General features: G+C 58.1%; 56 protein-coding genes and 1 tRNA gene (2 of these 57 cut by a window edge). 36 read left to right on the forward strand and 21 right to left on the reverse strand.

Annotated elements, in window-relative coordinates; genetic code table 11:
* From AC4IHP_RS18580 to AC4IHP_RS18605, 6 genes are all read left to right on the forward strand, one after another.
* Nucleotides 1-1542, forward strand: the 3' portion of a protein-coding gene (locus AC4IHP_RS18580; protein ID WP_490832411.1) for a branched-chain amino acid ABC transporter ATP-binding protein/permease. The gene continues 240 nt to the left of window position 1, outside the view; 1542 of the gene's 1782 nt are visible here — the last part of the coding sequence; the start codon falls outside the window, past its left edge; it ends in the stop codon at nt 1540-1542.
* Nucleotides 1535-2239: an ABC transporter ATP-binding protein gene (locus AC4IHP_RS18585; protein ID WP_490832412.1), complete on the forward strand. Its 705-nt coding sequence runs from the start codon at nt 1535-1537 to the stop codon at nt 2237-2239. Before AC4IHP_RS18580 ends, AC4IHP_RS18585 begins: the two co-directional genes overlap by 8 nt.
* 33 nt (nt 2240-2272) lie before the next feature.
* Entirely contained in the window at nt 2273-3043 is a 771-nt protein-coding gene (locus AC4IHP_RS18590; RefSeq protein WP_490832413.1) for an SDR family oxidoreductase, read from the forward strand.
* A 24-nt stretch (nt 3044-3067) separates the two neighbouring features.
* Nucleotides 3068-4192: a glycerol dehydrogenase gene (locus AC4IHP_RS18595; protein ID WP_490832414.1), complete on the forward strand. Its 1125-nt coding sequence runs from the start codon at nt 3068-3070 to the stop codon at nt 4190-4192.
* 130 nt (nt 4193-4322) lie between these two features.
* Nucleotides 4323-4859, forward strand: coding sequence for a 2,4'-dihydroxyacetophenone dioxygenase family protein (locus tag AC4IHP_RS18600; protein WP_024012829.1), 537 nt, complete (start codon nt 4323-4325; stop codon nt 4857-4859).
* Between the two features lie 87 nt (nt 4860-4946).
* Complete coding sequence (locus tag AC4IHP_RS18605; RefSeq protein WP_016774575.1) at nt 4947-5852, forward strand: LysR family transcriptional regulator; 906 nt, start codon at nt 4947-4949, stop codon at nt 5850-5852.
* Between the two features lie 121 nt (nt 5853-5973).
* On the opposite strand, the gene AC4IHP_RS18610 is transcribed toward AC4IHP_RS18605, so the two are convergent.
* From AC4IHP_RS18610 to AC4IHP_RS18620, 3 genes are all read right to left on the reverse strand, one after another.
* Nucleotides 5974-8433 (reverse strand): fimbria/pilus outer membrane usher protein, encoded by a 2460-nt coding sequence (locus AC4IHP_RS18610; RefSeq protein ID WP_490832442.1) that lies wholly within the window; start codon nt 8431-8433, stop codon nt 5974-5976.
* A 197-nt stretch (nt 8434-8630) separates the two neighbouring features.
* Nucleotides 8631-9380 carry a fimbrial biogenesis chaperone gene (locus AC4IHP_RS18615; RefSeq protein WP_460125346.1) on the reverse strand — a complete coding sequence of 250 codons (750 nt, stop codon included), beginning with the start codon at nt 9378-9380 and terminating at the stop codon, nt 8631-8633.
* Between the two features lie 68 nt (nt 9381-9448).
* The gene (locus AC4IHP_RS18620; RefSeq protein ID WP_056785673.1) at nt 9449-10054 is read right to left on the reverse strand and encodes a fimbrial protein; all 606 of its coding nucleotides are present in this window, start codon (nt 10052-10054) and stop codon (nt 9449-9451) included.
* Nucleotides 10055-10379: 325 nt separating this feature from the next.
* On the opposite strand from AC4IHP_RS18620, the gene AC4IHP_RS18625 reads away from it, so the two are divergent.
* The 6 genes from AC4IHP_RS18625 to AC4IHP_RS18650 all read left to right on the forward strand — a co-directional run bounded on the left by AC4IHP_RS18625 (nt 10380) and on the right by AC4IHP_RS18650 (nt 19116).
* Complete coding sequence (locus AC4IHP_RS18625; RefSeq protein ID WP_129998637.1) at nt 10380-11600, forward strand: EAL domain-containing response regulator; 1221 nt, start codon at nt 10380-10382, stop codon at nt 11598-11600.
* Nucleotides 11601-11774: 174 nt separating this feature from the next.
* Nucleotides 11775-12482, forward strand: a complete 708-nt coding sequence (locus AC4IHP_RS18630) for a response regulator (protein ID WP_490832443.1) — start codon at nt 11775-11777, stop codon at nt 12480-12482.
* A 7-nt stretch (nt 12483-12489) separates the two neighbouring features.
* Nucleotides 12490-16122 carry a transporter substrate-binding domain-containing protein gene (locus AC4IHP_RS18635; RefSeq protein WP_490832415.1) on the forward strand — a complete coding sequence of 1211 codons (3633 nt, stop codon included), beginning with the start codon at nt 12490-12492 and terminating at the stop codon, nt 16120-16122.
* A gap of 102 nt (nt 16123-16224) precedes the next feature.
* Nucleotides 16225-16602, forward strand: coding sequence for a type 1 fimbrial protein (locus AC4IHP_RS18640; RefSeq protein WP_052512492.1), 378 nt, complete (start codon nt 16225-16227; stop codon nt 16600-16602).
* 308 nt (nt 16603-16910) lie between these two features.
* Nucleotides 16911-17372: a hypothetical protein gene (locus tag AC4IHP_RS18645; protein WP_490832416.1), complete on the forward strand. Its 462-nt coding sequence runs from the start codon at nt 16911-16913 to the stop codon at nt 17370-17372.
* Nucleotides 17373-17487: 115 nt separating this feature from the next.
* Nucleotides 17488-19116 carry a methyl-accepting chemotaxis protein gene (locus AC4IHP_RS18650; RefSeq protein ID WP_490832417.1) on the forward strand — a complete coding sequence of 543 codons (1629 nt, stop codon included), beginning with the start codon at nt 17488-17490 and terminating at the stop codon, nt 19114-19116.
* A gap of 37 nt (nt 19117-19153) precedes the next feature.
* Here AC4IHP_RS18650 and AC4IHP_RS18655 read toward each other — a convergent pair whose 3' ends face one another.
* Nucleotides 19154-19735: a hypothetical protein gene (locus tag AC4IHP_RS18655; protein ID WP_490832418.1), complete on the reverse strand. Its 582-nt coding sequence runs from the start codon at nt 19733-19735 to the stop codon at nt 19154-19156.
* A 325-nt stretch (nt 19736-20060) separates the two neighbouring features.
* Between AC4IHP_RS18655 and AC4IHP_RS18660 the strand changes: the two genes are divergently transcribed.
* Entirely contained in the window at nt 20061-21017 is a 957-nt protein-coding gene (locus AC4IHP_RS18660; protein WP_490832419.1) for a fimbrial protein, read from the forward strand.
* Here AC4IHP_RS18660 and AC4IHP_RS18665 read toward each other — a convergent pair.
* Nucleotides 21012-21371: a response regulator gene (locus tag AC4IHP_RS18665; protein WP_064361715.1), complete on the reverse strand. Its 360-nt coding sequence runs from the start codon at nt 21369-21371 to the stop codon at nt 21012-21014. The genes AC4IHP_RS18660 and AC4IHP_RS18665 overlap by 6 nt on opposite strands.
* Nucleotides 21372-21394: 23 nt before the next feature.
* Nucleotides 21395-22834 carry an ATPase domain-containing protein gene (locus AC4IHP_RS18670; RefSeq protein WP_460125349.1) on the reverse strand — a complete coding sequence of 480 codons (1440 nt, stop codon included), beginning with the start codon at nt 22832-22834 and terminating at the stop codon, nt 21395-21397.
* Nucleotides 22835-23189: 355 nt separating this feature from the next.
* Between AC4IHP_RS18670 and pstS the strand changes: the two genes are divergently transcribed.
* The 6 genes from pstS to AC4IHP_RS18700 all read left to right on the forward strand — a co-directional run bounded on the left by pstS (nt 23190) and on the right by AC4IHP_RS18700 (nt 28443).
* On the forward strand, nt 23190-24221 hold the full coding sequence (pstS, locus tag AC4IHP_RS18675; RefSeq protein ID WP_051600442.1) for a phosphate ABC transporter substrate-binding protein PstS: 1032 nt from the start codon (nt 23190-23192) through the stop codon (nt 24219-24221).
* Between the two features lie 75 nt (nt 24222-24296).
* Nucleotides 24297-25262 (forward strand): phosphate ABC transporter permease subunit PstC, encoded by a 966-nt coding sequence (gene pstC, locus AC4IHP_RS18680; RefSeq protein ID WP_024012838.1) that lies wholly within the window; start codon nt 24297-24299, stop codon nt 25260-25262.
* The gene (pstA, locus tag AC4IHP_RS18685; RefSeq protein WP_490832420.1) at nt 25262-26173 is read left to right on the forward strand and encodes a phosphate ABC transporter permease PstA; all 912 of its coding nucleotides are present in this window, start codon (nt 25262-25264) and stop codon (nt 26171-26173) included. The genes pstC and pstA overlap by 1 nt, the downstream gene beginning before the upstream one ends.
* Nucleotides 26174-26248: 75 nt before the next feature.
* Nucleotides 26249-27010: a phosphate ABC transporter ATP-binding protein PstB gene (gene pstB / locus AC4IHP_RS18690; RefSeq protein WP_016774591.1), complete on the forward strand. Its 762-nt coding sequence runs from the start codon at nt 26249-26251 to the stop codon at nt 27008-27010.
* 93 nt (nt 27011-27103) lie between these two features.
* On the forward strand, nt 27104-27805 hold the full coding sequence (locus AC4IHP_RS18695) for a hypothetical protein (RefSeq protein WP_460118913.1): 702 nt from the start codon (nt 27104-27106) through the stop codon (nt 27803-27805).
* Complete coding sequence (locus AC4IHP_RS18700) at nt 27802-28443, forward strand: hypothetical protein (RefSeq protein ID WP_460118915.1); 642 nt, start codon at nt 27802-27804, stop codon at nt 28441-28443. Before AC4IHP_RS18695 ends, AC4IHP_RS18700 begins: the two co-directional genes overlap by 4 nt.
* Before the next feature lie 36 nt (nt 28444-28479).
* Here the strand turns inward: AC4IHP_RS18700 and AC4IHP_RS18705 are convergent, their stop codons facing one another.
* From AC4IHP_RS18705 to AC4IHP_RS18720, 4 genes are all read right to left on the reverse strand, one after another.
* Nucleotides 28480-28872: a RidA family protein gene (locus AC4IHP_RS18705; RefSeq protein WP_460118917.1), complete on the reverse strand. Its 393-nt coding sequence runs from the start codon at nt 28870-28872 to the stop codon at nt 28480-28482.
* A gap of 232 nt (nt 28873-29104) precedes the next feature.
* Nucleotides 29105-29758, reverse strand: a complete 654-nt coding sequence (locus AC4IHP_RS18710; protein ID WP_490832421.1) for a hypothetical protein — start codon at nt 29756-29758, stop codon at nt 29105-29107.
* A gap of 46 nt (nt 29759-29804) precedes the next feature.
* The gene (locus tag AC4IHP_RS18715; RefSeq protein ID WP_394501909.1) at nt 29805-30137 is read right to left on the reverse strand and encodes a chorismate mutase; all 333 of its coding nucleotides are present in this window, start codon (nt 30135-30137) and stop codon (nt 29805-29807) included.
* Nucleotides 30138-30171: 34 nt separating this feature from the next.
* The gene (locus AC4IHP_RS18720) at nt 30172-30993 is read right to left on the reverse strand and encodes an NAD(P)-dependent oxidoreductase (protein ID WP_490832422.1); all 822 of its coding nucleotides are present in this window, start codon (nt 30991-30993) and stop codon (nt 30172-30174) included.
* A gap of 148 nt (nt 30994-31141) precedes the next feature.
* On the opposite strand from AC4IHP_RS18720, the gene AC4IHP_RS18725 reads away from it, so the two are divergent.
* Complete coding sequence (locus AC4IHP_RS18725; protein WP_122704478.1) at nt 31142-32002, forward strand: LysR family transcriptional regulator; 861 nt, start codon at nt 31142-31144, stop codon at nt 32000-32002.
* Nucleotide 32003: 1 nt separating this feature from the next.
* Here the strand turns inward: AC4IHP_RS18725 and AC4IHP_RS18730 are convergent, their stop codons facing one another.
* Nucleotides 32004-33515 carry an MFS transporter gene (locus AC4IHP_RS18730; RefSeq protein WP_490832423.1) on the reverse strand — a complete coding sequence of 504 codons (1512 nt, stop codon included), beginning with the start codon at nt 33513-33515 and terminating at the stop codon, nt 32004-32006.
* A 168-nt stretch (nt 33516-33683) separates the two neighbouring features.
* On the opposite strand from AC4IHP_RS18730, the gene AC4IHP_RS18735 reads away from it, so the two are divergent.
* A complete protein-coding gene (locus tag AC4IHP_RS18735; RefSeq protein ID WP_394501917.1) occupies nt 33684-34442 on the forward strand; it encodes an SDR family oxidoreductase in 759 nt (252 codons plus the stop codon).
* A gap of 79 nt (nt 34443-34521) precedes the next feature.
* The gene (locus AC4IHP_RS18740) at nt 34522-35028 is read left to right on the forward strand and encodes a nuclear transport factor 2 family protein (RefSeq protein ID WP_042609814.1); all 507 of its coding nucleotides are present in this window, start codon (nt 34522-34524) and stop codon (nt 35026-35028) included.
* Here AC4IHP_RS18740 and AC4IHP_RS18745 read toward each other — a convergent pair.
* Both AC4IHP_RS18745 and AC4IHP_RS18750 read right to left on the reverse strand, forming a co-directional pair.
* Nucleotides 35000-36388, reverse strand: coding sequence for a heavy metal sensor histidine kinase (locus tag AC4IHP_RS18745; protein ID WP_490832424.1), 1389 nt, complete (start codon nt 36386-36388; stop codon nt 35000-35002). The genes AC4IHP_RS18740 and AC4IHP_RS18745 overlap by 29 nt on opposite strands.
* A complete protein-coding gene (locus tag AC4IHP_RS18750) occupies nt 36361-37056 on the reverse strand; it encodes a heavy metal response regulator transcription factor (protein ID WP_039760267.1) in 696 nt (231 codons plus the stop codon). Before AC4IHP_RS18750 ends, AC4IHP_RS18745 begins: the two co-directional genes overlap by 28 nt.
* Before the next feature lie 215 nt (nt 37057-37271).
* Here AC4IHP_RS18750 and AC4IHP_RS18755 point away from each other — a divergent pair, with 215 nt between their 5' ends.
* The 3 genes from AC4IHP_RS18755 (at nt 37272) to AC4IHP_RS18765 (ending at nt 39339) form a co-directional block, all read left to right on the forward strand.
* Nucleotides 37272-37880: a hypothetical protein gene (locus tag AC4IHP_RS18755; RefSeq protein ID WP_042609816.1), complete on the forward strand. Its 609-nt coding sequence runs from the start codon at nt 37272-37274 to the stop codon at nt 37878-37880.
* A 71-nt stretch (nt 37881-37951) separates the two neighbouring features.
* A complete protein-coding gene (locus AC4IHP_RS18760) occupies nt 37952-38572 on the forward strand; it encodes a cytochrome b/b6 domain-containing protein (protein ID WP_136493649.1) in 621 nt (206 codons plus the stop codon).
* Complete coding sequence (locus AC4IHP_RS18765; protein ID WP_490832425.1) at nt 38569-39339, forward strand: molybdopterin-dependent oxidoreductase; 771 nt, start codon at nt 38569-38571, stop codon at nt 39337-39339. Before AC4IHP_RS18760 ends, AC4IHP_RS18765 begins: the two co-directional genes overlap by 4 nt.
* A gap of 865 nt (nt 39340-40204) precedes the next feature.
* Here the strand turns inward: AC4IHP_RS18765 and AC4IHP_RS18770 are convergent.
* Nucleotides 40205-41098, reverse strand: coding sequence for a LysR family transcriptional regulator (locus AC4IHP_RS18770; protein WP_460118931.1), 894 nt, complete (start codon nt 41096-41098; stop codon nt 40205-40207).
* Nucleotides 41099-41230: 132 nt separating this feature from the next.
* On the opposite strand from AC4IHP_RS18770, the gene AC4IHP_RS18775 reads away from it, so the two are divergent.
* From AC4IHP_RS18775 to AC4IHP_RS18785, 3 genes are all read left to right on the forward strand, one after another.
* Nucleotides 41231-42211 carry an aldo/keto reductase gene (locus AC4IHP_RS18775; protein ID WP_490832426.1) on the forward strand — a complete coding sequence of 327 codons (981 nt, stop codon included), beginning with the start codon at nt 41231-41233 and terminating at the stop codon, nt 42209-42211.
* Between the two features lie 87 nt (nt 42212-42298).
* Nucleotides 42299-42988, forward strand: coding sequence for a carboxymuconolactone decarboxylase family protein (locus AC4IHP_RS18780; RefSeq protein ID WP_460118935.1), 690 nt, complete (start codon nt 42299-42301; stop codon nt 42986-42988).
* Nucleotides 42989-43170: 182 nt separating this feature from the next.
* Nucleotides 43171-43392 carry a putative quinol monooxygenase gene (locus tag AC4IHP_RS18785; protein ID WP_460125355.1) on the forward strand — a complete coding sequence of 74 codons (222 nt, stop codon included), beginning with the start codon at nt 43171-43173 and terminating at the stop codon, nt 43390-43392.
* Between the two features lie 348 nt (nt 43393-43740).
* On the opposite strand, the gene AC4IHP_RS18790 is transcribed toward AC4IHP_RS18785, so the two are convergent.
* A tRNA-Ser gene (locus tag AC4IHP_RS18790) sits at nt 43741-43828 on the reverse strand.
* A gap of 123 nt (nt 43829-43951) precedes the next feature.
* On the opposite strand from AC4IHP_RS18790, the gene AC4IHP_RS18795 reads away from it, so the two are divergent.
* Complete coding sequence (locus AC4IHP_RS18795) at nt 43952-44623, forward strand: Bax inhibitor-1/YccA family protein (protein ID WP_008006561.1); 672 nt, start codon at nt 43952-43954, stop codon at nt 44621-44623.
* A gap of 65 nt (nt 44624-44688) precedes the next feature.
* Here the strand turns inward: AC4IHP_RS18795 and AC4IHP_RS18800 are convergent, their stop codons facing one another.
* On the reverse strand, nt 44689-45018 hold the full coding sequence (locus AC4IHP_RS18800; protein WP_460118937.1) for a YceK/YidQ family lipoprotein: 330 nt from the start codon (nt 45016-45018) through the stop codon (nt 44689-44691).
* 58 nt (nt 45019-45076) lie between these two features.
* A complete protein-coding gene (locus AC4IHP_RS18805) occupies nt 45077-45514 on the reverse strand; it encodes an Lrp/AsnC family transcriptional regulator (RefSeq protein ID WP_038368669.1) in 438 nt (145 codons plus the stop codon).
* 148 nt (nt 45515-45662) lie between these two features.
* Here AC4IHP_RS18805 and AC4IHP_RS18810 point away from each other — a divergent pair, with 148 nt between their 5' ends.
* A complete protein-coding gene (locus AC4IHP_RS18810; RefSeq protein WP_490832427.1) occupies nt 45663-46556 on the forward strand; it encodes a DMT family transporter in 894 nt (297 codons plus the stop codon).
* Nucleotides 46557-46559: 3 nt separating this feature from the next.
* Here the strand turns inward: AC4IHP_RS18810 and AC4IHP_RS18815 are convergent, their stop codons facing one another.
* From AC4IHP_RS18815 to AC4IHP_RS18830, 4 genes are all read right to left on the reverse strand, one after another.
* The gene (locus tag AC4IHP_RS18815) at nt 46560-47600 is read right to left on the reverse strand and encodes an FUSC family protein (RefSeq protein ID WP_460125358.1); all 1041 of its coding nucleotides are present in this window, start codon (nt 47598-47600) and stop codon (nt 46560-46562) included.
* Nucleotides 47601-47657: 57 nt separating this feature from the next.
* Nucleotides 47658-48617: an HlyD family secretion protein gene (locus tag AC4IHP_RS18820; protein WP_016774598.1), complete on the reverse strand. Its 960-nt coding sequence runs from the start codon at nt 48615-48617 to the stop codon at nt 47658-47660.
* Between the two features lie 2 nt (nt 48618-48619).
* The gene (locus AC4IHP_RS18825) at nt 48620-48976 is read right to left on the reverse strand and encodes a DUF3302 domain-containing protein (RefSeq protein WP_490832428.1); all 357 of its coding nucleotides are present in this window, start codon (nt 48974-48976) and stop codon (nt 48620-48622) included.
* Between the two features lie 102 nt (nt 48977-49078).
* On the reverse strand, nt 49079-50704 hold the full coding sequence (locus tag AC4IHP_RS18830) for an NADP-dependent glyceraldehyde-3-phosphate dehydrogenase (protein ID WP_490832429.1): 1626 nt from the start codon (nt 50702-50704) through the stop codon (nt 49079-49081).
* A gap of 375 nt (nt 50705-51079) precedes the next feature.
* Between AC4IHP_RS18830 and AC4IHP_RS18835 the strand changes: the two genes are divergently transcribed.
* The 6 genes in view from AC4IHP_RS18835 to AC4IHP_RS18860 are tightly spaced (at most 54 nt apart) and all read left to right on the forward strand, a layout consistent with a single transcriptional unit that may run on beyond the window.
* Complete coding sequence (locus tag AC4IHP_RS18835) at nt 51080-51691, forward strand: transposase (RefSeq protein WP_434768851.1); 612 nt, start codon at nt 51080-51082, stop codon at nt 51689-51691.
* A 54-nt stretch (nt 51692-51745) separates the two neighbouring features.
* Nucleotides 51746-53344 carry a ShlB/FhaC/HecB family hemolysin secretion/activation protein gene (locus AC4IHP_RS18840; protein WP_122704462.1) on the forward strand — a complete coding sequence of 533 codons (1599 nt, stop codon included), beginning with the start codon at nt 51746-51748 and terminating at the stop codon, nt 53342-53344.
* Nucleotides 53345-53356: 12 nt separating this feature from the next.
* On the forward strand, nt 53357-55153 hold the full coding sequence (locus AC4IHP_RS18845) for a DUF2341 domain-containing protein (protein WP_490832430.1): 1797 nt from the start codon (nt 53357-53359) through the stop codon (nt 55151-55153).
* An 11-nt stretch (nt 55154-55164) separates the two neighbouring features.
* Nucleotides 55165-55590 (forward strand): ExbD/TolR family protein, encoded by a 426-nt coding sequence (locus tag AC4IHP_RS18850; RefSeq protein ID WP_003201710.1) that lies wholly within the window; start codon nt 55165-55167, stop codon nt 55588-55590.
* Between the two features lie 3 nt (nt 55591-55593).
* Nucleotides 55594-56298, forward strand: a complete 705-nt coding sequence (locus AC4IHP_RS18855; RefSeq protein WP_490832431.1) for an energy transducer TonB family protein — start codon at nt 55594-55596, stop codon at nt 56296-56298.
* 39 nt (nt 56299-56337) lie between these two features.
* A protein-coding gene (locus tag AC4IHP_RS18860) for a putative porin (protein WP_490832432.1) crosses the window boundary here: on the forward strand, nt 56338-56441 show its 5' end (the start). The gene runs 1594 nt beyond the window's last position; only the first 104 of its 1698 coding nucleotides appear in the window; its start codon is at nt 56338-56340; the stop codon falls past the right edge of the window.

The raw sequence follows: 56441 nt of genomic DNA on the forward strand, positions 1-56441 counted from the left end.
ATCAGTCCATGGATCGGCATGTTCGCTGGCGCAATCCTGTCGTCGATTGTCGCGGTGTTGATCAGTTGGCCATGCTTCAGATTGCGCGGGCCGTTTTTTGCCTTGGCGACCATTGCGGTGCTGGAGGTCGTGCGTCTGGTGGCGATCAATCAGCATGACGTGACCGGTGGTGCGGCGGGGCTGGGCGTACCGCTGAAGCTCGGTTTCGAGTGGATGTTGTTCCGCCCGCGCTGGCCATACCTGCTGATTGCCTTCGCCTTTCTGCTCATCACATTGGCAGTGTCGTGGAAGATCAAGAATTCCCGACTGGGTTATTACCTGATCGCCGTGCGTGAGCGTGAAGACGCCGCCCATGCGGTGGGCGTGAACTCGGTCAAGGTCAAGCTGATCGCCGTAGTGTTGTCCGCATTTATCACCAGCCTGGTCGGCAGCTTTCATGCGATGTACCTGACCTTCATCGAACCCGGCTCGATGTTCTCTCTCGAGATGTCGATTCAGATCGCCATGTTCGCGTTGATTGGTGGACTGGGCACGGTATCGGGACCGCTGATCGGCACTTTGCTGGTGCTGCCGCTGGCTGAACTGGCACGCGGCTGGCTTGGCGATCTGGGCAGCGGGGTGCACGGTCTGGTCTATGGCATCGTGCTGGTCGTGGTGGTGCTGACTATTCCGCAAGGCGTGGTGGGGCGTTTTGGGGCCCGGATATTTGGCTGGATCGACTCATTGCCCGGCGGCCGTCGTTCGATGGCAAATACAGAAGCACCGATCGGGCCGACCTTGGCGCAAGCCCACTCGGCCACGCACGGTGAGCCGGTTCTGCTCGCAGAAAACCTGCACAAGTTCTTTGGCGGACTGCACGCCACCAACGATGTTTCGCTGAGCTTGGCCGAAGGCGAAATCGTGGGTGTGATCGGCCCGAACGGCGCCGGCAAAACTACGGTGTTCAACCAGCTCTCCGGGTTTCTTCTGCCATCCAAAGGCCAAGTGAAAGTGCGCCTGCTCAATGGCGACTGGGTCACCCCGAACAGCCCGGCCGAGTTCGCCCGGGCAGGCATTGGCCGAACCTTTCAGATCGTGCAGCCATTCGCTGATTTGAGTGTCTGCGAAAACATCATGCTCGGTGCATTCATGCACACCGCCGACGCGAAGGAGGCGAGGGCGATCGCCGAGCAAGTCGCCGAGCTGACCGAACTCACCGCGCTGCTCGACACCCGGGCGCGCAACCTGACGGTCGGCGGCATGAAGCGCCTGGAAATGGCCCGCGCTCTGGCGACCCGCCCGCGCATTCTGTTGCTCGACGAAGTCATGGCCGGCCTCAACCCGACGGATGTTGCCAAGGCCATCGCAGTGATTCGCCGGGTGCGTGATTCGGGCGTCAGCGTGTTGATGATCGAGCACCTGATGCAAGCCACCATGAGCCTTTCTGACCGCATCGTCGTGATCAGTTCCGGCACGCTGCTGATGCAGGGCGCGCCTCACGATGTGATCAACGATCCTCAGGTTATCGAAGCCTACCTCGGTAAGGAGTACAGCCATGCTTAAACTCGACAACGTCCACAGCGGCTATGGCGGTACGGAGATCCTTCGTGGCGTGTCGTTCGAGGTCAATGCCGGTGAGGTGGTGACCATCGTCGGCGCCAACGGCGCCGGCAAAACCACGACCCTGCGCAGCTTGTGCGGCATCGTCACACCGTCCCAAGGCACGATCGAATTCGAAGGTCAGCGCATCGATGGCAATCGCCCCGATCAGATTGTCGACGCGGGCCTGACGCTGATACCGGAGGGGCGCCAGTTGTTTCCCTTCATCAGCGTGCGCGACAACCTCTTGATGGGCGCCTACAAACGCAGTGCACGAGCGGGCTACAGGCAGCGTCTGGACAATGTTCTCGATCTGTTTCCGAGGGTGCGCGAACGTCTTGATCAGAACGCCGGGACACTGTCGGGCGGCGAACAACAAATGGTCGCCATCGCCCGGGGCCTGATGGCCGAGCCGAAATTGTTGATGTTTGATGAACCCTCGCTGGGCCTGTCGCCGCTGCTGGTGTCGCAGGTCTTCGAGATCATCAACAGGATTCTCCAGCTGGGCACCACCGTGTTGATCGTCGAGCAGAACATCGTTCATACGCTGCGCATTGCTCATCGAGGTTACGTGCTGGAGAACGGCGAAGTGGTGCTCAGCGGCACCGGCCAGGAACTGCTGGAAAACCCGCACGTCAAGCGTGCTTATCTGGGGCTCTGACCCAGTCCATACATCTGCAAGTGAGAACAGCTCATGACTCATTCCAGACACGCCGGGCGCACCGTATTGGTCACCGGTGCCGGTGGCGGCATCGGTGCGGCGATCGCGCGGTTGTATTGCGAAGAAGGTGCAGCCGTGGCGCTACTCGACGCTGATGCCGACAAGGTGCAACAGCAGGCCGGGGCGTTGCGTGATGCGGGTTTTGCGGTCGCGTGGGCGCAGGCTGATGTCGCGAGTTTTCAAGACTGCGCTGCTGCATGCGAGCGCGTGCAAGGTGTGCTCGGCCCCATCGATACCCTGATCAACAACGCCGGCATTTCGCCGAAACACCACGGCGCACCCGCGCCGATCTGGACCATGGCGCCGGATGAGTGGCTGCGGGTGGTCGATATCAACCTCAATGGCTCCTTCAACCTGGTGCGAGTGCTCGCGCCCGGCATGGTCGAGCGCCGGTTCGGGCGCATCGTCAATATGTCTTCGGTGGCGGGCAGCGCGTTCTTGCCGATTGTCGCAGCGCACTACAGTGCGACCAAAGCCGCAATCATCGGCTTTACCCGCCACTTGGCCGGCGAACTCGGGCCGTTCGGTGTCACCGCCAATGCGCTGGCACCGGGACGAATCGAAACGCCATTGCTCAAGACCGTACCGGCCCAGGCCAATCAAGCCGTGGTCGACGAGACACCGCTGCGCAGGCTGGGCACACCGCTTGAGGTGGCAAGGGCGGCGTGTTTTCTCACGTCAAGCGAAAGCGACTTCATTACCGGCCAGGTGGTTGATGTCGCGGGCGGCTGGTTGATGCGCTGATGACTTCTTGCGAGGACGTTTGTCATGGTTAAAACGATGGGATTTCCCGGTCGCTACGAGCAGGGTCCGAATGCATTGCGACAATTGGGCAGAGTGCTGAACGACATGGGCCGATCACGGCCGCTGGTGCTTTGCGATGAGTTTGTCGCCCGGCATCTATGGCCGCAGGTTGGCGCCGCGTTGCAGGACCAGGGATTGGAGCCATTGCACATCGAGTTTCCCGGCGAGTGCACGCGCGCTGCGATTGCGCAGTTATCCGAGCAGGCATTGCTGCACGCCCCCGACACGATCATTGCGCTGGGCGGTGGCAAGACCATCGATACGGCGAAGGGGTTGGCGGCCAATCTCGACGTGCCGATCATTGTCTGCCCCACGATCGCTTCAAGTGACGCGCCAACGAGTCGGCTGATCGTGCTTTACGACGAAGAACACAAAGTGGTGGGCGTGGAGTTCCTGAAGATGAATCCCGCTGCGGTGATTGTCGATACAGAGGTCATCGTTCAGGCGCCGGCACGGTTCTTCGCGGCCGGGATCGGCGATGCCATCAGCAAGAAATTCGAAGCCCGACAGTGCTACGCCGCCGGCGGCCACAACTCTTTCGGCACACCGCCGCTGCACACCGCGTTGATGCTCACCAACCTGGTTTTCGACACGCTGATGCAGTACGGCGTCCCGGCTTATCAGGCGGTGTGTCGACATGAACTCACCGATGATGTCGAGCGGGTCATCGAAGGCACCGTGCTGATTAGCGGTGTCGGTTTCGAGAGCGGTGGTTTGTCACTGTCCCATGCCCTCGTTCGGGGGCTGACCGCGATACCGGCGATGGCGTCGATGCTGCACGGCGAACTGGTGGCGTTCGGCACGCTGGTGCAGATGGCGGTGGAGGCGCGCCCGGTCGACGAGATTGAACAGGTCGCGCGCCTGCTGCACGCGGTGAAGCTGCCTGTGACGTTCGCTGAGCTGGGTCAGCGCACGCCGTTGACGACGGCGCAGATCACTATTCTCGTGGACGCAACCTTATCAGCGGCTTACGCCAGAAACATGCAACCGCCCTTGACCTACCAGCGCCTGGTGGAAGGATTGGCGGCGGCTGACAGCCTGGGTGCGCGGTTGATCAGAGGCTGCGCGAAGCCGCCCGCGACGCTGTGATCCTGTGTCACAACAGGTATGACCAAGTAGCTGTTTTCTCCCGTACAGCGACGCCATAACCTTTCCCTCAAGCGAAATCCTGGCGCAATCAAGTGCTGTGAGTTCGTCAAGAAAACCTAGAGGCCTGACAATGAATACTCCTGTTAAACCTGATGAGCTCGCCATTGCGTACCAGTTGCCGCAAGTTCCATTCATGACGCCCGACATGGTGCATCCGGGCGTCATGACGCAGTGGCTGGAAGACGACGCGCTGTGGGTGCCGGTAACAAAATCTGTCTCCTTCAAGCCATTGCTGCTCAACACCAGCGGCGGCTATTACATCAACCTGTTGCGGGTGCGTCAGGCCGGCGTGCTGTCGCGTCACCGCCATACCGGCGGCGTGCACGCGATCGTGCTCAAGGGGCGCTGGTACTACCTGGAGCATGACTGGGTCGCGGAGGAGGGGTCTTTTGCCTATGAGCCGCCGGGTGAAACGCATACCCTGTTCGTCCCCGAGGATGTGAGTGAAATGATCACCTGGTTCCACGTGCAGGGTGGCTACACTTATGTCGATCCGCAGGGCGTTGCCGTGGGTTACGAAGATGTGTTCACCAAGCTTGAAGCCGCCCGAGCGCATTACAAGACGCTGGGTTTGCCGGACGACTACATCGAGCAGTTCATTCGCTGACCCGGACCCCAGGAAAAAGCGCGCTTCGGCGCGCTTTTTCATGAGCGTTGAGACAACATGCCTTCAAGCTTTTCGCCAGGACCGGCCATGGACAATTATTCGCAGCTACTCGCTTTTATCTGGTCTACCGAATGTGGAAGTTTTTCTGCTGCCGCGCGCGCCCATCACCTGACGCCATCAGCGGTCAGCAAACTGATCACCCGCCTGGAAGATCGCTTACAGGTCCGGCTGTTCCAGCGCGGCTCGCGCGTGCTGACGCTGACCGAGGAGGGCGCCGCTTACCTGCGCAGCGCCAAAGCCGTCGTCGAAGCCATGAACGAGGCGGACTCGCTGGCCGAGGCGTTGCCCTCCAGGGTCAGTGGCACCCTGCGCATCCACACCATGACCTCTTTCGCCAAACACCAGATCGTGCCATGGCTGCCGGAATTTCTGGATTTGTATCCCTCACTGGACGTTGAGATTCAACTCGGCGCGCAATTCGTCGATCACTTCGAGCAAGGGCTCGATATCGCCATCCACAGCGGCGTATTGCCCAGCTCATCACGCATTGCCAGACGCATCGGCGAATGTGAATGGCTGATCTGTGCCTCGCCCCAGTACCTGGCTGAACACGGCACACCAACCACACCCGCAGATTTGCTGAATCATCGTTGCTTCAATTTCAGCTTCGTCAGCCCGTGGAACAAATGGTCATTTTTGCAGGATGGAGACGGCGTCTCGGTACCGGTGACTGCCAGCGCGTCGTTTACTCAAGGCGATCTGTTGCGCGACATGGCGCTGTCAGGCGCTGGCGTGGTGAAGCTTGCGGACTTTCATATCGGGCTTGATGTAAAAGCGGGAACGCTGGTGCCGTTGCTTGAGGATTTCAAAACGGGTGTGGTCGAGCCAATCTACCTGCTTTACTCGGATCGCAAGCATTTGAGTCCACGGATACGAGTATTCATCGAGTTTTTTCAGAACAAGTGGCGTGAGCATCCGTGGAAGGTTTCTTGACGTTCAGCTTTTGGGTCAGCGTATTGATCAACGCGATGCTCAAACTGCGCATTAAAAAGCCCTGAATCATCAGGGCTGAGTTCTGGCTGAGGGGGCGTAGGGTGACAAGCTCGCGGTCGGTCTACTTCGCGCTCGAAGAGCAGGCCAACCGGTATTGCTCATAGTTCAAGCCTTCGACCTTTTCCGGCAACTTGTACGGCACGGGGCAGCTTTTGCCCTGCCACTTGATGGTGATGACACCGTGATCCTTGGTCACCAGCGCCAAGGCTTTGCCCGTCGGGTCTGACAGGGCCAGTTGTTTGCCTTCGCTATCGAGTAGTACCGCGCCGAATGGAATCGGCTGGCCGTTGGCATCGTACAGCTCAAACTGGACGCGCCTGCCTTTGCTGCCTTCGAAGCGTGCAAGAACCACCGAGCCGCGTCTTGGCACCAGTTGCTGAGTGGCATTATCCAGCTCGATCTCGCCGCCCAGGTTACGCGTGTCCAGCGTTACCCAGTTGACGCGATAAGGTTGCGCGTTAGGCAGAACCGCGTAGCCGTTCAAGCCGGTTTTCACACCTGAATAGCTGCTGACTTCGACGCCCGACATGCCGGGCACTTCCACCAGGCCGAACGTTTCACCGACGGTCTGGCCCATATTGATGCCGCCGGCATGAGCCACGATCGATCCGGCCGCACTCAGGTTCTGCGACTCATAGCCGCTGCCTCGGTTGTAGCCAAAGCCCAGATCACCCATCGATGTACGGGTACTCAGACTGAGCGAGCCAGAGCGCTCGCCCTGGACGCTGCGCCCGGTCTGCACGGAATAGTAAGTGTCGCTGTCCTCGGTCAGGTAACCGTTGATCCCGGCCTGTGTGCTGGTCCCGGCGTTCTGATGGTTACTGGAAATGTAGGCACGCGGTGCGCGTGGTGTCGATCCGAGCGGGAACGAAATCGAAACGCTCAGTTGTGTGTCGTTGCTGGTGTCACCGCGTGCGCCATATTCCTGGGTTTTACTCAGGCTGATGTTGTAGTTCAGGTCGCGCCAATTGTTGTTGTAGCCGGCGGAAAAGCTGCGCGAGCCACCGCGATCCCAGTAACGTTGATCACTGGCATTCAAGTACAGCGAGCCGAACTGCCGCGCTTCGCCAAGGGTCTGGTTTACCGTGAGGTCGGTACGGGTTTTGGCATTGCCCGCGCGCCGCGTAGCGCCGGCGCTGGTGTCCTGCACATGGTCGGTCAGCGTGCGGTAACCCTCGGTCGAATAACGATAGGCGGCGAGGGTGAAGCTGGTATCGGTACCGGTGAAGGTCTTTGCATAGAGCGCGCGTACGCTGCTGCCCTGGGTGGTTTTGCCGAATGCTTTGCTGGACGATTGCGTAACGTCCAGGGACATCGCGCCAATCGAGGTATTCTTCGCCGCACCGATGGAAAGCGCCTTGAAGCCGTTGCTCGCCTGAATGCCGGCAATGCCCGTCAGATTGCTGGTCAAGCCGTAGGCGAAAGTCCCGCCAAGGAAAGCCGGTTTGTCATAGCCCTCGCTGTTGTTGTTGAATTTGCCGCTCGACAGGCTGTACTTCAGTTGGCCCTCACGCACCATCGTCGGCAGGGCGGAGAACGCCTGCCGGGTGACCTTGCGCCGACCATCCGCTTCGACAATGGTGATCTCCAGATCACCGTTGGAGCCCGATGGATAGATATCACTGATCTCGAACGGACCCGGCGGTACATTGGTGGTGTAGAGAATGTAGTTATCCTGACGAACCTCGATCTTCGCATTGGTTTCCGCCACGCCACGAATGATCGGCGCATAGCCGCGCTCACTGTCTGCACGCATGCCTTCATCAGAAGCGATCTTGACGCCTTGGTAGCGCACGCTGTCGAACAGATCCGAATCGGAAAAGATTTCACCCGCGCTCAGTTGCCCCTTGATCGCCGTGAGGTCGCGCTGGATGAAAGTGCGGTTGCTGACAAAACGATTGGGCCGGCCGGTGGAGCTGCTCAGGTTGGATTCGTTGCGCAGACGCCAGGCACCAAAGTTGATGCCGTTGCGCAGCCCCAGGTTATTGGAGATTTGCGTGGCGTAATCGGTTTTGCTGCGGGTGCTGCTCAACTGGTAGTTGATGAAACCGGCGGCGACACCTTGGTCCCAAAGCTCTGGATCTACATAGCCGCGCATGCCACGCGCCATGGCGACCTGCGGCACGCTGATGTTGAGGCGCAGGCGGTTGGCATCGAAGCTGAGACTGGCTTGCTCGATCATTGCAGGCAGGTCGTAGTGATCGGCAGGGTGTTGCTCGTCAACCAGACCTTGCTCATGCAGTTTGCGCATGTCCACACCCAGCTGCTGCAACAGTTCCAGAGTGATGCGTGGCTCCACTTTGCCATTGACCGGGTTGGCCGCGAAATCGATGTCGCGACGACCGACCAGCGTGCCGTTGCTGAACACATCGACGCGGTATTGGCCTGGCAAGACGCTGTTGGCATTCAGCAAAGGTTGCAGATCGACCGCCGATGAGCCTTCAAGGAACAGTGTGTTGAAAGATTCACTCGCCACTGCGGCCGGGGCTTCGGCACCCACGGCAAATCCACAAATGGCCATGTTGACGGCAAAGCACAATGGATGCAGGCAGCCCAACGCCGCTTTGTTTTTCTGGCGCGCAACATGATGCTTAACACAACTTCTAGATGTGTGGTGTTGGGAGGAAAACATGCAATTTGCCTTATCAGTCCGTGTTGCTTCAACCGGAGTCCGGAACTTGTGAAGAACTTGTAAGTTGGCAGAGTAGGGCGGGGAAGTTACTGGGCGGATGCATCTTTCACGCGCTCGGCATGACTTTCGGTAGCGCTCAGTGATGCGTCAAATCGTTGTTGTGCGCCGTAATCGTTAATGGCTGAAAAACTCAAGCGCGAAGAACCGGCTGGCAGCTCTTTCAGATTGAACGAACGGACTTCGCCGGGAACGATCATTGTCGAATCAATTACCAGTTCCGCCTTTTTTCCAGCAGCGATTTTCAGATCTGCCAGCGATACGTGGTAATTGCTCTGATTCTTTACTTGCAGCATCGACTTGCCAGCCTGTGTAACCAACTGCCATGCAAGTTGCTCCGGCGCCTTTGCGGCTTCGCCGGTGAGTCCGTTCGGGCGGAAGAAAACCTTGATGCGCTGACGTACCGCCAGTTGCAGGGTGTTTACATCGGCAGCACTGGCCTGAGGGATTTCCTGAACGTTCAGCCATACCACCGACTCTTTGTCCGCAGGCATGCCGCGGCCTTCATAAAGTATCCTCAGCAGTTGCTGTTGATTGGGCTCGAGTTTGGCCAGCGGTGGGGTTACCGCGAAAGGTGGCGCGCTGCCAGCCGTGTCGCCGGCATCCAGCCACGATTGCGCCAGAATGGTTTGCCCACCGTTGCGCACAGTGACGTTCGCTTCTTTGTGCGCGCCATCGAAAATGATCCGGGTGGAACTCAAGGAAATGCTGGCGAATGCCGAGTGCGTCATCAACACTCCGGCAAGCCCCAGGCACAGCGGAAAATAGCGACTTAACATAGTGTTCACCGATTAATCTGGTCGGGAGGGACGAGGCACGACGGCCCCGCCCAGGTAATGCGCGCTGCTTATTCGTATTCGAGAACGAACGGCAGAGTGGCGTTACCAGTACCTGCAGTAGCGGTGGTCTTGTCGCCGGTGGTGACGTAAGCGGCTGCGAACGACAGGGTGCCGTCGCCGCCAGTGGTTGCGTCGCCAGTCAGGTTGGTCTGCACTTTGGCAGTGGCTTCGGAGCTCAGGTCGATCAACTGGCCATTGCTGTCCAGCAGGGCGATACCAACGCCTTTGGCCGCGTCTGCACCCTGCAGCTTGAGAACTTTCTTGCCATCAACCAGGCCCGAACCGCCATTGACGGTTGGTTTGAACAGCATCGAAACCTTGGTGCCGGCGTTGCAGTTCACTTTCAGGTTGAAATCGTTGGCAGCCACACGACCGGCGCCCGGGGCAGAGTCGGTGCCCATGTCCTTGATCGAAACGCTGCCCATGTCCACGGCAATCATCTTGTCGTTACCCGAAGCGCCGTCTACCGAGCAGGCGTCGTTATTGATAACGCCGGTGAAGCTGATTTGACCGCTGCCGCCCTTGACAGCTTTAGCGGCTTCTTCTTCAGCCACTGCGCCAGTGGAGGCAGCCAGTACGGAAAGAGTGAGTACTGCGAAAGCGAACTTTTTCATGTTTATATCCGAAGTTATTGTGAAGTGCTGCATTGAAATGCCAGGCCATGTTAGGTCGGCGGTGGTGGTAGGTCTTTGGGATTTGTCTTAAAGCGTGGCAAATGCGATCACGCCAGCAATATCGCTTAACGCCTAACTCTATTTTCTGATTAGTTATTGTGGAGAACCAATTGAGACAATTCTCAAGGTTGCGCAGCCGTGCACTGGGTACTATTCGCTGGTGCAGAAATTCTCAGTCAATGCAAAGTTTGTGAGCGAGCGTCCTGCTTGATAGTTGATCCAGACTTTCCACTATTAATGGCTGATAGAAAGAGGTTCCCGGTTTGTGAACACGCTTCGTATATTGGTATTGGAAGATCACGCCTTCCAGCGCACGGCGGCGGTCAGTGCGCTTAATAGTCTGGGTTACAAAAATATCTTTCAGGCGGCTGACGGCAAGGATGCGCTGGCTGTGATCTCCCAGGCAGGGGGTGTGGACGTTGCGTTGTGTGACTTGAGCATGGCCGGGATGGATGGTCTGACGTTTCTGCGCCTGGCGAGAGAGGCCGGATTGATTCGCGCGGTGATCATCTGCAGTTCATTACCTGAAGACTTGTTGCGCACGGTTGACCGGATTGTCACGTTGCAGGGGCTGGAATTGCTTGGCAGTGTCGGCAAGCCTCTGATGGTCGATGTGCTGGGGCCATTGTTGGCGCGTTATCGGCCGCACACTCCGGGCGATGCCAAAGTGGTGGAAAGTCATCTCGATCAGCCTTCGGAGAACGAAGTGCTCGAAGCGATACGCCGTCAGGAATTTCGCGCCTACTTCCAGCCCAAGTTTCATCTGCGCAGTGGTGAGGTGGATGGCGCCGAGGTGCTGGTGCGATGGCAGAGCCCCAGTCGCGGCTTGCTCTCGCCAGGCATGTTCTTGCCGACGATCGAGCGTTGCGGTCTGCTCGATGAAATGTTTTTCAGCCTGCTCACGCAAGGCTTGAGTCTGCAGCGCTTCGTCCAGTCTCACGGCAAGCCATTCAAATTGGCGTTCAATCTCGACGTGACGCAGATGGCCAACCCTAACCTTGTCGACCGGATCAAGGCGCTGTTGCGCATCCATGGCGCCTCGCCAGCCGGTCTCATCTTCGAATTGACCGAAACCGGCCTGCTGCAGATGCCCGAGATCAGCATGGAAAACATGGTGCGTCTGCGCATGCTCGGCTTCAGTCTGGCGATCGATGATTTCGGTGTCGGCTATTCTTCGCTGGAGCGCCTGTGTCAGATGCCGTTCAACGAAATCAAGCTTGACGCCGGCTTCGTGCAGAATTTCCACCAGGCGCGCTACAGCGCGGTCATCCACGGTGCCTTGGCCCTGGCGCGCGAGCTGGACATGCGCGTGGTCGCAGAAGGTATTGAAACCGCCGACCAGGTCCATCACCTGGCTCGCCTGGGTTGTCAGTGGGGGCAGGGCTTCTTCTATGCTCGCCCGATGAATTGGGCGCATTTGGTCGACTGGCGTTTCGAGGGTCAGAAGTCATCCTGGCGCCGCGCAATAGGCACATCCGACCGCTGATGTGAACGGGCAATCTGACTTTTGGGACAAAGCCCTATTTCGTCGCACCTTTAAAACACTCATGATGTGCCGAGAAATCAATCAGATGCACCTGAATGCTTCGGTGATGCCCGGGATTTGCTGCGGTTGCCAAGTGCTGATGGTCCTCCAACCCTCCTCATCATGGAGCTGCTCATGCATTGGTCAGTCGTGAATCCGTTACGCGTTGCCATCCTTGATGATCACTCGCTCATACGTCTGGCGATGAAATCACGGCTGACGCGTGAAGCCGAGTTCAGTGTGGTGGGCGTGTACGGCAGCAGCGCGCAGTTGCTCGCCGGGTTGCGCGAGGTCGACATCGACCTGCTGATCCTCGACTACAAGCTGCACGACGGAGAGCTGGACGGGCTCAATCTGATCCGCCTGCTGCGCAAGCAATATCCGGACATGCGTATTCTCGTTTCGTCCTCTGAAGAGCGCCCGGCAGTGGTGAACATGGCGGTCGGGGCGGGCGTCAGTGGGTTCTTTGGCAAATCCCAGTCGGTCGATGACCTGATCACTGCCATCCGCTGTGCAGCGTCAGGCCAGTTGTATCTGTCGCCGGCCATGGCCTTTGAGCTGGACGTGCTGCCTGCGTCGGTTGACGAGCCCGCAAGTGGTAGAGAAGACGGCGCGGCGCACAGCGACGATTTCCTGAACAATCCTTTGCTGTCGCCGAAAGAAAAAGAAGTCTTGCGCTGCTGTCTCGAGGGGATGGGGGTGACGCAGATTGCCTTGAAGTTCTCCCGCAGTCGCAAAACCATCAGCGGGCAAAAACAGGCCGCTTTCAAAAAGCTTGGCATTCGTGGTGATGCGGAGCTGTTCAAGTTGCAGCACAGCCTGACGGCCGACAACCAGGGATAACTCGCTTATGTTTCATCTGTTGCGCGGTGTTTTGCTAATCAGTGTGCTTTTCGTGTTCGGTAGCGGGTCGTTGTGGGCAGCAGAGCCGCGCACTCTGCAGGTGTTTGGTCGATCGGACTGCAAGGAACTGCAAGTCGATCTGGCCAATGAAGACTGGAGTTGGCTGCGGCAGAAGCGCAGCCTGGTATTGGGCTCGGCGCTCCCGGATTTCCCGCCTTATGTCATGACCGCAAGCGGTACGCGCTATGAGGGGATTGCCGCCGATATCGCCTGCATTATCGGTCAGGCACTGCACGTTGAAATTACCGTCAAGGCTTACCCCGACCGGCGTGACGCCATGGCCGCACTCGAACGCGGTGACATTGACATGTTGGGCAGCTCCAACAGTTTCGAATTGATCGATGGCCTCGTCACGCTGAGCAAACCTTATGTCGACGACGTGCCGGCGATGTTCATGCGCGGCGACGATCGGCGACCGATGCCGGCCAATCTGGCCGGTTTGCGTATTGCGGTTGCCGACGATTACCTGCCTTCCAGTCAATTGCACGCGTTATACCCCAACGCCGAGTTTGTGCTTTTTCCATCGAACGAGTTGGCACTGGCTGCGCTGGCTTTTGGCAAGGTCGACCTGTTTCTCGGCGATACGGTGTCGAGCAATTACCTGATCAACCTCAACTACTTCAACTATGTGCGCCTGCACTCTTTCGTCAAAACCCAAACCAGCGGTTTCAGCTTTGCCTTGCGCCGGGGCAACGACCAATTGCTGCGTCTGATCGACTCGACCCTTGAGTCGCTGGGTGATGCGAAGATTGCCGAAATCACCAAGCGCTGGTCCGGCGGCGGCGGGGCGCTGACGCCCAAACGCATTGACCTGACACCCGGCGAAGCCCGCTGGCTTGAGCTGCATCCGGTCGCGCGGTTCGTCATCAATGACGATCAGGCGCCGTTTGCGTTCTTTGATGGCGATGGCAATTTCGGCGGGATCGGTGCTGATCTGCTGGAGCTGATTCAACGGCGTACCGGTTTGCAAATCGATGTAGAACGCACTGACAGCTTTTCCAGTCTGAGTACGCGTCTGCTGGATGGCAGTGCCGACATCTCTCTGCTGACGCCAACGGTCTCGCGTGAAGTCGGCATGCGTTTCACTCATCCGTTCCTCGCCAGCCCATTTGTGATCGTCACCGCCAAGGACCCGGGCGCGCCTTCAAGCCTGCAGGAATTGCGCGGCAAGCGAGTCGCGGTTCCCGAAAGCTCGGCGGAGCGTGAGCTGCTCAAGGAATATCCCGACATCGAGATCGTCGACAACGAAACAGTCCTGGGTGCGCTGGCCGACGTGAAGAATGGACGTGCGGACGCGATGATTACCACGCTGCACAGTGCGCGTTACTACATCGCCCACATCTACAGCGACAGCTTGCGCATCTCCAATATCGTCGGCATGAACAAAGGCTTCCTCGCCTTCGCCGCGCGGCGTGCCGATACCGAACTGGTCAGCATTCTGAACAAGGCACTGCTGAGCATTCCGCCGGATGAGCTGGACGTGATTCTCAACCGGTGGCGCCCCATTGCAGCATTTTCCGGATTGTCGTGGCGCGACTACAAGGCGCTGATCTACCAGATCAGCGCTGCCGCGTTCCTGATCATCCTCGGGTCGGTGGCATGGAATTTCTACATCCGCCGGCAGATCCGTGAACGCAGTCGGGCAGAGCGCTTGCTCGGCGATCAGTTGAAGTTCATGGGCGCGTTGATCAACGGCACGCCGCACCCCATTTACGTTCGTGATCGGGAAGGTCGACTCGTCACCTGCAATAACAACTATCTGCAGACATTTGGCCTGATAGAAAAGGATGTGATCGGCAAGACCGTGCTCGAAAGCGGCAAGCGCAATCGCCAGGAGGCGTTGCAATTTCACGACGACTACCTGCGCGTCATCGAGCAGGACGAACCTTACGAGGTGGATCGCACGCTGCATGTCGGTGATACACGGCTGATCATTTACCACTGGATCCAGCCTTATCACGACACCGCAGGCGAAGTCAGAGGCGTGATCTGCGGCTGGATCGATATCAGCGAGCGCCGTGAACTGATCGAGGAGTTGCGTGCGGCGAAAGAGCTCGCTGACGAGTCGAGCCGCGCCAAAACCACATTCCTGGCGACCATGAGCCACGAAATCCGTACGCCGATGAGCGCCGTGATCGGCATGCTTGAACTCACACTCAAACGCGCCGAGCAGGGCCACTTCGATCGGCCGGCGATTGAAGTGGCCTACGACTCGGCGAAAGGCCTGCTGGAACTGATCGGCGATATTCTTGATGTGGTTCGCATCGAGTCCGGCCATGTCAGCCTTTCGCCCAAGCGTGCCAACCTGCGCGAACTGGTCGAATCGGTAGCGCGGGTGTTCGACGGCTTGGCCAGGCAGAAGAGTCTGGTGTTGAAGCTCGACATCGACGCCACTGTCGGCTGTGACGTGTTGGTTGATCCGATGCGCTTTCAGCAGGTGCTCTCGAACCTGGTGGGCAACGCGATCAAGTTTACCGACACCGGTCATGTCAGCGTCTCGATTCGCGGCCAACGCCTTGCTGACGAACGTTTGCAAGTCGACCTTAAAGTCGAGGACACCGGCATCGGCATTTCCAGTGCTGATCTGCAGAACCTGTTTCAGCCGTTTTCCCAAGCCAACCATGGTCCGTCCAACAGGGGCGGCACCGGTCTGGGGCTAGCCATCTCGCGTTCGTTGTGTGAACTGATGGGCGGGCGGCTGAACATCACCAGTACGCTGGGCAAAGGCACCTGCCTGGAAGTGTCGCTGTTCTTCAACATTCTCAGCCCGCTCGGCGGCAAGGTGCTGCCTGTTACGGTTATTCAGGACAAACCGGTCCCGACACTCAGGATTCTCGTAGTCGATGACCAGAGCGCCAATCGCCTGCTGCTCACGCAGCAGCTGAGTTTCCTTGGCCAGGCGGTGCGTGATGCCGCCGATGGTGCCCAGGCATTGGCATTGTGGCGCTCGGAGCCGTTCGACATTGTGATCACGGACTGCAACATGCCGGTCATGAACGGCTACGAACTGGCCCGCACCATTCGCCACGACGAACGCGAAAGCGGTGCAACGCCATGTGTCCTGCTGGGCTTTACCGCCAACGCGCAGCCGGAAGAAAAAGTGAAGTGCCGAGAGGCTGGCATGGATGATTGTCTGTTCAAGCCGATCAGCCTCAGCACATTGTCGACCCTGCTTGCAGGCTGGGAAAAGAACCTCGAAACCGAGCCTGTCGAAAGCCTGCCTGCGGCGAGTAGCAAGGAGCTGGGATCGATTCGTGAGCGCTTGAACGAGCTCACCGGGGGCGACCTCGACATGATGAAAGAACTCCTGCGTGAGGCACTGTCGAGTTGTGAAAAGGATCTGGAGGAGTTGCATTCGCTGATACCCGAAAGCGATCCTGGGCTGTTGGCTGACCTGGCACACCGGATCAAGGGGGCGGCGCGCATTGTTGCCGAACATCAGGTCATCGAGGCGTGTAACGAGCTTGAGGCCGAATGCGAAGCGCCGGTCATCGATGCTCTGGATCTCAATCGCAGCGCAGCGAAGCTGGAGCATGCACAGGCTGATCTGATCAAGAAAATCAAAAGGGTCGAGTTGTAAGCGTCTCGGCTCATGACCCTGAAACTGGCCGCGCATTGAAGAGGGCGTTAAAGATCGTTTCGTCACGGGCGATACCTTGGTTAATAACCATGGAGTTTCGCGATGATCATTCGACGTCCTTTATTGATTGCCTGCCTTTGCCTGCTCGGTGTCGACACCGTCAGCGCAGCCCAGTCTGCGCCGGTCAGCGGAGTGATTCGCTTCAGCGGACAGATTGTCGAGACGAGTTGCATGGCGAGTGGCAGCAGCCATTTTTCTGTCGAGCTGCTTGACTGCCCGCAGGCAAGCACCGGGCAGATCTTCACGGTGAAAAACGTCAGTGCGGCAGGGCGGGGTGAGCCGCGCCAGCAAGTGTTCGTGAAAATGATTGCCGATACTCATGAACAGGAAAAATACTACGACCAGCGTCTGCTACTGACAGACAACAAGGGCCACCAGATAACGACCGGTAACTACGTCGTGACGATGACGCTGCCTTGATGGCTTGGAAAGAATGAATCTGCGCCCCTTGTTTCAAGGTTACTGACAAAAAGGGGCGTCACTAATGAGAATTGTCTGGTTCGTGCAGAACCGTCCCGCGCTTCAGGCTTGCCGCCGCTCCCCTGCGTTGCAAAATCCCCCCTTCAACACTCTCTGAACCAGACCATGCGCCGCTGCCATGGACTGTCGTCCAGGTGTGGCTTTTCGTTCGGCGATCCTTGACGTCATTTTGAGACAAGTCTCATTTCAGTCAGGCGTGCCCTTGGCTATTTTCTTCAAAGGAAGAATGGAGCTGCCAAAGGTGTCCGATGTTTCTTGAAAATAACCGCAGTCGATCCTTGCGGATCCTGATCGCTGACAGCGACGTGCGCAGAGGCCAGTCGATCGAACAGCAGTTCAACAAGCTGGGCTGTCTCAGCGTATTGAACGTGTGTACCTATCGTGACCTGAGAGTCCTGACGTATTACTGCCCTCAACGGTTGAGCCTGGTCGTCGTCAATGCGCAGTTGCTCAGCGAGATGGCGATGGATCCGCTCGACTTTTTCGGGGAAAACCCGCTGATTCGTCATCTGCTGATTTTCAATCCCAGCGATGATCACCAGTGGTCGAAGACCTTCTTCAACCCGCATCCGCAGCGCTGGATGCGCCTGGTGTCGAAAATCGATCTGCCGCGATTGGCAGATTTTCTGATGCTGGCCGACCCGGCGCTCAAGGAACTCGCGGAGCCGGCCTCAACCGATCCTTCGCTTTCCTCGTGCGCCAACCGCTAGCTGCGTCACCTTCCCGCGATGATCCACGCAGGCGCTGACGTGCTGCTGCCCGGCGCCTGCTTTGCTGCCCACTCGTTTGCCCCACTGTCTTGAATACACTCTAAGGTAAGGCATCATGCTGCTTCGTAAACTCAATCTCGCGCCGCGTTCGGCGCTGTGTTTTGGCTTGTTCTGTCTCATGATTATCGCGATCGGATTGATCGCCCTGCAGCAAGTCGATTTGCTCAACAAGGCAGAAACGTACGTCGAGACGACGATCGTGCCGAGTATCAAACTGCTCGGCCAACTGGACCGTGAGTTCGTCGAAATCAAAGGCAACAACGCCCGCTTGCGCAATCCCATCGAAACCCCCGAGCGTAAGGCGCAGGCCCTGATGGACATTCAGCAGTCCCGTCAGCTCATCAAGAAGCATCAGCGAGCGCTCATTGAGCTGCTGGCCACCGACGCTGGACGCGAGGCGTTCGAGGAGTTTGCCAAAGCGCAAAAGGTCAACGATTTGGCACAGGACCAGTACCTTGAAACAGTGGCGAGCGGGCAGCTCGAGGCGGCGATCGCGCTGTCCAAGAATCAGATGCGTGTTGCCTCGGATGGCGTACAAGTCGCGCTCAAGAAGCTGATTGCACTCAACGAGATCGAAGCTTACGAAGCTGGCAAACAGGCCGACAATGTCTACGAACACACGCTGTTGATTGTCAGTGTGTTCATTATCATCGCCATCGGTGCTTCTTTGGCTCTGGCCGTGTTGTATACCCGCAGCCTGACGGTACCCATTGCAGGCTCGCTAAGGGTGGCGGAATGCATCGCCGCCAATGATCTGAGCGAAACCATTGCGCTGGATGGCTCCGATGAGGCGGCGCAAATGCTGTCGTCATTGGCGGCGATGCAGACCAGCCTGCGCGATGCCCTGATCATGATCCGCGATTCGTCCACGCAGTTGGCGGAAACCTCGGAAGTCATGCACGGCGTCACGGAAGATATCTCGCGTATCACTCAGCGTCAGAGCCATGAAATCGAAATGGCCGCCACTGCCGTGACTGAAATGAGCGCAGCGGTGGAGCAGGTTGCAGACAATGCCGCATCGACCTCGCAACTGACGTCGGAATCCAGTGCCGCTGCCATTGCCGGTCGAACCCGGGTCAGTGAAACGGTCGCAGCAATCAATCTGATGGTCTCCAGTGTGCACAACACCTCGGCTGAGGTGCAGGCGCTATCGACCATGGCGAGCGATATCAGCAGCGTGCTGGACGTCATCCGCGAGGTCGCCGAACAAACCAATCTGCTCGCATTGAACGCAGCGATCGAAGCGGCGCGGGCGGGGGAGGCGGGCCGTGGCTTTGCCGTGGTTGCGGACGAGGTCAGAGGGCTGGCCCAGCGTACGCAGAAATCGACCGAGGACATTGAATCGATGGTCAGCTCCATTCAGTCGGGCACCAGCCGTGCGGTGTCTTCAATGAGCCACACGCGGTCGCAGGCTGAGAGAACGCTCGAAATGGCCAATATCGCCGGCGAAGTGCTGACCGACATTACTGGCTCACTGAATCTCATCAATGAGCGAAATCTGCTGATGGCGACCGCAGCCGAAGAGCAGGCTCAGGTTGCGCGGGAAGTGGATCGCAGCCTGATCAGCATTCGCGACCTGTCCTGTGAAACCGCAGAAGGATCGAAACAGACGGCTGTTGCATCGGCGGAGCTTTCGCAGCTAGCGGCGTCGCTGAACAGGTTGACCAAGGAATTCAAACTCTGATTGTGAGCGTAAAGCCCTGGTTGCCAGGGCTTTTTAATCAGTGCTTGATCGGTGAAGTGAGGTCTTGCGCATCCGGTTCATCATTTTGAGCTGGCGATGCGGTTTGTGCTATCAGCTGTTCAATACAGGTGGCGAGTTGTCTTTCATAGCTTTCGAGCACCGCTTCGGCTTCAGCCTCACGCTCATCGCGTAAGCGGAAGAAATCGTCGCGACTGAGCTGGTCCGCGACGAGTCGAATATTTTGCTCGATGATTGCGCACAGTGAATCTTCATCCTCTAACGCGGCGCTGGTTTGGGCTGCGTGTTGACGGTTTTCAAGCTCGGCTTTAGCGGTCTCGGCAGCCTTCGCCTGTTCCTTGGCGCTAAGCAGGTCGGTTTCCAATGCCTGTTTTTGTTCTGCCAGGCGCTTCAGTTCTGCGCTCATCGACTGGATTGCATCGGCGCGTTGGGTGAGTTGGGCCTCCTGTTGTTGCACCACAGCCTTCAGTGGAAACAGATTGTTGAGCTCATAACCGGCGACGACAGTCATGGCGATCAGCGCCAGTGCCAGAATCGTCAGGCAGTAGAGGGCGGCGTTGCTGTGGGGTTTTGCGCTATTGAGGGTATCGAGGGCTCTCACGGAATCGGTTCTCCTATCAAGAACAGTCAGTGTAATGGCCGAGTGTCACTGTGCCTTTAAGACGAGTCTTAAATTGGGCTTTAGTTATTTGCGCTGCGAAAGTGTGATACTAAACAGCGTTTCTGTTTGTAGACTTTTCAGGTTTGGCAGGGTAATTATTAATCTATGAGAATTGTCTTGTTATTGAATAAATAAATTTTTGCTCAAGTGTTCTTTTTTTATTATCTTCTCGTTCCGGTCGTGGTGATATTCCTGCCAATTAAATAGGTGTGGCTACGTCAGCCATTCAGTTGTTTGCACGCTAGGTAGAGTCAGAGAGAGTGTTATGAAGTTATGCCGTGTATTAATTGTCGGGCTCTTGTATATACTGTCGTCAAACGCAATGGCGGCGATCTGCGAATTTTATCCGGACAATTCCATGGGCAATATGCAGGTTATCCTGCCGGCCACTCTCTCGGTACCACGTGACGCGCCGAATGGCACGGTTATTTATGAAAGCCCTATCGTAACGCTGGGTTCCATTCCCAGTTCGTTCAGGTGCTCCGCAGTGCACAATGAAGGTGTACGCAATAATGTCGGCGTTACTCAGCCGGGCGCGGAGATTTTTCCTATCGGGAATACCGGAATCGGCTGGCAATGGGTCCGACCGCCATCGGGGAAAGCGTGGAAGGGCTTTCCAGGAACTACCGACACTGCTGGTGGTTGGGGTTGGAATGGTTCTGAGCACATCTTGCGTTTTGTAAAGACGGGCACTATTTCCGGCAGTGCGACGATACCTTCAGGCCAACTGGGGACATTTGTCGCTGCTGAAATCGAGCCTTTGGCAATGAATACCAGCGGCACGCGAATCGTCTCGCAGTCTTGTGAAACACCTGATGTGAAAGTGGATATGGGTAGCTACACCATGAGCGATTTTTTGCAGAACGGTGACTATGCCAAGGAGAAATACTTCTTTCTTGATATGAAAAACTGTCCTCCTGGAATCAATAACTTCAGGTACTCCTTTTCGCCCACTGCGGGCAGCCCTGCATGGAGTGCTGATACCGGCGTGGTACACCTCAACAGTAACTCGACTGCCAAAGGGCTGGCATTGCAAATGCGCTTCAGTGACAGAACGATACTCAAGCTGAACCAGAATTACATAATGAAAGCGCCAACATCGAGCGGCGGTAATGCATCCGTTTCCTTGCAAGCTCGTTTCGTGCGCATTGAACCTTCCAATGCGCAAATGAGAGCGGGCGATGCCAATGCCGAAATTGCCTTTGTGGTCGAGTATCTATGAGCCCAACAGCTTCTTCACCTCAGCCACAATCACCGCAATATCAAAAGGCTTGGGCACCACGACATCAAAAAGATCCGAGCGCTGCATGCCGATATGCGCCTGCGCGCCACTCATCAGGATGATCGGCAGATGTTTGACGGACGGCTGGGCACGCACGGCTTCGGCGAATTCGAGGCCGTCCATGACCGGCATCATGAAGTCAGTAATAACCAGGGCCGGACGTTCTCTTTCCAGCACCTCGAGAGCTTTTTTGCCGTTGCTCGCGGTCACGGTCATGAAGCCCTCATCCTCAAGCGCAAAGCCAAGAATGTCAGCAATCAGATACTCGTCGTCGACTACCAGGATGGTGGTCATGTTATTTCAACCCGCTTGCAGACTTACGAAATTGAACCAGGCAATGACTCAGCTGTGACTGAAGGTTCATTTTTCAAAGCCTTTTCCAGGAACACATCTTGATCACGGACAACCACCTCGAACCGCGACGGGTTGTAGGAGCTATCACGTACCTTAAGAATGGAAAGCGTCCTGCGAAGTTCAGCGTGATTCTCAAAGAAACGCATGAGGATCAGGTTGTCGACAATACTGGACAGGTCAGAGTTCGGTGCGCTGACCTCGGAGCCGAACAAATCGCGCATTTCCCAAGAGGCAAACACCGTCACGCCTCTGGAGCGCAGTTCATTCATCAGCGCACTGAAAAAGTCGGTGATGCGTTCCGGGGTGGTTGAAACCCGCGTCATGCCGCTCAGGCTATCGATGAACAGGCGCTTGATGCCTTTCTCATCGACCAGGCTCAACAGGCGCGCGCCGAGGCCGTCGAGCAAACCCTCCGTTGTTGGCTGCCAGGCAATGCTCAATGCACCGCTGTGTTCCATGTGTTCAATATCGATGCCCAGCGAATGGCCTTTCAGGCGCAGCCGCTGCGGGCTTTCATAAAAACCGAAATGCAGGCCCGGCTCTTGCGTTGTTGATTGCGCCAGAAACTTCAGACCCAGCGTGGTCTTGCCGATCCCGGAAGGCCCCATGACCAGCGTGACGCTGGAGCTGTGCAAGCCGCCACCGAAGATCTCGTCAAGAGAAGCAATGCCGCTTGGAATGCGCGTCATGTCCGCGCTGTCAGGGGCGGAAGGGCGCTTGTAGAGGCTTTCGAGGCGCGGATAGACGACCAGGCCGTTATCGGTGATTTCGCACTCGTGAAGACCGGTCAGCGCGCTGCTGCCGCGGGTCTTGCGCAAATGAATGCGGCGCACCGAACGAGTGCCGAAGAGCTCTTCGCCCATTTCGATGACGCCGTCGACCATCGTGTGCTCGGGGCTGCCGTCGTCCAGGCGCGAGCTGGTCAGGAACAGCACGGTGCAGCCAGCGAACGCCGCATGGCCTTGGAGTTCGGAAATGAATTTTTTCGTGTCGATCGGCGAGTCGGCTTTGGAGCGTGCATTGAGCAGGCCGTCGACGACCATGACGGTCGCCTTCTGCCGAGTGATTTCGCGTCGCAGCAGCTTCACGACTTCATCGAGGCCTTCGTTTTCCAGCGTATCGAATGCGCTGACAAACTGAATTTCCGCGCCGACTCGCGAAGCGTCGAAAAAACTCATGGTCGACAGGAACTGGAACAGCCGGTCGTGGGACTCGGCCAGCAACGTGGCGACCAGCACACGGCCGCCATTACGGGCATGGTGAAACCCTAGCTGGTTGGCAAGGATGGTTTTGCCGGAACCCGGGCGGCCTTGAATGATGTACGAAGCGCCGGCGACAAAGCCCCCCTGAAGCAGCGCGTCGAGCCCTTCGATCCCGCTTTGAAGGCGTTTTAGCTTTTCCACAATGCGACCCTGATCTGAATAAACAGGCTAGTTCAGCCGAATGAGTGAAATGCTAACGCCATTTCCGGTTGAGGGCCATAAAGGCTGGGGAAAAGTAGCGTTTTTGCAATGTGAACCTGGCGCGTCACTGCTCGGGATCAGGGCATAGGGACAACCCCCGCACAGGAAGATTCGATTACCAGGATCCCGGAAACGCCAAAGCCCCGAGTAATCAGGGCTTTGTTGTTTGCATCCATTACACCCATTTGCGCTGCTGCGGCGGGCGCATGAGCGAACCGTTTGCCACTTTGCTTTCATGAAATCGTCACAAAACTGCTGCAGAGTTCGGGAGCCCGTAATCACTAGGTGTCATTTAATGAAAAGTTTAATGAAGTCTGCTGCGCTCGCCATTGCGGTATCTCTTTGTGCCACCTCGGCCTCCTTTGCAGCAGAAAATGTTCGCCTGACGGGGTCCGGAGCAAGTTTTCCGGCACCGATCTACCTGACCTGGTTCAAGGATTTCAGCAAGAAGTCCGATGGCGTCACTGTCGATTACCAATCCAAGGGCAGTGGCGCGGGCGTACAGGACTTCTTGAACAAAACCGTAGATTTCGCTGCCAGTGACTCGGCAATGAAAGACGAGGATATCGCCAAGGTCGCCGAAGGCGTGCAGTTGCTGCCAATGACCGCCGGGGAAATCGTGCTGGCCTATAACCTGCCGGGCAATCCCAAGGGCCTGAAGCTGCCACGCGACGTCTACTCCAACATTTTTCTGGGCAAGATCACGCGCTGGAACGATCCGCAGATCGTCGCAGCCAACCCGGACCTGAAACTCTCCGATACGCCAATCACCGTTGTCGTGCGTGCAGATTCCAGCGGTACGACCGCGGTATTCACCAAGCATCTGGCAACCGTCAACGCCGAGTTCAAGCAGGCGTTGGGTGAGGGCAACACCGTCAACTGGCCGGCCAGTGACAAGTTCATCAAGTCGCCGAAAAACGATGGCGTAACGGCGACCGTGCGCCAGACCCCTGGAGCGATTGGTTACATCGAATATGGCTTCGCCAAGCTGGCCAAGGTCGACTTTGCCCAGTTGCAGAACAAGGCAGGCAATTACGTCGTGCCAAACGCCGAAAGCGGTGCCGAGGCCCTGGCAGCGGTGAAGATGCCGGAAAACCTGGTGGCCTGGCTGCCTGATCCGGACGGTGCCAAGTCCTATCCGATCACCTCTTATACCTGGATGATTTTCCGCAAGGACAATGGCAACCCGGCCAAGGCCAAGGCCATGCGTGAAATGGTCGAATACAGCCTGACCGAGGGGCAGAAGATTGCCGATTCGATGGGTTACATCCCGTTGCCGCAATCGGTCGTCGAACAGGTTCGCAAAGCGTCCGCCAACATTCAGTAACGCCGTGAGGTCTCTCTCGGCGTGTGCGTCTGCGCCACGCCGGGGGAGTTTTCCCCCTTGTTCCGGATTTAGCCCATGAACAAACCTTTTGTCGTACCGGTTAATCCCGACTCTGCCTGCCAGCCACCCTCGACGAAGGATTTCCTGGTTGATCGCACCTTTCGCGCGCTGGCGCGCATCGGTGTGGTACTGATTCTGGCGCTGGTATTTGCACTGGTGTTCGAAGTCGGACGCAAGGCGCTTCCCGGTATGGAGAAGCACGGCTTCGATGTCCTTTTGGGCAGCGTGTGGGACGTCAACCAAGGCAAATACGGCATCCTGCCGGCGATCTGGGGCACGCTCTACAGCGCCTTCATCGCGTTGCTGATCGCCGGTGTTTTTGGCGTGAGCATGGCGATTTTCCTGACCCAGGATTTCCTGCCGACCAAGCTCGCTGCGCTGTTTCGTACCATCGTCGAACTGCTCGCGGCCATTCCCAGCGTGGTCTATGGCCTGTGGGGGATCTATGTGGTGATCCCGGCGATTCGGCCGCTGACGACCTGGTTGAACAGCGAACTGGGCTGGATACCCTTTTTCGGCACGTCCCTGAGCGGCCCAGGCTTGCTGCCCGCAGCGCTGGTACTGGCGATCATGATTCTGCCGACCATTGCCGCCGTGTCGCAGGACGCGCTGACGGCTGTGCCGATGAAAACCAAACAGGCCGCGTACGGCATGGGCACTACCCATTGGGAAGCGATTCTCAAAGTGATGGTGCCTTCGGCTGCCACCGGCATTTTCGGCTCGCTGGTGCTGGGCCTGGGGCGCGCGCTGGGTGAAACGATGGCGCTGGCCATGCTGGTCGGCAATGCCAACAACATTTCCCTCTCACTGTTCGCACCGGCCAACACGCTTGCCGCTCTGCTGGCGCTGAACTTCCCCGAAGCCGGGCCGAACGAGATCGAGGTGTTGATGTATGCCGCCCTCGTGCTGATGTTGATTACGCTGATCGTGAACATTTTCGGCTCGATGATCATGATGTACGCCCAACGGGGTAACAAGTGATGACTGATCTGACCGCAGCAACAGACCTGACGGCGCCAACCGGTGCGATGCCCAGCTTGCAACGCAGGTTCGAAGGCCGCGCGCTGCGTAGCCTGATCCTGACCACCCTGGTCTGGGCAGGTGCTTTGCTGGCCAGCGTGCCGCTGATTTCCGTGCTCTACATGCTGATCACTCGTGGTGGCGCGCGCCTGAACCTGGAAGTCTTTACCGAACTGCCGCCGACTGGCTTCGAGATGGGCGGCGGTTTCGGCAATGCGATGGCAGGTACTTTCGTAATGGTCGGTATCGCGGCGGCGATCGCGGTGCCGGTCGGGATCATGGCGGCCATTTTCCTGGCTGAACTGGGGCCGGACAGCAAGCTGGGCAACGCCGCGCGTTTTGCCGCCAAGATGCTCACGGGCCTGCCGTCGATCCTGGCGGGGGTGTTTGCCTACGCTTTGGTAGTAATGACCACCGGCACCTATTCGGCACCGGCAGGTGGCGTGGCGCTCGCCGTCCTGATGCTGCCTATCGTGGTGCTGACCGCCGAAGAGTCGATGCGGATGGTGCCCAAGGTCATGAAAGATGCTGCTTATGGCATGGGCTGCACGCGCTCGCAGGTCATCTGGAAAATCATCTTGCCGACCGGCATGCCGGCGATCCTGACTGGCGTGATGCTCGCCGTGGCGCGTGCCGCAGGCGAGACGGCACCGTTGTTGTTTACCGCGCTCTTCAGCAACTACTGGATCTACCACCAGGGCAATCTCGACGTCATGAACCCGACTGCCTCGCTGGCGGTGCTGATCTACAACTTCTCCGGCATGCCATTCGATAACCAGCTCGAGCTCGCATGGGCGGCCTCGTTGGTGCTGGTGATGATCGTGCTGTTCGTGAACATCATCAGCCGGATTTTCGGCAAGCCCAAGTATTAAGAACGGGAGCATCTGATTTTGAACGTATCCACTGCGCAAATAGCCGCTCCGTTTGTCACCCAGGCGCCTGTAGTCATGGACTGCAAACTGGACAAGATTTTCTACGGCAACTTCATGGCAGTACGTGACAGTCACGTGCCCATCGAGAAAAACAAGATCACCGGATTCATCGGTCCCTCAGGTTGCGGCAAAAGCACCGTGCTGCGCAGTCTCAACCGAATGAACGATCTGGTGAAGGGCTTTCGTTTCGAGGGCCATGTGCATTTCCTCGGGCAGGACGTCTACGGCAAGGGTGTCGATCCGGTGGTCGTACGCCGCTACATCGGCATGGTGTTTCAACAGCCCAACCCGTTCTCGATGAGCATCTTCGACAACGTGGCGTTTGGTCTTCGCCTCAATCGCTACAAGGGCGATATCGGCGACCGCGTCAAGCATGCGCTGCAAGGCGCCGCGCTGTGGGACGAAGTCAAGGACAAGCTCAAGGTCAGCGGCCTGTCGCTCTCCGGTGGCCAGCAACAACGCCTGTGTATCGCCCGGGCAATCGCCACTGAGCCGGAAGTCCTGCTGCTGGATGAGCCTTGTTCGGCACTGGACCCGATCGCCACCCGACGCGTCGAAGAATTGATGGTCGAGTTGAAGAAGGACTACACCATCGCACTGGTGACCCACAACATGCAGCAAGCCATCCGTGTTGCTGACACCACGGCGTTTTTCTCGGTGGATATTTCCCAGGGCACACGCACCGGCTATCTGGTCGAGATGGGCCCGACGGCGCAGATCTTCGACAACCCGCGTGAACAGATGACCGGCGATTACATCAGCGGCAAGTTCAGCTAAGTCACAGCACCGGTCACGGCCGCCTACCTGCACGAGCCAAATGGATTTGGCGGGCACCGGTGGACATTTACCAAGCGTTTCCAAGGAGCTCCAATGCCTGCCAAGCATCGTCTTGATTTGCCTGCGATTGAACGTGCACTGCGGGAAGTGCAGAGCCGTTTCGCCGAGCTCAGCCGACACTTCACCGAGGCCCGAGACCCGTTGACTGATGAAGTGCTGCACAACGTGCTTGAAGGCTATGCGTTGGTTGACGAATATGTTGCCCGCGGCGTTGACCTGTTCGATCTGCAGCAAGTGAACCTGATGCTGGAGATCAATGCCACGGTGCTTTGTGGCCGGGATCCGGCGCGCCGGCTGGAATACGCCCAGCATCTGGCAGCCACCGAGGCGCATTTCTTCAACAACGTCGAGGGCGGCATCAAGGACTTGTACAACTGGTATTGCGCGTATCGCAGTGAGTCAGTCTGGAAGCGTGCAGCGGGTGTCTATGTGCGCATTCTGAGCAAGCCGCAGCTGTTTATTGAAGGCAATAACCGCAGTGGCTCGCTGATTGTCAGCTACTTGCTCATGCGGGCAGGGCTGCCTCCATTCGTGTTGACCCTGGAAAACGCCGAGGGCTATTTCAACCCGTCCTCGGTCATCCGCAACTCCGCCAAGCATGGCGTCAAGGCGTTGTACGAATTGCCCAAGATCAAGAAAAAATATGCAGCATTTTTAGAAGATCAGGCGCCCGATCCAATGAAGTTCTTTCTCAAAGGCAAGCCTTTGCCTGTCTCTCAGGGTGGCCATCGATGAGCTGGGCTCCAGCATTTGCCAGATTGAAAACCTTCGGCAGCCGGGCAGGACAGGCTATCCGCTGCGCTTTGCCGCAGTTGTTCGAACGTCAGCGTATACGGATTTCGTTCGATATCGATGACACGCTCGCTTGCCAGCTCCACCACTGCGCAGTCGAGAGCAGTCGACTACCGGCCTGTATCCATCGCTGGTTGGGTGAGCCGTTGCGGATGGGCACACGATCGCTGATCCGAGAGCTACGTCGCCAGGATTGCAGTGTCTGGGTCTACACCTCATCCGGGCGTACGCCGTCCTATATCAGGCGCTGGTTGGCGCTGTACGGTATCCGCGTCGACGGCGTGGTCAACAGCGTGCTGCACAACCGTGCCCTGACGGCGCACGGGATGTCGAATGCGCCTTCCAAGTATCCGCCAGCATTCGACATCGACTTGCATGTCGATGATTCGGAGGGTGTGCAGATTGAAGGCAAGGATCATGGCTTCCGGGTAGTCGTGGTGCATCCCGAGGATGATCGCTGGGCGCAGAAAGTGCTGGATTCGGTGGCCAAGGTCCAGGCGCAGCTCGCTTGGCAGCAAATGCGCAGACCTCAGGCGCCGGTGCAACAGCGTGCGGAGGTTGTCTTTGAGTCGCTTGGCTGAGCGAGTACGCATTGGCTATCTGGACAGCAGCGCTTGTTATCGCTCTACGGCGACGCATTTGATCTCCACGAGAAGGCCAGGTCGAGCTAACTCACTGACACCAATGCAGGTCCACGTGCAAGTGCTTCTCGGAAAGACTTTATCCTTCACACGTCTGAAAATTGGCATGTGGCGGTGCATATCGACGTGATAAGTCGTCATTTCCACGACATCTTCAAATTTACAGCCACCTGCCTCCAAGACGACCCGGAGATTGTCCCATGCTGCTAAAAACTGCTGCTCAGGTTCTTCAATGACGGATAATTCCGGCGTCCTGCCTACCTGACCCGCGCAGTAGAGAGTTTTTCCTACCTTTACTGCTGGTGCATAACCAGCACGCTCGTAGATCAATCTCATGCCATCTGGAACAATTATCAGACGATCAGTCATGATTGCGCAGCCCCAAGTTAGAACGGTTACGAAAGCTAACTCAGGGGCCAGAGCGGCGTCCACTCAGTTCACTTGTCATCTATCAATCAACACGACAGATGCTTTTAGCCGCTGCTGAGTCTTTTTGAACTCATTACCTAATGTGGCTACCTCGATCGATGCAAAAGGCGCGAGCCGGTAGCGTTACTGATCAGAAGCATTTCGATGGTTGGTTCGCTGCTAGGCTGGCTCGTCAGTTCGTGTCGTCATCACCTTGAAATATATCTGCGTAAAGTCGCGCGACTGTAGGGGTAAGGTTATGACCGGCAGGAATGAGAAAGTCGGCGTGTGGTGCGAGCCGTTTTACGTAGATGACTTCGTAAACCCTGCGCACGATTCCAGGTGCTGTTTCTTCCCGGTCCAAGCCAGGCATTATCCCTACCGCTTTGTAACCGGCTTGCTCCAGTGCTTGTTGCATATACGGCGTGCGGGTTGTTGCCATGCCATAGATCAGCCCCGCGCCCATGAACGTGCCGATTTTTTCTCCCAGGTCCTGGGCCGCAACGGCCAGTCTGGCTTGTCTGTGCGGTTTGGCTACCGCGCCGACCCGCCCGAAAATAACGTCAGCACCGTCAATTTTTTCCCACGTGGCGATAGCGACAATCTCATCGTTCTGGCGGACGACGGTAGCGAATATGCCTCGATCCGGATCGTCTTCGAGCACCACGTTGTCTGCGTAGAACTGCTGGTCCAGAAACGGGCTTGCCAACCCCACCGAAATGGAGGGAAACCATGTCCGGAAAAAATCTGTCGCGACATTGATCTCCTCACGTTTCAGGTAATCCCAACTGTAGCCAGAGGGTAAATCGGTAAAGCTGCGAATTTGCTCGATCGTTGGCCATTTCATGCGGTTCTGCTCGTTTGTCTGATTGCTTCGATAAGTGGCGCCGGGGTCAGGCCCGAGGGGTAAGGTTATTGGCGGGTGTCGGGGCATGCCTGGCGGCGATCTGCCTGTGGCGCTCGACCACTTCGCCAATGACCAACTGCATCAGCCTCTGCACGATGGCCGTATCCAGCTCAGCCTCCTGAGCAAGTGCTGCCAGACGCTGGTATTGCTGCTGCTCTCTGGCCTCGTCTACCGCAGGCAACTGATATCGGGCTTTGAGCAATCCGACCTCATCGGTACAGCGAAACCGTTCCGCGAGCAGGTGGATGAGCGCGGCGTCGATATTGTCGATGGTTTTCCTGAATGTTGAGAGTTGACGCGCGATGTCGGAGTTTTCCATGAATGACCTCGTGGCAGGTGTTCGAAAGAGCTTCTCAATGATTCGTCTGCTGAGCGAAAACCGACCAGTCCTTGTCGCCATCGCCCCTGGCTACCGCCGACGTCATTTTCAATCGCACGGCGTCCGCCGCTTGCAATTCCAGCCCCTTGATACGACCCGCATCGATCGCAAGATTCATATCCTTGAGACCAAGAGACAGTTTGAAACCCGGTTCAAAATTGCTGCTGACGATGTTCTGTCCATAACGCTGATAACTGGGGCAGGCGAACAGGGTCTGGGTCATGAGCTTGATGAAAATCGAAGGGCTCAGTCCGTGGCGTTGAACGAGTCCGCTGGCTTCGCCCAGCGACTGGATGGCTTGGGTGATCATCATGTTGCCGGCGATTTTCGCGATACAGCCCCGTTCAGGTTGGTCGCCCAGATACCAGGTTTTTTTCCCGAGCAGGTCGAACAGCGGTTGGACGGTCGAGACAGCAGCCTGCGATCCGGCCACCAGGATATTCAACTCGCCCTTGGCCGCCACGGCGGGCACGCCGAAGACCGGCGCCGCGATCAATGGCATGCCGACGGCTTCATGTTCGCGCTGCAACTCCAACATCAGCGAAGGCGACAAGGTCGACATCACGACATGCACGCAAGCTTTGTCTGCAGTTTCCAGAACAGCGCTGGAGAGCAGCACTTGCCTGACGGCGGCATCATCGGCCAGAAGAGTGATGACTACCTCTTGCTGGAACGCCGAGGCCGGCGTTTCGATAACGCTGATGCCTTCGAGATCCTTGAACGCCGCGTGACTGCGGTTCCATGCCGAGACGTGATGGCCAGCGCGGACGAGCAGTGGAATGATCGCTCTGCCCATGCTTCCCACTCCGATAAAACCAATCTTCATTTGCAGTCTCCGGTTTGTATTCGACGACGGTGAATGCAGACAAGTATGTCGGGCACGGGATTGCTACGGCACTGCCATTGCTGCACTCTCACTGTTCATTTTTGTACGGGGGCAGAGCATGGACTGGAGTGATGTGCGGGTCTTTCTCGCGATTGCCCGCAGCGGGTCATTGGGGGCTGCCGCCAAACTGTTGGGGGTCAGCCATCCGACCGTGGGGCGGCGCTTGCAGGTGCTGGAACAGTTCAGTGGCCAACCCGTTTTCCTGCGTACCAACCAAGGTCTCGTGTTGACCGACAGCGGGGAGAAGCTCCTCAGCCTCGCGCAGGAAATGGAGCAAAGTGCGTTGGCCATCGAAAGGCGCCTCGCGGGGGACAGCGCACAGCCCGAAGGTGTGCTGCGCATTTCCTGCGCTGACTGGTTCGCCTGTTATGTCCTGGCCCCGGTGCTGAGTGAACTGGGCCGGCGTTATCCATTGATCGTGCCCGAGGTCATTGCCGGGCATCGATTGTTTGATCTGGCTCGCCGCGACGCCGACATCGCGTTTCGAATCGTTCCGTTCACCGAACCCGATATCGTGCACCGCAAGCTGATCTCCCTGACTTACGGGTTATACGCAGCCGTTGGATCTGCTGACCCTGAGCCACAGGGCGCCGGGCTGGGTCTGATCACCATGAGTGTTGCCCAGTCTCATTATCCCGATGTGCAGTGGCTGCAGCAGCGTTACCCTCTGGCGCGTACCGTGTTTACCAGTAGCAGCCGCACAGTCCAGGCGCAAATGTGTGCGCAGGGGCAGGGCGTCGCGGTATTGCCCCGCGCTTTGGGCGACCAGTTGACGGCGCTGCGTCTGATCGATTCAGATGAACCGCCACCAGGCCGCGACATTTGGATGGGCTACCACCAGGACATGCGCCAGATGGACAGTCTGCGCGCGCTTGCCGACCTGGCCTCCGTCATGATTGGCACTCAGGCAGGCGGTTGATTCACTCTGCCGGCTGCATGGCCGCCGTTTGCAGCTCTGCAGCAGATTGGCGCGCCAGACTCAGGCTCAGTCCTGCGCCTACGGCCAGACAGGCAGCGATGCACAGTATGGCGACGGTGAAGGCGTGGGTGATGGCCGCCGCGTCCGTGTCCTTGCCCAGAAGCGTGTAAAAAATGCCACCAATGATCGCCACGCTCAGTGCCGTGCTGATTTGCAGGGTGGAACTGGTGATGCCCGCAATCATGCCGGAATACGCCGGTGCCACGCGTCCAGTGATCATGCGCATCAATGTTGGAAGGGCAAGTCCTTGTCCGAAGCCGATCAGAAAGAGAATCACGGCAAGGGACAGCGCAGTGGGCGTGACGGCCGTCGGTGTGTGCGCCACGAGCCAGGCCAATAGCACGAACCCCAGCACTTCGAGTGCCATTCCGAAGGGATTCACATAAGACCCCAGCAAACGCCGGAATAGATGGGTGGCGAGCGGCCCCAGCAAGAAACCAGCGCCGAATGGCAGAAAGACCAGACCTGCACTGAGCGGGCTCGTATGCAGCGCTCCCTGTAAATAGATGGAAAACAGCAGGAAGAACACGCCGATCGCGTAAAAAGTCAGCGCCACCAGCAATGCCCGGCCCAGCCTGGGCGCACGCAGTGCAGCAGGGTTCAGCAACGGCGCGCCTTGCGCTTGATACAAGCGGGCTTCGTAGCGCCAGAACAGCCAGGCCAGCAGTGGCACCGCCGCCAGCGACAGCCAGGCCCACCACGGCCAGCCCGCTTCACGTCCCTCGATCAGTGGAACGATCAGCGCCGCAAGCGTCACCATCGACAACAGCGTTCCACCCAGATCCAGCTTGCTGGTCTGGGGTGCGCGGGTTTCCTTGACCACGGGGATGGCGATCAGAATGACCAGCAACGCAATCGGTAGATTCACCAGAAATATCGACCGCCAGCCCAGGTTCATCAGGTTGAGCGAGATCAGAATCCCGCCAAGTGCCTGGCCGACTACCGACGCCAAACCAAACACCGCACCGTACAGGCTCAACGCCAAGGGTTTTTCCGACTCAGGGAATATCGCCTGCACTGAAGCGAGTGCCTGCGGCGCCATGACAGCGGCCGTCACGCCTTGCAGCGAGCGTCCGGCGATCAACACCCAGGGTGACTCGGCGACACCGCAGATCAGTGAGGCGACGGCAAAGCCAATCAGGCCAACGAAGAACATTCTCATGCGGCCAAAGATGTCGCCAAGCCTTCCGCCGGTGATCAGTGTCACGGCATACAGCGCCGCGTAAGAAGAGATGATCAACTGTTCGGCAGAGGAGGCCGTGCCCAGCGATTGCTGAATCGAAGGCAGCGCTACGTTCACGATGAAGAAATCCAGCGGCGGCAAGAATGCACCGACCAACAGGATGGCGAACATCAGCCAGCGCCGCTGTTCCGGAAGGGCTACTATTTTCTCAGGCATAAGGTCTCCTTTCTGAAACCCTTCGGCTCCAGAATATTTTCGATTGCGAGTCATGCTTTGAATAAGCTGAGTTCAATCTAAACGATCAAACCCTGGCTGACGCCTCACATAAATGAACGTCCAATGTTCATTTATGGCAGTGCCGCTGCGCCCCTGCCTCCTCGCAAAATGGCCGCACTGTGGTTCCAGTCGAGCCACACAACCGAAATCGAGGAGTCAGTTATGTCAGGTAAATTCGCTGATCAGGTCGCAGTCGTCACCGGCGCGTCCACCGGGATCGGATTTGCGATTGCACAGGGTTTGATTGCCGAGGGCGCCAGGCGCGTTTACATCACCGGGCGTTCTGCAGCCACGCTGGAGGCTGCGGTGGCCAAGCTTGGCGACAGGGCGGTCGCGGTCATTTCCGATGTCGCGCGCCAGGTTGATCTGGACGAGCTCAAGGCGACGATTGAGGCGCACGACGATCAACTGGACTCAGTGTTTGCCAATGCGGGTATTTGTGAAAAGAACCCGCTGGGCGAGACCACCGAGGCCGCCTATTTCAACATGTTCGACATCAACGTAAAGGGAGTCTTTTTTACTGTACAGACGTTGATGCCATTGTTGAAAAATGGCGCTTCGATTGTACTGACGGCCTCTATCTGTTCCAGCAATGGCATGGAAGGACTGAGCCTCTACAACGCGTCCAAAGCCGCGGTACGTTCCTTTGCCAGGACGTGGGCCAACGAACTCAAAGGTCGCAAGATTAGAGCGAATGTCCTGAGCCCTGGCTTCACCCGCACACCGCTGATGGATAACGGCTTGAAGATGAGCGAAAGCGACGTCGCCGCGCTGCGTCAGCACGTCGCGCAGATCACGCCATTGGGGTACATGGCCGAGCCTGAGGAAATCGCCTCGTCGGCGCTGTTTCTTGCGTCTGCCGATGCGAAATATGTCAACGGTGTGGAGTTGATGGTCGACGGCGGCCTGTCGCAGATCTGACCACGTGCTCAACCGTAGCGCAGCCCTCGCGCAGGGCTGCCTTCCTCGCTTATGCGCAGCCCCTGCAGGAAACCTCATAATGAACAATGAACAACTGACAGCCCGACTGGACGCCCTGGAAAGTCGCGCCGCCATCGAGTCGCTGATCAGCGCCTACGCCAATGCTTTCGACCGCATCGACGCCTCGCTTCTTAGCTCAATCTGGCACGAAGAGTCGACACTGGATCTACCGGGTTTTGGCCAGGCTGGAAACCGTGACGAAATCCTGGCGATGGCGCAAAACAGCTGGCGCCAGATGCCCCATATGCACCACTGGATGGCCAACCCGCTGATTGAAATCGAGGGTGACAGCGCAGTGGGCACGGTAGCTGCGGATTGCCTGTTTCATGACATTGAAAAAGGCCCGGTGCAAGTCAGCGGTCTTTACCACGACAGGTTTGAACGTCGGGACGGAAAGTGGGCGTTCCTGTCACGTCGTTTTGAAATGCATTTCCTGACGCCGTTAAAAGATTGGGTACCCGCAGCGGGCGAAGAACAGTTTGCACCGTTCGAGCAGCTCAAGGGAACGACAGCGAAAAACGAATAGTCCCGGCCCTTGGCTGTTCGACACCCACGTGGCCGTCATGCAGTTGCATGATGGCCGCGACAATGGCGAGGCCAAGCCCGTAGGAGTCGGAATTCTGGTGCCGAGACGCATCGCCACGGTAAAAGCGGTCGAAGAGTTTGCCCAGGGTTTCGTCGCCCAGCACCGGCCCTTGGTTCTCCACTTCAATCCGGGCACCTCCGTGGGTTTCCAATACCCGTATCAGAATCTCGGTGCCCTCGTAAGCGTAGCGAACAGCGTTCGCCACCAGGTTGCTCAACGCTCTGCGCAGCAGCAAGGGGTCAGCGAGCACGATACCATCGCCCGTTATTTGGAAGCTCATTCGCCGCTCTTCAGCCAAGCCCTCAAAATACTCAGCGATGCGCTGTGATTCGTCATGCAGCGACAGTTGCTGGCGCTCCACTACGGCTTGCGCTTCATCGGCGCGCGCCAGAAACAGAATGCTTTCGACGATGCGCGAGATCCGTTCGAGTTCTTCAAGGTTCGAAGCGATCAGCGCCTGATATTCGTCCTCGCTACGGCGTTGGCGAAGGGCAACCTGACAATGTCCCATCAACGACCCGACCGGCGTGCGGATTTCATGGGCAAGGTCGGCGGAAAATTGCGTCAGTCGCTGATAACCCTGAGCAAGACGATCAAGCATCGCGTTATAGGCGTCACTCAGCTGTTGCAATTCAACCGGCGTATCGGCGCTGTCCATGCGGCTGTGCAGACGCTCAGGCGTTATGGCTGCGGCATGGGCGGCCATTTTGCGCAGCGGACGCAGCCCGCGACGCAATGACAGATAACCCAGCAACGCGGTTGCCAGAAAGGCAAGGGCCACGGCCAGGTAGATGCGCTCGCGATACGCTGCAAGCATCGCCATTTCCTTGCCCATAAGGTGTGCGGCCGTCAGTCGGACTACACGGCCACCCGACGTCGTGACTACGGAGGCGGCGCGCAGCCTTGTTCCCGAGTCGGTCACGCCGCTGCGCAGATCACTGACGCTCAGCTTTGTGTCCTGGCCGATCACCGGCAGTTCAGGCAACGTGACGTTGAGTGGATTGACCTGGATGACCGGTGGCTGCCCCGGCTCTTCAATGATGAAGATGTCGTCTTCGCTGTCGAGCATGTTCTTGAAAATCTGCGGGCTGTCGCGCAGCTTTTCGATGGCGAGTTCGTAATGCAGGAGCTTGCGAAAATGCTCCAGACGGCCCATCACCGCGTGATCGCTGTAGATCAATACCGAGGCTTTCATCGTCTGATACAGATAGAAGCCCGCGCCGGCCACGGCCAGCATCGCGACCATGGCAAACGCCACGGTCGATCGCAGCGTCAGCGAGGGTTGGCGTCGGGACCGCATGGCCTCACCTCGCAGACATAGCCGATACCGCGAATGGTATGGATCAGCTTGATCGGGTAGGGCTGGTCGACCTTGTTGCGCAGGCGCTTGACAGCGACGTCCACCACGTTGGTATCGCTGTCGAAATTCATGTCCCAGACTTCCGAAGCGATTTGTGTCCTGGACAACACATCGCCGGCTCGACGCAGAAACAGATGGAGCAGGGCGAACTCCTTGTTGGTCAGCACGATCACCTGTTGTTGGCGGGTCACGCGGCGCCGGACCAGATCCAGTTCGAGATCGGCAAGGTGGAAATGGTCGGCTTCGCGCACGACACCGCGGCGCAGAATAGTGCGGATGCGCAACAGCAGTTCGGTAAACGAAAAAGGTTTGATCAGGTAATCATCGGCGCCCAGTTCCAGACCGCGAATGCGGTCTTGCAACTGGTCGCGCGCGGTAAGGAACAGCACGGGTACGTCTTGTCTGGCGCGCAACAGCTCGATGATCTGAAACCCGTCAATCCCGGGCAACATCACGTCCAGCACGATCAGGTCATAGGTCGTATGCAAGGCCATGTGCAGGCCGTCGGCGCCATGCTGGGTCCAGTCGACGTTGTAACCGGACTCACCGAGCCCCTTTTTCAGGTACTCACCTGTTTTGGTGTCATCTTCGATCAGCAGGATATGCATCGTCAGGCGCGCTCGGGTTTCTTCATGACGGGATTCAGTCCGCGACATCGGTATCTCGGCTGTGCAGTGTAACGGGATGAGCGGGCGCAGTCGGTTACATTTCTGTCATTCATGGTCAGGGTTGGCGAATGACAAAAATGTCATTCGACGGTCATCGTGACGTCCCGGTCTGCGGTTGAGGATGGCGACACATCAACCCATGAGGAATCGTCGCCATGCAACTCAAAAACGCCCTGTCTACCACGTTCGGTTTGGTGATGCTCAGCGCTGCCGTCATTGCCACCGCCGCCGACATGCCGGTCATCAAACCACTGCGCGGTACGGTGGAAAGCGTCAGCAACAACACGCTGACCTTCACTGTCCGCTCTGGCGCCCAGCAGACGATCGGACTGACTGACAAGACCGGTATCAGCCGGGTATCGAAGGCCAATATCGACTCGATCAAATCCGACAGCTTCATCGGCTCGGCGGCCATCCCGCAGGCCAACGGAACCTTGAAGGCGCTTGAGGTCACGGTATTCGACGCCAGGCTCAAGGGCAGCGGCGAAGGTCATTACGGTTGGCAGAACGCAGACGGTAGCACTGGCACCATGACCAACGGCACCGTGGGCAAACTGTCCAAAACCGACGGCCGCACGTTGACCGTCAACTACCAGGGCGGCGAGAAACAAATCGTCGTGCCGGATGACGTGCCTATCGCCTACGTCGAGCCAGGCAAAGCCGATGAGCTGGTTAAAGGAACGAAAATCGTCGTGTTCCCCGCTGCAGATGGCACCGCACGCGGCATTGCAGTCGGCAAGGATGGCTTCCAGCCACCGATGTAATCATCTGAGAAAGCTTGAGCGTTGCCGTCTGGCAACGCTCCGCTAAACGGAAGGCTTGCAAGGGGAAACACGTGAGACAGAAAAAGCTGCATCCCTGGCCGGTTCGCCTCACCCACTGGCTCAACGCTGCCTGCATGGTCTGCATGTTCATGAGCGGCTGGGCCATTTACAACGCCTCGCCACTGTTCGGCTTCAGATTTGCGGCGGCGCTGACCGTGGGCGGTTGGCTGGGCGGGGCGCTGGCCTGGCATTTCGCGTTTATGTGGCTGCTGCTGATCAACGGCGCGATCTATGTGCTGTACGGGTTGGCCAGTCGCCATTTCAAACGTGAGCTGCTGCCCATCGGCATTGCCGCATTGAAGCATGATCTGACCGATGCCTTGCGCTTTCGGCTGGTGCATGAAAAGGGTGTCTATAACGCAGTACAGCGCCTGATGTACTGGATCGTGCTGGCGGCAGGTGTACTGATCGTGATTTCGGGTGTAGCGATCTGGAAACCGGTTCAACTTCAAGAGCTGGTCGCGTTACTGGGCGGCTATGACGTTGCTCGTTACGTACATTTTGCGGCCATGGCGATGATTGCAGCGTTTGTGGTGATTCACCTGGTCTTGGTGATTCTGGTACCAAAAACCCTGTTGCCAATGATCACGGGTGGAGTCCGGACGCCTGATAACGAGAAAAATGGGTCATGACTGAATTTACAAAAAAAACGCGTCAGCGCGTCAGGATTGAACCTGCGCAACAGCTTGAACTGGACAACATTCAGCGCCGGCATTTTCTTCGGGCCGGCCTCACGGTGGGCGCGATGTCGATGCTGACCGGTTGCAACCTGCAGGACGGCGATCAGGTCGACAAAGTGCTTTGGGCCATGTCGCGTTGGAACGACCGGGTCCAGGCGTGGCTGTTCAGTGGACGGAAACTGGCGCCGACCTTCGCCCGCGCGCAGATCACAAAGCCGTTTCCGTTCAACGCTTTCTATGGTCAGGACGATATCCCTGAAGTAGACCTGACCAGTTACTCGCTCGCCGTCTCCGGCCGGATCAGGGACAAGGCGCCGTGGACACTCGAAAGCTTGCGCAAGCTGCCGCAACGCAGCGATATCACTCGGCTGATCTGTGTTGAGGGCTGGAGCGCGATCGGGCAATGGGGAGGTGTACCGCTGAAAACCTTCCTGGAACACATCGGCGCCGACACCACAGCGAAATTTGTCGGTTTCAAATGTGCCGATCGTTACTACTCCAGTCTGGACATGCCGACCGCCTTGCACCCGCAGACGCTGTTGGCACTGGATTACGCTAACGTGGCGCTGCCGCCCGAGTACGGCTATCCGCTGAGGGTTCGGGTCCCCACCAAACTGGGCTTCAAAAACCCCAAGCATGTTGTCGAGATTTTCGTCAGCAACGACAACCCGGGCGGGTATTGGGAAGACCAGGGCTACAACTGGTTCAGCGGGATCTGATGAAGCAAAGAACGGAACTGTCACGCCAGGAACACTGGCGAGATTTATGACACCAAGCGTGATATGAGGCATGCCGATGACCGGTATTTCTGCAGTACCGCCAGCACCATCCGTCTTGCCGACATCAGAACCCAGGATGCGGGCAACGGGTGATGGAGCAGATTTCCAATCTCTCTTGCAGGCTCAGTCCAGTCCACCTTTACAACAGTCGGATAAAGCTCGCACTCGGATGCTCTTTGATAATCTTGCCGCATGTACCTTCAATGGCGAAAAAAGGGCTATCTGCTTTGATGTTATCGGCACAGGGGGACTGAATGCGTTCGCCATTGCAGTGGCTCTCTCGCCGCTAACCGTCACCTGGGTACCGACCGAGATTGTTCGAGCGCCACTGCGCTCGCCTGGAATACGGACTTTTCGCCGTCGCAATCCCTCTTCAGCCGAGAGCTCCTTCCTCAACCGGTCAAATTCGGAGGATAGGGGTTACGATTAGACGGGTCTCGAAAGCTTGCTCGCCTTAGGCCAGTATTATTAAGGGAGAAGCAGATACCGCCAATTCTCACCTGTAGCGTTGAATGGTCTTTCGGTCGCCTAAAGTAGAAAGCCCGATGGCTTCTCTATCGTGGGTGGTGTTATGAGGCAGCGTCGACTTACAGCCTATTTTTCCACCCCGCTGTCATCCCCCGTTTATTCTGAGCATCAGAGAGTTATAGCCCGCCATCAGGGCTACTTTTGGCCGAAGGTAGTCGTTCGTGAACGGCTGCTTTCGGCCAAAAGCAGACATTGATAATGGTGTAGATCAGCTGCTGGAGGTTGTCGGCCACCAATGAAAAAATCGCAACCAATACTAGATTGACCGCAGAGTCCCCTAACTCTTGCAGCGGAGAGCATTGACTACCAATGCAAAGGCTGGCAAGGACTGCCTCCGGCTCGGGTAGTAGAGGTGATATCCGGGAAAAGTTGGTGACCAGTCTTCAAGAACACGGATTAACCGACCATCCTTGACATGTGCCTGGACAAGATCCTCCGGTGCGTATACCAACCCGCATCCTTCCAGAGCGGCGGTCATTATTTGGGGTGAGGTGCTAAAGATCATCTGGCCAGACACCTGAACATGTAGCGCCTTGCCGGCCTTGGAAAACTCCCAGGCATACAAACCACCATGAGTGGGCAAACGCAGGTTCACGCAGTTATGAGTTGTCAGATCTTGGGGAGTCTGTGGTTTTACACGATGAGCAAAGTAACTCGGCGCTCCCACCACAGCCATTCGAAAGTCAGGGGAAATCCTGACTGCGATCATGTCCTTTGCCACTTGATCGCCTATACGCACACCGGCGTCGAAGCGTTCAGCGACGATATCGACTAACTTGTAGCCGATGTTGATCTCTAGAGTCAGATCGGGATATTCCGGCAGCAACCTAGAGAGTTTCGGCCAGAGAATGGTAGATGCCGCATGGTCGGGCGAGGTGATCCGGATAGTTCCGCCCGGCTTGTCACGCAGCTCTCCCAACGCCGCAATTTCGGCTTCTATCCCCTCGTAGTAAGGCACAAGGCTCACAAGCAATCGCTCGCCGGCTTCGGTCGGCGACGCGCCGCGTGTGGTGCGGGCCAGCAAGCGGATACCAAGACGTTCCTCAAGACTGCGGATGCTATGGCTAATAGCTGATTGGGACACACCCAAATGGGCCGCAGCTCTGGTGAAACTGCGCTCGCGCGCAACGGTGATGAACACCGCAAGGCTGTTGAAATCGCTCTGTGGCATTATGAATTAACCTCATACCGGTTATCGCAGTATGCCACTTCTTGAATGGGCCAGATGTTTATAAAGTAGCTCCATCCCCAATAACCAAACAGTTTGTGGGTTGGTTACCAATACCCGCAAAGGAGATGGATGATGTATAAGCGCAAAATCGGCAGCAACGGCCTCGAAGTTTCAGCGATTGGCTTGGGCTGCATGGGCCTGACATTCGGCTATGGCACCACCACTGACAAAGCGGACGCAATCAAACTCATCCGGGCGGCCTTTGAGCGTGGCGTCACCCACTTCGATTCGGCAGAAGCCTATGGCCAAGTCAACGAAGAAATGGTTGGCGAAGCCGTTCAACCATTTCGCGAGCAGATCATCATCGCGACAAAATTCGGTTTTAAGGACGGCAGTCCCGCCGCAGGGCTGGACAGTCGACCTGAGCGCATCCGCCAGGTGGCGGAAGAATCACTCAAGCGCCTGAAGACCGACTGCATTGACCTGTTTTACCAACATCGCGTCGATCCAAATGTTCCTATGGAAGATGTTGCCGGGGCCGTGCGCGACCTCATCACCGAAGGCAAGGTCAAATACTTTGGCATGTGTGAAGCCGGCGTAGACGCTATCCGTCGCGCCCATGCGGTGCAGCCGCTGTCCGCACTTCAAAGTGAGTATTCGATGTTCACCCGTGAGCCTGAACAGGAAATTATTCCAACCCTCGAAGCGCTCGGGATTGGCTTCATTCCCTTCAGTCCATTGGGCAAGGGTTTTTTGACCGGGAAAATTGATGCCGGCACGACCTTCTCCAACGGTGATGTCCGGAACAATCTGCCTCGTTTTGCTGACGGTGCCCGCGAGGCCAACCACCATCTCGTCACCCTGATCGGTGAAATCGCCCAACGCAATCAAGCCACCCCCGCCCAGATTGCGCTGGCCTGGCTGCTGGCACAAAAGCCGTGGATTGCGCCTATACCAGGCACAACCAAGCTGCATCGCCTTGAAGAGAACGTAGGCGGAGCAACCGTGGAATTGACCGTAGAAGACCTTCGCGAACTTGGTGAGGTTCTGGCCAAGGTGCCTGTACAAGGTGAGCGTTACACCGCGCAGATGATGAAAACCATCAACCGTTAATCGTTCTTCAGCGCCTGACGGTGTTTCTTCGGGGGCACCGTCACACCCTCGTTTCCCGCTATCCACCTGCACGAGCAAGCGATCACTATGAAGTCAGACGAAGCTAACTTCGCCGTACCGGCATTTGCGCGCTATACCCATGACGTGCTTCTAGAGGAGATATGGCAGCGCCCGCAACTGCTGCCCCGGGATCGCAGCATCGTGACTGTTGCCGCCTTGATTGCGCGGCATCAGTCAGACGAAATGGCTCGCCAATTCAACTTGGCGTTGGAAAATGGCGTTACGCCCACCGAACTGGGTGAAGTCATCACTCATTTGGCATTCTATTCAGGCTGGGGCAATGCGACATTGGCGGCATCCATCGCCAAAGACATCTTTGAGACTCGCGGTATCGCACCAAGCGCATTGGCGGATGTAAAGGACAACCTGCTCCCAATCGATGAAGGCTTTGAGCAGATGCGCGTGGCGGCGGTAGAACAGATGATCGGCCCTGCATTCGACGCGCTCGCAGACTATACAACTTCGGTACTGTTCCATGACCTGTGGCTGCGCCCGGCACTGACTCCCCGTGATCGTAGCCTGGTCACGGTCGCGGCTCTGGTTGCAGTGGGGCAAGCCGCTCAAATCCCTTTTCATGTGAACAAAGCCATGGATAACGGTCTGACCCAAATTCAGGCTGCCGAAGTCATTACGCATCTGGCCTTCTACGCCGGTTGGCCGAACGCAATGTCGGCGGCAGACATCGCCAAAGGAATATTCGAAAAGCGCTCCGAGTAAATCACTTGGCAAATGTGGCGCTGTACGTCGAATGACCGGACATGAATCGGTCATTTCGCGCCAGCTATGGTTTCGTCTAAATCCAGGGTAAAAATACGCATAACATCAAATCCGAAGAGCGGCACATCATCTGCGAGCTTCGCTGCGATGATTACAACTCCGAGTGGGTTAAAGCCTTTACTCTGCAATTTGTTGAGCCGGCAAGAGCGGAACCCGGTTGCGGCTGTTACGACCTCTATCAGAGTTTCGAAGCACCCAATACGTTTTATATTCTCGATGGCTGGACAAACCAGCAGGCGGTCGAAGAGCACGCCGGCAATCAGCATGTCGCCAGCGTTATGGAAAGAGCTACGTCCACTGCTCACTTTCGGCCCCGCTATTACCCTCAATACTCGTGTAAGTAATTCAGGTCATCCGGGTGTTTGTACTTATGGATAGCGCTAACGGTATGTGCCCCATAACCGTCATTGAATATTGTCCGCTAAGTTCGTAAACGGACGTTTACGAATGGCTGCTAATGGCCGAAAGCAGGTGTTCGTGAGCGGCAGCTAATGGACGAAAGCGGTCTACTGAGCATTCAATGCTACCGTCGCGCTGTGCTTAGTTTTGTTGAGCACTTAACGGTGTCAGAAGGGTAGGGTTGCGGAAATGCCCGAAAAGATGCGGAAACGATCCAAAGAGAGAGGAGCAAATTTCCTGAATGCCAGAAACGACAAAGCCCTGAATAATCAGGGCTTTGTCGGTACAAAATATGGCGGAGGCGATGGGATTCGAACTCATGGACCTGTTACAGTCGACGGTTTTCAAGACCGTTGCCTTAAACCACTCGGCCACACCTCCGTTTGCGTTGCGGGCGCCATAATACCTGAATGAAACACACTGTCAAACTCTCTGCATGGCTTGTTACAGAGCGTCTGTTATGATCTTTGCGACTGAACGTTTCAAACCAACAGGAGTGTCGCCATGCGCGAACAGGATTACGCAGTTAATAACAGCGTGCAGGCTGAGCAGCTAGAGGTTAGCCGCGTCCTGCGCAACACTTATGGTCTCTTGGCTCTGACCCTCGCATTCAGCGGCGTGATGGCCTTCGTAGCCCAGCAGATGCGTGTCGGCTACCCGAACATTTTCGTGGTGCTGATCGGCTTCTACGGGCTGTTCTTCCTTACCAACAAACTCCGTGATTCCGCGTGGGGCCTGGTGTCCGCCTTCGCGTTGACCGGTTTCATGGGTTTCCTGCTCGGCCCGATCCTCAACCGTTACCTGGGCATGCAGGGCGGCGCTGAAGTGGTCAGCTCGGCGTTCGCCATGACCGCGCTGGTGTTCGGTGGTCTGTCGGCCTACGTGCTGATCACCCGCAAGGACATGAGCTTCCTCGGCGGCTTTATCACTGCAGGTTTCTTTGTCCTGCTGGGCGCTACGCTGGCGAGCTTTTTCTTCCAGATCAGCGGCCTGCAACTGGCGATCAGCGCCGGCTTCGTGCTGTTCTCCTCGGTCTGCATTCTGTTCCAGACCAGCGCGATCATCCACGGCGGCGAGCGCAACTACATCATGGCGACCATCAGCCTGTATGTATCGATCTACAACCTGTTCGTCAGCCTGCTGCAACTGTTCGGCATCATGAGCCGCGACGACTGATCGTAATGGCTGCAATAAAAAACCCGCTTCGGCGGGTTTTTTATCGTCTGGAGAAAAGTGTCTGCTCAGTTGATGACGATGCTACCGTCCACTTGCTGACGGTAGATCGTGTACGGCAGCAGCAGCGTATCGAGGGCACCGGAGACCACGGCATCAACCAACAGCCCCGGGATCGCAGTGTTGCGGTGATTATCGGCATCAACACCCGAGGACAGCGGCGCATTCAAGGAACAGAAGTCATAGGCGATGCCGCTGTAGATTCTCGGTACCGCGCCGCAATAACTTTTCTGTTGCTTGAGTCCGTCAACGGCAGCCTGATCGTTGCGCGCTACCGTTTGAATCGTGCCACAACCGCCGAGCAGCAGGGCCGCCAGCAGCATTGCCTGAATTTTCATAGCGCCATTCCTTAGCCGCGAAAAGCCACAATCTACGCCGATCAAAGGCAAAAGGCACCTACGCCATCGGTGGCAGGCGTCGTTTCACCGGGGTCTTCTTGACGATCGCCGTATTGGTTTCAGCCAGTGTATTCAGTCGGTCGAGCAGGGTATCGAGTTGCTCCATCGAGCGCACATGCAGACGCGCGATAAAGCAGTCCTCACCGGTGACCTTGTCACACTCGGTGAACTCAGGGATCGACATGATCTGCCGTTCCACCTCCTGCAATTGCCCTGGCAGCGGCCGCACACGGACGATCGCCTGCAACTGATAGCCGAAGCATTTCGGATCAATCTCCACCGTGTAGCCCTTGAGCACGCCGCGTTCTTCCAGACGCCGCAACCGTTCGGCCACGCTGGGCGATGACAGGCCGCTGATCTGCGCCAGCGCTTTGAGCGAGCGCCGCGAGTCTTCCATCAGCGCGCTGATGAGGATCTGATCGATATCGTCAGTCACAGGCAAATTCCGAATTAGGCAAAGGGCGCAAATCACCCTCGATAAAAAAGGTAAAAACCAAGTTTAGCCTGCTTTATGCGCTGGAGCAGCGCGAGGCGCGCTTGGCATACTTTTGCCATGCTTCGCTCACAGCCTCAGGAGAACAATAATGGACAACGCAATCCGCCGCGGCTCGCTGGAAATGACCGCCGCCATGCTGATATCCGGAACGATCGGCTGGTTCGTGCTGGTGTCCGGGCAACCGGTACTGGACGTGGTGTTCTGGCGCTGCGTGTTCGGCGCCGGCACCTTGCTGTTGATCTGCGCCGCGTTCGGCTTTCTGCGCCCGGGGATTCTGACCCGCACTACGTTTCTGCTGGCGGTGCTCAGTGGAATGGCGATTGTCGGCAATTGGGTGCTGCTGTTCGCGTCCTATTCACGCGCCTCGATAGCCATTGGTACGGCGGTCTATAACGTGCAGCCGTTCATGCTGGTCGGTCTGGCGGCGTTGTTCCTTGGCGAAAAGCTCACCTTGCAGAAGCTGTTCTGGCTGACGATTTCGTTCATGGGAATGCTGGCGATCGTCAGCGCCCATCGCACGCAAGGCGAGGAGGGTAACGACTACTTGATGGGGATTGCGCTGGCGTTGGGCGCGGCGTTTCTGTATGCGATTGCTGCACTGATCATCAAGCGCCTGACCGGCACGCCGCCGCACCTGATCGCGCTGATTCAAGTCTGCACCGGTGTGCTGTTGCTCGCGCCGTTCGCGCATTTCGATGCGTTGCCACAAGGCGCCGATGCCTGGGCGAGTCTGGTGACGCTGGGCATTGTGCATACCGGTTTGATGTACGTCTTGTTGTACGGCGCGATTCAAAAACTGCCGACCGCGCTGACCGGCGCGCTGTCGTTCATCTATCCGATTGCGGCGATTTTCGTTGACTGGTACGCCTTCGGCCATCGCCTGGAATTGCTGCAGTGGATCGGCGTCGCGGCGATCCTGCTGGCTGCCGCCGGCATGCAGCAGGGGTGGGGCTGGAAAGCCCGGCGGCTGGCGGCGCAGTAACGTTCAGATGTTCCAGCGCGGCGCAGTGGCCGCCAGACGCTGGCGCATCTCGCTGATATTGGCCGCCAGTTGTCGGGTCAGCATGCGGTAGCCGTCGAGCGTATTGACGACCGGCGCATCAAGGTCCGCTGCTGGCAGCTCCATCGGTCGCTCCAGCCGCTGCGAAGCGCCGGTTTTCAACGCGCGGGCCATGCCGATCAGCTGCACGCGAATCTGCCGGTGCTCAGCCTTCAGCGCCGTTTGCAGATGTGCCGTGGCCTGTGGATCGCTGACGTTGGGGCGGATATTGCCGAGAATTTCCAGCGTGCTGATGCACATGCGCAGGTTGCGCTGAATCGCGTCGAGTTCGGTCATGGAGATTTTCACTTCCTTGGACACCGACGGCATCAGCGAGCGCAACTGCACCATCACCGCACCCACCTTGCTCATCAGCCGCACGTGTTCGTCGGCGCTGACCGCTTCACCGTTGATGATGCGCCCGTACACCGTCGCGCAATCGCGCAAGGCATCGGCGAGGTTGTAACGCCACGAGTAGACCGCGTACAGCGGCAGAGCGAAGGAAAACGCCAGGGCGAGGGCGATGCCGATCAGGATGTCGACGCCGCGCCACAGACCATCGGTGATCGGGTTATCGCCATGCCCGGCAACGATGAACACGGTGATCGCCGAGAGCAGGGCGGTGTAGCCACCCTTGCCAATCGCGTGATACGAGAAAAAGCCACAGACCACGGCCATGGAAAAGTAGGTCAGCCACGGCAGGCCCAGCCACGCATGTTGCGCCACCAGTGCCAACCCGACCCCTGCACCGATCAAGGTACCAATGGCGCGCTCGGCGGCTTTTTTGCCGATATTGCCGTGATGCTGCAAACCGCCGATCACCACCAGCATGGTCACTGACGCCCATTCGCCGTGGGGCAGATTGATGCCGGTGGTCAGCAGAATCGTCGCCAGCAACCCCAGCGCCACCCGCACGGAATGGATCAGTCGGGCGTGACGGTAGCGCCGATACGGGTCCAGTAACGGACGCAGGATACGGCGCAACAGCGGTGGCAGGCGGTGGGAGCTGTAAGTAGTCAGTGCGAACCTCGTGAGTCAGTCAAATCAATGGAAGGGGAAAATGTAATTCATCCAGGCGGACATGCGCAGCAGGATTTTGCGCATCGCGCCGATGTGATGAAAGTGCTGACTGTACAGCGCCGCTTGCCCATAGGCGCCGCCCGGCATGAGCGCGCTGTATTCGGCGAACGCCGGGTCAGTGATTTCAATGATCACCGGCACCCGTCCGGCCGGTGGCGAACCGGTGTAGCTGATCAGCGTGCCGGAAGGTTGCACCTGGCCCTCGGCGATCACCCCGATCACACTTTTCACCCTACCGGCGAAGACCTTGCCGGGAATGCCATCGAAGGCGACTTCGGCCTCGTCGCCCACGGTCAGGCGCAGCAGGCTGTTCTGACGCATCCACGCTGCAAAATACTGACCTTCCTGCGGAATAAACACCATTGACGGGCGCAGCGGCAGCTTGCTCGCCATCATCCCCGGGCGCAGCGAAACGTGGGTGACGAAGCCTTTGCTCGGTGCTCGAACCACGGTGTTGTCCAGCTCGAACTGCGCATTGTCCAGTTGCGCCTGCAGATCGTCGGTGCGGGCGATGGCCGCGTCCAGTTCACGCTGGGTGCCGAAGTTGCGGCGAATCAGTTCGGTGATGCGGTAGCGGTCGCCCTTCGCTGCAACCAGTTGCGCCTTCAGCGATTTCAAGCGGTTCTGGAAAGGCGTGGGATCGATGCGGAACAGCACGTCGCCTTTTTCCAGGGGTTCGTTGCCCTTTACCGGTACGTCGATCACCTGGCCACTGATGATCGGAATGACCGGCACCGAGACAAAGTATGAGCGCGCCACCTCGGAATAGGGATGGTTGTAGTTCATGGTGAAAATCAGCGCGCCGATGATCAACACGCCACCCAGGACAGCGGTGGGCACCGTCCATTTGTTCAGCGGAATGCGGAAGATCTTGAAGATGGCGACGCAGAGTGCGGCGTACGTGAGGATGAGCAACAGATCCATCCTCAGATCCCCCGGCTGTCAGATTGCGACGCATCCGGCGACTGCGCTTCGAGCCGCTCGATTCGGGCTTGCAGCTCGACGACCTGTTGCTCCAGTTGATTGACGTGATTCTGGATGGGTTTGCCATCGCCGAAACCCCAACCGCGATCCTCGCGATAAGCCATCGCCCAGATCCACAGAAACGGCCAGAGTGCATGCAAGGTGAACAGGCTGACCCAGCCCGTGGCATGGATCGCGTCCTGGTGCGGGTGGTTGCGGTGAACGGCGATCTCGTACGGAATGTCATGCAGCACGATGATCCCGTAAAACAGCACGAGACCGACAAAAACCAACAGACCCAATGCGAAGTAATCGAGCATGGTCAGCCTCCCAGGCATCCAGCAATGCTGGGCTCAGTGTAGTCACTGAATCACCGGGGAGCTGACGGATCGGCGGGATCATTCAATCCCGCCGATCATCAGTCAAAAGATGTAGTCGGTGGTCAGGAAACTTGAATCACGCCCGCGAATGATTTCGCTGATCAGATCCTTGTTGCTCTCCTGGAATTTGGTCGCCACCAGCGTGCGGATCGAAAACACCCGCAACGCATCGTGTACCGATAGCGTGCCCTCGGCGGAGTTCTTGCGACCGTTGAACGGATACGTGTCCGGGCCGCGCTGGCACTGGGCGTTGAGGTTGATCCGCCCGACCTGATTGGCAAAGGTGTCGACCAGGCGACCGACCGCCACCGGGTTGGTGCCGAAGATGCTCAACTGCTGGCCGAAGTCGGATTCCAGTACGTAATCGATGACGGTATCGAGGTGGCGGTACGGCACGATGGGCACGACCGGGCCGAACTGTTCTTCCTGATACACGCGCATCTGCGGGTTCACCGGATACAGCACTGCGGGGTAGAAGAACGAGGCATGGGATTCGCCGCCATTCGGGTTGACCACCTGTGCGCCTTTGCTTTGCGCATCAGCGACCAGCCCGTGCAGATAATCGACCTTGCCCGACTCTGGCAGCGGTGTCAGCGCCACGCCGCTGTCCCACGGCATGCCCGGTTTGAGCGTGGCCAGCTTGGCATTGAATTTCTCGATGAAGCTGTCGACCACGTCTTCATGCACGAAGAGAATTTTCAGCGCGGTGCAACGCTGGCCGTTGAACGACAGCGAGCCGGTGGCCGCTTCGCTGACGGCATTGTCGAGATCGACTTCGGGTAGAACGATGCCGGGGTTCTTCGCATCCAGACCGAGAGCGGCGCGCAAACGGTGGGGTTTCGGGTGCAGTTTCTTCAGGTCGCTGGCGGCCTTGTTGGTGCCGATGAAAGCGAAAATGTCGATCTTGCCGCTGGCCATCAGTGCACTGACAGTCTCGCGGCCACTGCCGTAGATGACGTTGATCACGCCGCTCGGGAAGCTGTCGCGGAAGGCTTCAAGCAACGGACGGATCAGCAGCACGCCGAGCTTGGCCGGTTTGAACACCACGGTGTTGCCCATGATCAGCGCCGGAATCAGCGTGGTGAAGGTTTCGTTCAGCGGATAGTTGTAAGGCCCCATGCACAAAGCGACGCCGAGCGGTACGCGGCGGATCTGGCCGAGGGTGTCCTGTTCCAGCTCAAAGCGGCTGGAGCGGCGGTCGAGTTCTTTCAGGGCATTGATGGTGTCGACGATGTAGTCGCAGGTGCGATCGAACTCTTTTTCCGAGTCCTTGAGGTTCTTGCCGATCTCCCACATCAGCAGCTTGACCACGGCTTCGCGCTGCTCGCGCATACGGCCGAGAAACGCTTCGACATGCTGGATGCGCTCGGCCACGCGCATGGTTGGCCACAGGCCTTGGCCGCGATCGTAAGCGCGAACGGCAGCGTCGAGGGCGGTGAGCGCGGTGTCGGCATCCAGCAGCGGCGTGCTGCCGAGGATGACCTGTTCTTCACCGTTTTCGCCTTTCAGATAAACCGGGCTGCGCACGGTGGCGAGTGAGCCGTCCCAGCGGCGCAATTGACCATCGACCAGATATTCACGCTGCTCGACCTGAGCGTCGAGGCGATATTTTTCCGGGATGTCGCTGACCGAAGGGAACAGGTTGCCAAGGATGTTTGCTGTGGTCATGTCACTACCCTGTGTTGAAGTCGGCGTGCCGATTGAAAGTCTTGTGAAGGTTATACGCCTGAATGGGCCGGGATTTAACCCTGTGAATGTCATGCGAATGTCACGCACCCGTGCAACCGCAGGCCACCCTGTGGGAGCGAGCCTGCTCGCGAAGGCGGCGGCCCATCCAACATCCTCATTGCCTGATACAGCGCTTTCGCGAGCAGGCTCGCTCCCACGGTCGATCGTTTAAATCAGTCAGTCTGTCTTCGGTAATGAAGCTTTTATGACAAAAGTTCGGTAGCACATAGCCAGTCCGGTCATGCCTGTGTAACGCGCTTGAGGAGCCTTTAGGGGCGCAGTTTGCGAGTCGGGCGGGACGCCGGGAGTGAGGCAATGGGGACTATGGAACGCTATTCGAAAGTGGGCATGCAGGAGCTCGATCAACGCCTGTCGAAGATCGTCGAAGCCGCGCGCAAGAAGCCGGTTTCGGTGTATCGCTACGGCGCGCCGTGGGTCTGGATTGTCTCGCAGGATGACTGGCAGGGCGCTTTGAAAGAAGTCTCCAGCTACATTCCGCCGGGCCATTCGCTGGTGTTGCTGCGCCCGCAGATCGACGATCTGCTCGACGCCCACCAGGACCTGCTGCGCGACCTCAATGCCGTGCCCGGCATGCTCATTCCCGCGCAAACGGTCATGCACATCCTGCTCCTGCAATTGCTCTATTCGGTCCCCAGTGAACAGCAGCTCTATGAACAGCTGAATTACAACCTGCTGTTCCGCTGGTTCGTCGGCCTCGGCCTGAACCAGAAGGTCTGGAGTTTCACCGCCCTCAGCCGTGACATCGCCACGTTGCTCAACGAGCCGCGCGCGGTGCTGCTGATTCAGAAAATCATCGGCGAAGTGTTCTGCGGCGCCTTGCTGCAAATGCCCGAGTTCTCGCTGAACTTCGCGCTGTTGCACACATGGCTGGGCAAGCACGCCTGCGCCACAACGATCAGCAATTGACGCATCACACCGGGCGCTAACGCCCACAGTTCATCGCGAATTTCAGGGGGTAGTGTGGAACGGATTTTCACGTCACGGCTGGCGCTGTGGGGCTGGCTGCTGGTGACGGCGGGCGCGCAGCCAGCGCTGGCCGAGGAGGGCACAGAAGCGCCCGCCGCGCAGCGGCTGGTCGACGTCAACGAATACTTCGTGCGCGGCAATACCGTGCTCGATGCGCGGGCGATCGAAGAAGCGGTATACCCGTTCCTCGGCCCGCAGAAAGCCTTGAGCGACATCGAAGGCGCCCGCGATGCGTTGCAGAAGGCCTATCAGGAACGCGGCTACCAGTCGGTGTTTGTCGAGCTGCCCGAGCAGGCCGTGGCTGATGGCATCGTCTATCTGCAAGTCAGCGAAACCAAAGTCGGCCGGGTGCGCGTGGTTGGCGCCAAACACTATTCGCCGCTGGACATCCGCGACAACGTCCCGGCGCTGAAAGAAGGCGAGGTGCCGGACTTCGCCAAGGTCCAGGGCGAACTCGCGCAGCTCAATAAAACGCCAGGTCGACAGGTCATGCCACTGGTGCGCGAAGGCCAACGCCCCGGCACCATGGACGTCGATCTGCAGGTCGAAGACCAGAACCCATGGACGGCCAGCGTCGGCCTCAATAACGATTACAGCGCCGACACCGAGAAGCTGCGCAGCGTCACCAGTCTCGGCTACAACAACCTCTGGCAGTTGGGCCACAGCGTCAATCTGACGTTTTTTACTGCGCCGCAGGAAACCGACAACGCCAAGGTCTGGTCCGGCTCCTATACCGCGCCGCTGAGCGAGCGCTGGAGCGTGCAGTTCTCCGGTTACCAGTCCGACAGCAATGTCGCCACCATCGGCGGTAGCAACGTCCTCGGCAAGGGTCATTCTTACGGTGTTGCGGCGATTTACACGCTGCCCTCGAGCGGCAACTGGTCGAATTCGCTGTCGGCCGGCATCGATTTCAAGGACTTCGATGAGCGTCTGAGCCTGTCCGGCGAAAGCGACAAGGTGCCGCTGAAATACGCGCCGTTCACCTTCGCCTATAACGGCTATCGCTACAGCGAAAAGAGCCAGCTCGGCCTCGGCCTGAGCCTGGTTGCCGCCACCCGCAGCGTATTCGGCTACGGCAGCGACGACGAAGATTTCGACTACAAACGCTATCGCGCCAAACCGAGTTTCGCCGTGCTCAAGGGCGACACCAACTACACCTGGACCTTCGACAGCGACTGGCAGAGCGCGAGCAAAGCCGCGTTCCAACTCGCCTCGGGGCCGCTGGTTTCCAACGAACAGTTTTCCGCCGGCGGCGCCACCTCGGTGCGCGGCTATCTGGCCGCCGAACGCACAGCTGATGACGGGTATTTGCTCAGCCAGGAACTGCGCACACCGTCGCTGGCGAAATTCGCCGGCACGTGGATGCAGGACTGGCGCTTCTACGCCTTCGCCGAAGGTGCGCAGCTGTATCTGCGTGACGAACTGCCGGATCAGGACGCCAATTACGCCCTGGCCAGCGTCGGCCTTGGCACCCGCGCCAGCCTGAGCAAATGGCTGTCCGGCAGCCTCGACTGGGGCTACCCGCTACTCGAAGGGCCGAACACCTCAAAGCAGGAATCGCGCCTGCACTTCAACCTTCAAGCCACTTTCTAACGGAGCACGTCCATGCAACGCCTTTTCCTTTCGTTGTTGATCTGCCTGGGCTTCGTGCTCCCGGCCACGGCCCAGGCCTGGTGGCAGGACGACTGGCATTACCGCAAACAGATCGCCGTCGACACCACGCCCCAAGGCGCGGCGATCAATCAGGCCCTCGGCCGCACCGCGCTGCTGGTGCGCCTGCACACCGGCAACTTCACCTTCGACGGCGTGAAGGAGGACGGCTCGGATCTGCGCTTCGTCGCCGCCGACGACAAGACCGTGCTCAATCACCAGATCGAAAGTTTCGATGCGCTGATGGGCATGGCGCTGATCTGGGTCGATGTGCCGAATGTCGAGGGCGGCCAGCGCCAGGATATCTGGATGTATTACGGCAACCAGAAAGCCCCGGCCACCGGCAACGGCCAGTTGACCTTCGATCCGAATTACACCGCGCTGTATCACTTCGACGGCGCCACCGGCACCCCGGCGAAAGACACCACGGCGTACGGCAACACCGCGCAAAGCGCCACGGGTGCGGCGATTGATGGCGTCGTCGGGCGTGCCTTGCAGTTCAGTGGCCAGCCATTGCTCCTGCCAGCCAGTCCGCCGCTGCAACACAACGCGGGCAGCGCGTTCACCTTCAGTGCCTGGCTGCGTCTGGATCAGGCCACTGGCGAGCAACTGATCCTGGCCCGGCGCGAAGGCACGCAAAGTCTGCTGATCGGCGTCAGCCAAGGCCTGCCATTCGTAGAGATCGACGGCCTACGCGCCGCTGCTACCCAAGCGCTGGCTCCGGCGCAATGGCAACACGTTGCGCTAACCGCCGAGGGTTCGAAAGTCACCCTGTACATCAACGGTCGCGAAAGCGCTGCACTGGCTCAGGCGATGCCGGCATTCAACTCAGCCATGGCCATCGGTGCCGATCTGCATGAAGGCGCGTTCCAGCCATTCGCTGGCGCCATCGACGAGTTGCGCCTGTCGAAAGTCGCTCGTCCGGCCGCGCTGCTGCTGGCCGATGCCACCTCGCAAGGTGCCGAGTCGAAACTGGTGGCTTACGGCGTCGACGAAGAACAGTCCGGATTCGGTTTCGGCAGCCTCGGCTTCCTGCTCAATGCGGTGCCAATTGACGCTTGGGTGATCATTGCTGTGCTGGTGCTGATGATGTTCCAGTCGTGGATCATCATGCTGCGCAAGAACCGCAGCCTCAGCCGCGTCACCGCTGCCAACGAAGACTTCCGCGTGCAATTCGCCAAGGTCGGCACGCGTCTGGAAATGTTCGCCGACGACGCGCAACTGGCCCAGCGTCTGCAGCATTCGTCGCTGTGGCGCCTGTATCTGGTGGCGGTCAAAGAGATTCGCACCCGCCGCGAGCAGGGCGCCGATACCTCGTCGGTTTCTGCCGCGACCATTGAAGCCATCCGCTGCTCCATGGACGGCGTGCGCACCCGCGAAAACCAGCAGCTGAGTTCGAAACTCTCGACCCTGTCCAACGCCATCGCCGGCGGCCCCTACATCGGCCTGCTCGGCACGGTGCTGGGAATCATGGTGGTGTTTCTCGGCACGGCAATGGCCGGCGACGTCAACATCAATGCCATCGCACCGGGCATGGCTGCCGCGTTGTTGGCCACGGCGATGGGCCTGTTCGTCGCGATCCCCGCACTCTTTGGCTACAACCGGCTGATTACCCGCAACAAGGAAGTCAGCGCCGACATGCGCGTGTTCGTCGACGAGTTCATCACCCGTCTGGCGGAGATGCACGGCGAGAGCCAGTTCAGTGAGGCGGCGCATCGCGGCCATCACGCCAACCACTCCGTACCGGCCTGAGGAGCACTGCCATGGCGTCCGTAAATGCCTCCCACGACGATGATGACGATGCCGCAGTGGACAGCATCAACATCACTCCGCTGGTCGATGTGCTGATGGTGGTGCTGGTGATGTTCATCCTTACTGCCACCGCGCAGGTCTCCGGGATCCAAATCAACCTGCCCAAGGCCAGCGCTTCGGTGTCGTTGTCGGAGGCCAAGACCAAGGCGATTTCGGTCAACGACGGCGGCCAGGTGTTTCTCGATGCTTACCCGGTGACGCTGGCCGAGCTGGAAGAGCGCCTGCGCATCGAGAAAGCGCAGAGCCCGGATTTCCCGGTGATCGTGCGTGGCGATGCGACGGTGCAGTACCAGAAAGTCATCGAAGTGCTGGACCTGCTGCGCCGGCTCGAACTGTCCCAGGTCGGTCTCGTCACCGGCAAACCGAGTCAGGGCTGAGTCATGACCGCACAACTCCCGATCGAACCGCCGCCCGTGAAAAAGTCACCGTTGCGCTATGTGAAGTTGGGCGCCGGACTACTGGTCGGCGCGCTTGCCGCGTGGTTCCTCTGGCAGTGGGCCAACGACATGGCCGGTGTACGTCGCGAAGCGCCGAAGGTGCCGACGATCATTCCGTTGCCGCCACCGCCACCACCGCCGCCGGAGAAACCACCAGAGCCGGAGACCCCGGTGGAAGAAAAAGTTGTCGAGCCCGAGCCAACGCCAGAGCCGGAAGAGGTCAAGCCTGAAGAAGAGGCGCCGCCATCGCCAGCGGACGATCTGGCCAACCCGATGCAAATGGACGGCGATGCTCAGGCTGGCAGCGATGCTTTCAACATTGGCGCCGGCAAGGGCGGCGGCATGGCCGGGGCCGGCGGCGGGCGTTTGGGTACGGGGACGTACAGCCAGTTTCTTGCGTTCACTTTTCAGCGGTTGCTGCGCGAGAACCCCGAACTGCGCAACCTCGCGTTCTCGCTGCAGGCCGATGTGTGGCTGAGCAGCGTCGGCGAGATCACCCGCGTCGAGCTGATCAAGTCCAGCGGCAACCCGCAAATCGATACCCAGGTGCTGGCCGCTTTACGTGGTGCGCCAGCCCTCAGCGAACGGCCTCCGGCCTCTATCACCTTGCCTGTGCGCTTGTCCCTGCAAGGGCGGCGCCCGGGCTAATTCACTTATTCAAGCTTCGGCAAAAGGAGTTGTGTGCAGATGATTTCCAACGTGAATCGATTGTCCCTGGCGGTCGGCATGGTCATTGCGACCCTGGTCGGTCAGGCCGTGGCAGCGCCTGCGCCCTCGGAGAACGCCACGAT

The sequence above is a fragment of the Pseudomonas sp. UF-293 genome, from assembly GCF_058245595.1.

Coding starts and splice junctions, on each gene's coding strand:
- AC4IHP_RS18635 (WP_490832415.1), top strand. CDS start 12,490: ATGTTTCATCTGTTGCGCGGTGTTTTGCTAATCAGTGTGCTTTTCGTG.
- AC4IHP_RS18745 (WP_490832424.1), bottom strand. CDS start 36,388: ATGCGGTCCCGACGCCAACCCTCGCTGACGCTGCGATCGACCGTGGCG.
- AC4IHP_RS18765 (WP_490832425.1), top strand. CDS start 38,569: ATGACTGAATTTACAAAAAAAACGCGTCAGCGCGTCAGGATTGAACCT.
- pstC (WP_024012838.1), top strand. CDS start 24,297: ATGAACAAACCTTTTGTCGTACCGGTTAATCCCGACTCTGCCTGCCAG.
- AC4IHP_RS18810 (WP_490832427.1), top strand. CDS start 45,663: ATGGACAACGCAATCCGCCGCGGCTCGCTGGAAATGACCGCCGCCATG.
- AC4IHP_RS18630 (WP_490832443.1), top strand. CDS start 11,775: ATGCATTGGTCAGTCGTGAATCCGTTACGCGTTGCCATCCTTGATGAT.
- AC4IHP_RS18590 (WP_490832413.1), top strand. CDS start 2,273: ATGACTCATTCCAGACACGCCGGGCGCACCGTATTGGTCACCGGTGCC.
- AC4IHP_RS18820 (WP_016774598.1), bottom strand. CDS start 48,617: ATGGATCTGTTGCTCATCCTCACGTACGCCGCACTCTGCGTCGCCATC.
- AC4IHP_RS18610 (WP_490832442.1), bottom strand. CDS start 8,433: ATGGCCATTTGTGGATTTGCCGTGGGTGCCGAAGCCCCGGCCGCAGTG.
- AC4IHP_RS18695 (WP_460118913.1), top strand. CDS start 27,104: ATGCCTGCCAAGCATCGTCTTGATTTGCCTGCGATTGAACGTGCACTG.
- pstS (WP_051600442.1), top strand. CDS start 23,190: ATGAAAAGTTTAATGAAGTCTGCTGCGCTCGCCATTGCGGTATCTCTT.
- AC4IHP_RS18720 (WP_490832422.1), bottom strand. CDS start 30,993: ATGGGCAGAGCGATCATTCCACTGCTCGTCCGCGCTGGCCATCACGTC.
- AC4IHP_RS18620 (WP_056785673.1), bottom strand. CDS start 10,054: ATGAAAAAGTTCGCTTTCGCAGTACTCACTCTTTCCGTACTGGCTGCC.
- pstA (WP_490832420.1), top strand. CDS start 25,262: ATGACTGATCTGACCGCAGCAACAGACCTGACGGCGCCAACCGGTGCG.
- AC4IHP_RS18615 (WP_460125346.1), bottom strand. CDS start 9,380: ATGTTAAGTCGCTATTTTCCGCTGTGCCTGGGGCTTGCCGGAGTGTTG.
- AC4IHP_RS18735 (WP_394501917.1), top strand. CDS start 33,684: ATGTCAGGTAAATTCGCTGATCAGGTCGCAGTCGTCACCGGCGCGTCC.
- AC4IHP_RS18730 (WP_490832423.1), bottom strand. CDS start 33,515: ATGACTCGCAATCGAAAATATTCTGGAGCCGAAGGGTTTCAGAAAGGA.
- AC4IHP_RS18845 (WP_490832430.1), top strand. CDS start 53,357: ATGCAACGCCTTTTCCTTTCGTTGTTGATCTGCCTGGGCTTCGTGCTC.
- AC4IHP_RS18645 (WP_490832416.1), top strand. CDS start 16,911: ATGTTTCTTGAAAATAACCGCAGTCGATCCTTGCGGATCCTGATCGCT.
- AC4IHP_RS18830 (WP_490832429.1), bottom strand. CDS start 50,704: ATGACCACAGCAAACATCCTTGGCAACCTGTTCCCTTCGGTCAGCGAC.
- AC4IHP_RS18640 (WP_052512492.1), top strand. CDS start 16,225: ATGATCATTCGACGTCCTTTATTGATTGCCTGCCTTTGCCTGCTCGGT.
- AC4IHP_RS18710 (WP_490832421.1), bottom strand. CDS start 29,758: ATGAAATGGCCAACGATCGAGCAAATTCGCAGCTTTACCGATTTACCC.
- AC4IHP_RS18665 (WP_064361715.1), bottom strand. CDS start 21,371: ATGACCACCATCCTGGTAGTCGACGACGAGTATCTGATTGCTGACATT.
- pstB (WP_016774591.1), top strand. CDS start 26,249: ATGGACTGCAAACTGGACAAGATTTTCTACGGCAACTTCATGGCAGTA.
- AC4IHP_RS18825 (WP_490832428.1), bottom strand. CDS start 48,976: ATGCTCGATTACTTCGCATTGGGTCTGTTGGTTTTTGTCGGTCTCGTG.
- AC4IHP_RS18705 (WP_460118917.1), bottom strand. CDS start 28,872: ATGACTGATCGTCTGATAATTGTTCCAGATGGCATGAGATTGATCTAC.
- AC4IHP_RS18725 (WP_122704478.1), top strand. CDS start 31,142: ATGGACTGGAGTGATGTGCGGGTCTTTCTCGCGATTGCCCGCAGCGGG.
- AC4IHP_RS18780 (WP_460118935.1), top strand. CDS start 42,299: ATGAAGTCAGACGAAGCTAACTTCGCCGTACCGGCATTTGCGCGCTAT.
- AC4IHP_RS18740 (WP_042609814.1), top strand. CDS start 34,522: ATGAACAATGAACAACTGACAGCCCGACTGGACGCCCTGGAAAGTCGC.
- AC4IHP_RS18835 (WP_434768851.1), top strand. CDS start 51,080: ATGGGGACTATGGAACGCTATTCGAAAGTGGGCATGCAGGAGCTCGAT.
- AC4IHP_RS18585 (WP_490832412.1), top strand. CDS start 1,535: ATGCTTAAACTCGACAACGTCCACAGCGGCTATGGCGGTACGGAGATC.
- AC4IHP_RS18855 (WP_490832431.1), top strand. CDS start 55,594: ATGACCGCACAACTCCCGATCGAACCGCCGCCCGTGAAAAAGTCACCG.
- AC4IHP_RS18750 (WP_039760267.1), bottom strand. CDS start 37,056: ATGCATATCCTGCTGATCGAAGATGACACCAAAACAGGTGAGTACCTG.
- AC4IHP_RS18595 (WP_490832414.1), top strand. CDS start 3,068: ATGGTTAAAACGATGGGATTTCCCGGTCGCTACGAGCAGGGTCCGAAT.
- AC4IHP_RS18605 (WP_016774575.1), top strand. CDS start 4,947: ATGGACAATTATTCGCAGCTACTCGCTTTTATCTGGTCTACCGAATGT.
- AC4IHP_RS18600 (WP_024012829.1), top strand. CDS start 4,323: ATGAATACTCCTGTTAAACCTGATGAGCTCGCCATTGCGTACCAGTTG.
- AC4IHP_RS18775 (WP_490832426.1), top strand. CDS start 41,231: ATGTATAAGCGCAAAATCGGCAGCAACGGCCTCGAAGTTTCAGCGATT.
- AC4IHP_RS18715 (WP_394501909.1), bottom strand. CDS start 30,137: ATGGAAAACTCCGACATCGCGCGTCAACTCTCAACATTCAGGAAAACC.
- AC4IHP_RS18650 (WP_490832417.1), top strand. CDS start 17,488: ATGCTGCTTCGTAAACTCAATCTCGCGCCGCGTTCGGCGCTGTGTTTT.
- AC4IHP_RS18770 (WP_460118931.1), bottom strand. CDS start 41,098: ATGCCACAGAGCGATTTCAACAGCCTTGCGGTGTTCATCACCGTTGCG.
- AC4IHP_RS18755 (WP_042609816.1), top strand. CDS start 37,272: ATGCAACTCAAAAACGCCCTGTCTACCACGTTCGGTTTGGTGATGCTC.
- AC4IHP_RS18660 (WP_490832419.1), top strand. CDS start 20,061: ATGAAGTTATGCCGTGTATTAATTGTCGGGCTCTTGTATATACTGTCG.
- AC4IHP_RS18800 (WP_460118937.1), bottom strand. CDS start 45,018: ATGAAAATTCAGGCAATGCTGCTGGCGGCCCTGCTGCTCGGCGGTTGT.
- AC4IHP_RS18795 (WP_008006561.1), top strand. CDS start 43,952: ATGCGCGAACAGGATTACGCAGTTAATAACAGCGTGCAGGCTGAGCAG.
- AC4IHP_RS18700 (WP_460118915.1), top strand. CDS start 27,802: ATGAGCTGGGCTCCAGCATTTGCCAGATTGAAAACCTTCGGCAGCCGG.
- AC4IHP_RS18850 (WP_003201710.1), top strand. CDS start 55,165: ATGGCGTCCGTAAATGCCTCCCACGACGATGATGACGATGCCGCAGTG.